Annotated in this window: 46 protein-coding genes (2 of these 46 cut by a window edge); 16 read left to right on the plus strand and 30 right to left on the minus strand. The window is 73.3% G+C overall.

Going from position 1 to position 57,671, the window contains the following annotated elements; translation table 11 throughout:
• From GBN72_RS10760 to GBN72_RS10775, 4 genes are all read left to right on the plus strand, one after another.
• Nucleotides 1–640, plus strand: the 3' portion of a protein-coding gene (locus GBN72_RS10760; RefSeq protein WP_151771481.1) for a phenylalanine--tRNA ligase beta subunit-related protein. The gene continues 41 nt to the left of window position 1, outside the view; the window shows 640 of its 681 coding nt (coding positions 42–681); its start codon lies beyond the left edge, outside the window; the stop codon is at nt 638–640.
• Nucleotides 641–808: 168 nt separating this feature from the next.
• Complete coding sequence (locus GBN72_RS10765; protein ID WP_246212411.1) at nt 809–2,293, plus strand: anthranilate synthase component I family protein; 1,485 nt, start codon at nt 809–811, stop codon at nt 2,291–2,293.
• Nucleotides 2,290–2,889: an anthranilate synthase component II gene (locus tag GBN72_RS10770; protein ID WP_151771482.1), complete on the plus strand. Its 600-nt coding sequence runs from the start codon at nt 2,290–2,292 to the stop codon at nt 2,887–2,889. Before GBN72_RS10765 ends, GBN72_RS10770 begins: the two co-directional genes overlap by 4 nt.
• Nucleotides 2,859–3,524 carry a flavodoxin family protein gene (locus GBN72_RS10775; protein ID WP_151771483.1) on the plus strand — a complete coding sequence of 222 codons (666 nt, stop codon included), beginning with the start codon at nt 2,859–2,861 and terminating at the stop codon, nt 3,522–3,524. The genes GBN72_RS10770 and GBN72_RS10775 overlap by 31 nt, the downstream gene beginning before the upstream one ends.
• A gap of 137 nt (nt 3,525–3,661) precedes the next feature.
• Here GBN72_RS10775 and GBN72_RS10780 read toward each other — a convergent pair whose 3' ends face one another.
• From GBN72_RS10780 to GBN72_RS10820, 8 genes are all read right to left on the minus strand, one after another.
• Nucleotides 3,662–4,933 carry an amidohydrolase family protein gene (locus GBN72_RS10780; protein WP_151771484.1) on the minus strand — a complete coding sequence of 424 codons (1,272 nt, stop codon included), beginning with the start codon at nt 4,931–4,933 and terminating at the stop codon, nt 3,662–3,664.
• A complete protein-coding gene (locus tag GBN72_RS10785; RefSeq protein ID WP_151771485.1) occupies nt 4,923–5,648 on the minus strand; it encodes a type 2 periplasmic-binding domain-containing protein in 726 nt (241 codons plus the stop codon). The genes GBN72_RS10780 and GBN72_RS10785 overlap by 11 nt, the downstream gene beginning before the upstream one ends.
• Entirely contained in the window at nt 5,645–7,057 is a 1,413-nt protein-coding gene (locus tag GBN72_RS10790; protein ID WP_151771486.1) for a phenylacetate--CoA ligase family protein, read from the minus strand. Before GBN72_RS10790 ends, GBN72_RS10785 begins: the two co-directional genes overlap by 4 nt.
• Nucleotides 7,058–7,236: 179 nt before the next feature.
• A complete protein-coding gene (locus GBN72_RS10795; protein WP_151771487.1) occupies nt 7,237–7,890 on the minus strand; it encodes a phosphoribosylanthranilate isomerase in 654 nt (217 codons plus the stop codon).
• Nucleotides 7,891–7,954: 64 nt separating this feature from the next.
• Nucleotides 7,955–9,232: an MFS transporter gene (locus tag GBN72_RS10800; RefSeq protein WP_151771488.1), complete on the minus strand. Its 1,278-nt coding sequence runs from the start codon at nt 9,230–9,232 to the stop codon at nt 7,955–7,957.
• A complete protein-coding gene (locus GBN72_RS10805) occupies nt 9,219–10,535 on the minus strand; it encodes an ATP-grasp domain-containing protein (protein WP_151771489.1) in 1,317 nt (438 codons plus the stop codon). The genes GBN72_RS10800 and GBN72_RS10805 overlap by 14 nt, the downstream gene beginning before the upstream one ends.
• Nucleotides 10,536–11,028: 493 nt before the next feature.
• Nucleotides 11,029–12,237, minus strand: coding sequence for an ATP-grasp domain-containing protein (locus GBN72_RS10815; RefSeq protein ID WP_151771491.1), 1,209 nt, complete (start codon nt 12,235–12,237; stop codon nt 11,029–11,031).
• Entirely contained in the window at nt 12,234–13,250 is a 1,017-nt protein-coding gene (locus GBN72_RS10820; protein WP_151771492.1) for a Gfo/Idh/MocA family protein, read from the minus strand. Before GBN72_RS10820 ends, GBN72_RS10815 begins: the two co-directional genes overlap by 4 nt.
• Before the next feature lie 287 nt (nt 13,251–13,537).
• Here GBN72_RS10820 and GBN72_RS10825 point away from each other — a divergent pair, with 287 nt between their 5' ends.
• Nucleotides 13,538–14,308, plus strand: coding sequence for an SDR family NAD(P)-dependent oxidoreductase (locus tag GBN72_RS10825; RefSeq protein ID WP_151771493.1), 771 nt, complete (start codon nt 13,538–13,540; stop codon nt 14,306–14,308).
• 115 nt (nt 14,309–14,423) lie between these two features.
• Here GBN72_RS10825 and GBN72_RS10830 read toward each other — a convergent pair whose 3' ends face one another.
• The 11 genes from GBN72_RS10830 to GBN72_RS35180 form a co-directional block, all read right to left on the minus strand.
• On the minus strand, nt 14,424–16,100 hold the full coding sequence (locus GBN72_RS10830) for a phytoene desaturase family protein (RefSeq protein ID WP_151771494.1): 1,677 nt from the start codon (nt 16,098–16,100) through the stop codon (nt 14,424–14,426).
• A 55-nt stretch (nt 16,101–16,155) separates the two neighbouring features.
• Nucleotides 16,156–17,301 (minus strand): beta-ketoacyl synthase N-terminal-like domain-containing protein, encoded by a 1,146-nt coding sequence (locus GBN72_RS34060; RefSeq protein WP_164540542.1) that lies wholly within the window; start codon nt 17,299–17,301, stop codon nt 16,156–16,158.
• Nucleotides 17,298–18,521, minus strand: coding sequence for a beta-ketoacyl-[acyl-carrier-protein] synthase family protein (locus tag GBN72_RS10845; RefSeq protein WP_174887106.1), 1,224 nt, complete (start codon nt 18,519–18,521; stop codon nt 17,298–17,300). Before GBN72_RS10845 ends, GBN72_RS34060 begins: the two co-directional genes overlap by 4 nt.
• The gene (locus GBN72_RS10850; RefSeq protein ID WP_151771496.1) at nt 18,514–18,783 is read right to left on the minus strand and encodes an acyl carrier protein; all 270 of its coding nucleotides are present in this window, start codon (nt 18,781–18,783) and stop codon (nt 18,514–18,516) included. The genes GBN72_RS10845 and GBN72_RS10850 overlap by 8 nt, the downstream gene beginning before the upstream one ends.
• A 203-nt stretch (nt 18,784–18,986) precedes the next feature.
• Complete coding sequence (locus GBN72_RS10855) at nt 18,987–19,421, minus strand: ester cyclase (RefSeq protein WP_151771497.1); 435 nt, start codon at nt 19,419–19,421, stop codon at nt 18,987–18,989.
• A gap of 152 nt (nt 19,422–19,573) precedes the next feature.
• Complete coding sequence (fabG, locus tag GBN72_RS10860; RefSeq protein WP_151771498.1) at nt 19,574–20,278, minus strand: 3-oxoacyl-ACP reductase FabG; 705 nt, start codon at nt 20,276–20,278, stop codon at nt 19,574–19,576.
• A gap of 43 nt (nt 20,279–20,321) precedes the next feature.
• Nucleotides 20,322–20,993 carry an HAD-IA family hydrolase gene (locus GBN72_RS10865; protein ID WP_151771499.1) on the minus strand — a complete coding sequence of 224 codons (672 nt, stop codon included), beginning with the start codon at nt 20,991–20,993 and terminating at the stop codon, nt 20,322–20,324.
• A 9-nt stretch (nt 20,994–21,002) separates the two neighbouring features.
• The gene (locus GBN72_RS10870; RefSeq protein ID WP_151771500.1) at nt 21,003–22,013 is read right to left on the minus strand and encodes an AfsA-related hotdog domain-containing protein; all 1,011 of its coding nucleotides are present in this window, start codon (nt 22,011–22,013) and stop codon (nt 21,003–21,005) included.
• Between the two features lie 46 nt (nt 22,014–22,059).
• The gene (locus tag GBN72_RS10875; RefSeq protein ID WP_151771501.1) at nt 22,060–23,511 is read right to left on the minus strand and encodes an MFS transporter; all 1,452 of its coding nucleotides are present in this window, start codon (nt 23,509–23,511) and stop codon (nt 22,060–22,062) included.
• Nucleotides 23,508–24,575, minus strand: a complete 1,068-nt coding sequence (locus GBN72_RS10880) for an SMP-30/gluconolactonase/LRE family protein (protein WP_246212412.1) — start codon at nt 24,573–24,575, stop codon at nt 23,508–23,510. Before GBN72_RS10880 ends, GBN72_RS10875 begins: the two co-directional genes overlap by 4 nt.
• A 543-nt stretch (nt 24,576–25,118) precedes the next feature.
• The gene (locus tag GBN72_RS35180; protein WP_246212413.1) at nt 25,119–27,536 is read right to left on the minus strand and encodes an AfsR/SARP family transcriptional regulator; all 2,418 of its coding nucleotides are present in this window, start codon (nt 27,534–27,536) and stop codon (nt 25,119–25,121) included.
• 139 nt (nt 27,537–27,675) lie between these two features.
• Between GBN72_RS35180 and GBN72_RS10895 the strand changes: the two genes are divergently transcribed.
• Nucleotides 27,676–28,689 (plus strand): helix-turn-helix domain-containing protein, encoded by a 1,014-nt coding sequence (locus GBN72_RS10895; RefSeq protein ID WP_151771502.1) that lies wholly within the window; start codon nt 27,676–27,678, stop codon nt 28,687–28,689.
• Nucleotides 28,690–28,730: 41 nt separating this feature from the next.
• On the opposite strand, the gene GBN72_RS10900 is transcribed toward GBN72_RS10895, so the two are convergent.
• Genes GBN72_RS10900 through GBN72_RS10915 form a run of 4 tightly spaced genes read right to left on the minus strand, consistent with a single transcriptional unit; the run spans nt 28,731 to nt 33,059 of the window.
• Nucleotides 28,731–29,390, minus strand: a complete 660-nt coding sequence (locus tag GBN72_RS10900; RefSeq protein WP_151771503.1) for a hypothetical protein — start codon at nt 29,388–29,390, stop codon at nt 28,731–28,733.
• Nucleotides 29,387–31,840: a glycoside hydrolase domain-containing protein gene (locus tag GBN72_RS10905; protein WP_218042041.1), complete on the minus strand. Its 2,454-nt coding sequence runs from the start codon at nt 31,838–31,840 to the stop codon at nt 29,387–29,389. The genes GBN72_RS10900 and GBN72_RS10905 overlap by 4 nt, the downstream gene beginning before the upstream one ends.
• Nucleotides 31,841–31,849: 9 nt before the next feature.
• Nucleotides 31,850–32,440 carry a peptidoglycan-binding domain-containing protein gene (locus GBN72_RS10910; protein WP_151771504.1) on the minus strand — a complete coding sequence of 197 codons (591 nt, stop codon included), beginning with the start codon at nt 32,438–32,440 and terminating at the stop codon, nt 31,850–31,852.
• Nucleotides 32,441–32,471: 31 nt separating this feature from the next.
• Entirely contained in the window at nt 32,472–33,059 is a 588-nt protein-coding gene (locus GBN72_RS10915; RefSeq protein WP_164540545.1) for a peptidoglycan-binding domain-containing protein, read from the minus strand.
• 338 nt (nt 33,060–33,397) lie between these two features.
• On the opposite strand from GBN72_RS10915, the gene GBN72_RS34830 reads away from it, so the two are divergent.
• From GBN72_RS34830 to GBN72_RS10925, 3 genes are all read left to right on the plus strand, one after another.
• Complete coding sequence (locus tag GBN72_RS34830; RefSeq protein ID WP_218042042.1) at nt 33,398–33,508, plus strand: class III lanthipeptide; 111 nt, start codon at nt 33,398–33,400, stop codon at nt 33,506–33,508.
• Between the two features lie 226 nt (nt 33,509–33,734).
• The gene (locus tag GBN72_RS10920; protein ID WP_151771506.1) at nt 33,735–36,479 is read left to right on the plus strand and encodes a class III lanthionine synthetase LanKC N-terminal domain-containing protein; all 2,745 of its coding nucleotides are present in this window, start codon (nt 33,735–33,737) and stop codon (nt 36,477–36,479) included.
• Entirely contained in the window at nt 36,476–38,026 is a 1,551-nt protein-coding gene (locus tag GBN72_RS10925; protein ID WP_151771507.1) for an ATP-binding cassette domain-containing protein, read from the plus strand. The genes GBN72_RS10920 and GBN72_RS10925 overlap by 4 nt, the downstream gene beginning before the upstream one ends.
• 9 nt (nt 38,027–38,035) lie before the next feature.
• Here GBN72_RS10925 and GBN72_RS10930 read toward each other — a convergent pair whose 3' ends face one another.
• The 3 genes from GBN72_RS10930 to GBN72_RS10940 form a co-directional block, all read right to left on the minus strand.
• Nucleotides 38,036–41,068, minus strand: a complete 3,033-nt coding sequence (locus GBN72_RS10930) for a helix-turn-helix transcriptional regulator (protein ID WP_164540547.1) — start codon at nt 41,066–41,068, stop codon at nt 38,036–38,038.
• A 231-nt stretch (nt 41,069–41,299) separates the two neighbouring features.
• Nucleotides 41,300–41,947 (minus strand): response regulator transcription factor, encoded by a 648-nt coding sequence (locus tag GBN72_RS10935; protein WP_151771509.1) that lies wholly within the window; start codon nt 41,945–41,947, stop codon nt 41,300–41,302.
• Nucleotides 41,935–43,110 carry a sensor histidine kinase gene (locus GBN72_RS10940; RefSeq protein ID WP_151771510.1) on the minus strand — a complete coding sequence of 392 codons (1,176 nt, stop codon included), beginning with the start codon at nt 43,108–43,110 and terminating at the stop codon, nt 41,935–41,937. The genes GBN72_RS10935 and GBN72_RS10940 overlap by 13 nt, the downstream gene beginning before the upstream one ends.
• 357 nt (nt 43,111–43,467) lie before the next feature.
• Between GBN72_RS10940 and GBN72_RS10945 the strand changes: the two genes are divergently transcribed.
• The 3 genes from GBN72_RS10945 to GBN72_RS10955 all read left to right on the plus strand — a co-directional run bounded on the left by GBN72_RS10945 (nt 43,468) and on the right by GBN72_RS10955 (nt 48,163).
• A complete protein-coding gene (locus tag GBN72_RS10945; protein ID WP_151771511.1) occupies nt 43,468–47,034 on the plus strand; it encodes a DUF7927 domain-containing protein in 3,567 nt (1,188 codons plus the stop codon).
• A 314-nt stretch (nt 47,035–47,348) separates the two neighbouring features.
• On the plus strand, nt 47,349–47,828 hold the full coding sequence (locus tag GBN72_RS10950; protein ID WP_246212414.1) for a DUF6232 family protein: 480 nt from the start codon (nt 47,349–47,351) through the stop codon (nt 47,826–47,828).
• Nucleotides 47,825–48,163 (plus strand): hypothetical protein, encoded by a 339-nt coding sequence (locus GBN72_RS10955; protein ID WP_246212415.1) that lies wholly within the window; start codon nt 47,825–47,827, stop codon nt 48,161–48,163. Before GBN72_RS10950 ends, GBN72_RS10955 begins: the two co-directional genes overlap by 4 nt.
• A 91-nt stretch (nt 48,164–48,254) precedes the next feature.
• On the opposite strand, the gene GBN72_RS10960 is transcribed toward GBN72_RS10955, so the two are convergent.
• Nucleotides 48,255–48,608: a type II toxin-antitoxin system PemK/MazF family toxin gene (locus GBN72_RS10960; protein WP_151771512.1), complete on the minus strand. Its 354-nt coding sequence runs from the start codon at nt 48,606–48,608 to the stop codon at nt 48,255–48,257.
• 566 nt (nt 48,609–49,174) lie between these two features.
• On the opposite strand from GBN72_RS10960, the gene xynA reads away from it, so the two are divergent.
• Complete coding sequence (gene xynA, locus GBN72_RS10965) at nt 49,175–49,891, plus strand: endo-1,4-beta-xylanase XynA (protein WP_151771513.1); 717 nt, start codon at nt 49,175–49,177, stop codon at nt 49,889–49,891.
• Between the two features lie 235 nt (nt 49,892–50,126).
• Nucleotides 50,127–52,547 carry a glycosyl hydrolase family 8 gene (locus GBN72_RS10970; protein WP_151771514.1) on the plus strand — a complete coding sequence of 807 codons (2,421 nt, stop codon included), beginning with the start codon at nt 50,127–50,129 and terminating at the stop codon, nt 52,545–52,547.
• A 162-nt stretch (nt 52,548–52,709) separates the two neighbouring features.
• Here the strand turns inward: GBN72_RS10970 and GBN72_RS10975 are convergent, their stop codons facing one another.
• A complete protein-coding gene (locus tag GBN72_RS10975; RefSeq protein WP_151771515.1) occupies nt 52,710–53,744 on the minus strand; it encodes a hypothetical protein in 1,035 nt (344 codons plus the stop codon).
• Between the two features lie 250 nt (nt 53,745–53,994).
• Here GBN72_RS10975 and GBN72_RS10980 point away from each other — a divergent pair, with 250 nt between their 5' ends.
• Nucleotides 53,995–55,668 (plus strand): serine/threonine-protein kinase, encoded by a 1,674-nt coding sequence (locus GBN72_RS10980; protein ID WP_151771516.1) that lies wholly within the window; start codon nt 53,995–53,997, stop codon nt 55,666–55,668.
• A 71-nt stretch (nt 55,669–55,739) separates the two neighbouring features.
• On the opposite strand, the gene GBN72_RS10985 is transcribed toward GBN72_RS10980, so the two are convergent.
• Nucleotides 55,740–56,291: a P-loop NTPase family protein gene (locus GBN72_RS10985; RefSeq protein WP_218042043.1), complete on the minus strand. Its 552-nt coding sequence runs from the start codon at nt 56,289–56,291 to the stop codon at nt 55,740–55,742.
• 329 nt (nt 56,292–56,620) lie between these two features.
• Between GBN72_RS10985 and GBN72_RS10990 the strand changes: the two genes are divergently transcribed.
• Nucleotides 56,621–57,073 (plus strand): VOC family protein, encoded by a 453-nt coding sequence (locus GBN72_RS10990; protein ID WP_151771518.1) that lies wholly within the window; start codon nt 56,621–56,623, stop codon nt 57,071–57,073.
• Between the two features lie 40 nt (nt 57,074–57,113).
• On the opposite strand, the gene GBN72_RS10995 is transcribed toward GBN72_RS10990, so the two are convergent.
• A protein-coding gene (locus GBN72_RS10995; RefSeq protein ID WP_151771519.1) for an ArsR/SmtB family transcription factor crosses the window boundary here: on the minus strand, nt 57,114–57,671 show its 3' portion. Its footprint extends 432 nt past the window's final position; the window shows 558 of its 990 coding nt (coding positions 433–990); its start codon lies off the right edge, out of view; its stop codon occupies nt 57,114–57,116.

A 57,671-nucleotide genomic window follows, 5' to 3' on the forward strand; every position in this document is an offset into this window, starting at 1 on the left:
CCCCGTCCAGCCCGAGGCCCGGGAGCTGATGCCCGGGGTCCGGGTGCTCACCCTGGAGGCGGAGGTCGCCGCGGGCAAAGCCGCCCCGGCGGAGGACGTCTGGGCCCAGGCGCACGCCCGCTGGACCGGGGCGAGCCGCTCCGAGATCCGGTCGGCGCCGCAGGTGGCCGCCTACCGGGAGCTGAGCCGGCGGCTGGGCAGCCACCCGGACAAGCAGCCGCCGTCCGTGCAGGCGCTCATCGACCGGGGGCTGCGGGCCAAGCCGCTCGGCGCCTGGCCTCGGATCAACCCGGCCGTCGACGCCGTCAACGCGGTCGCGGCGGACAGCCTGGTCGCGCTCGGCCTGTTCGACCGGGACCGGCTGGCGGGCGAGGTGCGGCTGCGGCTGAGCGACGGCACGGAGGAGTTCACCGCGCTCGGGTCGGACGGTCCGGTGGTGCTGGAGGCCGGACGGCCGGTGCTCGCCGACGACGAGCGGGTGCTGTCGCTGTTCGCGCACCGGGACGGGGTGCACCAGGCGGTGACCGACGGCACCCGCCGGGTGCTGCTGCTGGCCTGCTCGGTGCCCGGCGTCGACGAGGACACCTGCCGGACGGCCCTCCTGCGGGCCGCCGCGCTGCTGGGCGGGGGCCGCGGCTGAGGTCACGGCCGGGCCCCGGCCCCCGCACCGCGGTCAGGCCCCGGCCCGCACCGCGGTCAAGTGGTACGCCACCGCCCCGGCCCGGTGGACTGCTCCGTGGGTACGCGCGATTGGTTGGCTGGCGTTACTTCGCCGGCCGACCCACGTACCGAAGGGGACCCACCCACGATGACCATGACTGCCGTCGCGCCCGCGCCGCCCCGCGCGGACGCCGCACCCCTGCGGGTGGGCGTGGCACGGACCCCGCTCGCCCCGCACGCCCCGCTGGCGCTGTGCGCCGCGCTGCGCCGACTGCTCGGCGAGGACGAGGTGTTCCTCTTCGAGAGCCTGGCCGGCCCCGAGGACGACTGCCGCTTCGCCGCGGTCGGCGCCGGCGTCCTGGCCCGCGTCACCGTCCGGGACGGGCAGGTCGGCGTGGACGGCCCGCCCGAGCTGGCGGACCGGCTGCTCGCCTGCGCGGACCGCGCGGACGGTGACGTGCCCCGGCTGCTGCGGGAGCTGCACACGGTGTTCGACGTGCGCACCGACGTGCCCCTCGACTCGTACGCGTTCGGGTTCCTCGGGGTGTTCGGCTACGAGGCCGCCCGGTACCTGGAGCAGCTGCCCCCGCAGGCCCTGGGCGAGGACCCGGAGATCGTCCTCACCCTCTTCCGGCACGTCGTCCGCTACGAGCTGGACACCGGCGAGAGCCACGAGCTGCACGCCCGCAGCGCCGGGTTCGGCGGACCGGGCGTCCTCGGCGCCGGACTGCCGGAGCTGGTGCGGACGCTGCCCGCCGAGGAGGCCCCCGTGCCGCCGGCCCCCCGCCCGACCGCGGTGCGCGACAGCGTCCGCCGGGAGGAGTACGCCGAGCGTGTCCACCGCTGCCTGGAGCACATCCGGGCGGGCGACGTGTACCAGATCCAGATGGGCCACCGCATCGACGTCACGTCGCCGCTGCCGCCCCTGGACGCCTACCGCAGGCTGCGGCAGGGCAACCCGTCGCCGTACATGTACCTGGTGCCGTGGGCGGGCCGCACCCTCGTCGGGGCCAGCCCCGAGCTCCTCTTCCGGATCGAGGACCGCGGCCTCGCCATGCGGCCCATCGCGGGCACCACCGCGCGCGCCGCCGACCCCGCCGAGGACGCCCGCCGGGTCGCCGCGCTGCGCGCCGACGCCAAGGAACGCGCCGAGCACATCATGCTGGTCGACCTGTGCCGCAACGACGTGGCCCGGGTGTCCGAGCCCGGCACGCTCGCGGTGGAGCGGATGATGGCCGTCGAGGGGTTCTCCAAGGTCCACCACCTGGTCTCCACGGTCCGCGGCGAGCTGGCCGGCGACGCCGACGTGTGGTCCGTGCTGCGCGCCACCTTCCCCGCCGGCACCATGACCGGAGCGCCCAAGGTGCGCGCCATGGAGCTGATCGCCGAGATCGAGGGCCGCCCGCGCGGCGCCTACGCGGGCGCGGTCGGCCTGATCGACGTCCGCGGGCGGGCCGCCACGCTCGCCCTGTGCATCCGCACCGCCGTGCACGACCCGCGCACCGGGACGTACGCGCTCCAGGCGTCGGCCGGTGTCGTCGCGGACTCCTCCGCGGACGGCGAGTGGCGCGAGACGATGGCCAAGATGGGCGCCGTCTACGCCGCCGTGACCGGTGAGGAGCTGGCGGCATGAGGGTCCTGCTGGTCGACGCCCGCGACAGCTTCGTGCACATCATCGACCACTACCTGCGGGAGCGCGGCGCCCTCACCGAGGTCGTCACCGCCCACGCGCACACCCCCGTCGAGCTGGCCGCGCGCCGTCCGGACGCGGTGGTCCTCGGCCCCGGCCCCGGGCACCCGGCCGACTCCGGCCACGTGGAGCTGGTGCGGCACTTCGCCGGCCGGGTCCCGCTGCTCGGCATCTGCCTCGGGCACCAGGCGATCGGCCTCGCCTACGGCGGGCGGATCGAGCGAGCGGCCCGCACCGTGCACGGCAAGACCAGCCGTCTCGCCCACGACGGCTCCGGGCTCTTCACCGGGCTCCCGGACGGCACCGAGGTCACCCGCTACCACTCGCTGGCCGTCGCGGACCCGCCGCCGGCCGAGCTGGTGGTGAGCGCCCGGGCCCGGGAGGACGGCTGCGTGATGGGACTGCGCCACCGCGCCCTGCCCGTCGAGGGCCTGCAGTTCCACCCGGAGAGCGTCACCACCAGCAACGGACACGCGTTCGTCGACAACTTCCTCGAAGGGATTCAGCCATGGCTTCCGACGGCCCCTGGGCGACGATAGCCGCCCTCAACGGTTCCGAACGGCCCGACGGACTGACCGCGCGAGTACTGCGCGTGCTGGCCGCGGCCGCCGCCGAGCACGGCGTCCACATGGACGTGATCCCGCTCGCGGAGTACGACGTCACGCCGTGCGGGCGCTGCGGCGACTGCAACGTCCGGCCCCTGCCCTGCGCCGTGGACGACGACGTCCCCGCCCTGGTCGACCGGCTGGTCCGCGCCGACGGAGTGCTCTACGCGGCGCCGGTCCACGGCTTCGGCCTGGCGGGCACGATGCAGAACTTCGTCGAGCGGGCCGGGGTCGGGCACCTGCGCTTCGAGCGCCCGCTCGCCAACAAGGTGGCCGGCGTGGTCGTCACCGGCCGCCGCTACAGCCACGACCGCGTGTACGGGCAGCTCGTCGACAACGTCCTGCTCAACCGGATGATCCTCGCGGGCAGCGGCTTCCCCGCCTTCGTGCACGACCAGTTCGCCCCGGACGAGGACCACGAGGGCATGGCGGCCGCGCGCGGTCTCATCGACCGCATGATCGACATGATGCGGGTCCTGCTGCTGCCGCACGGCGGCCGGGAGGACACCGCCCGGATCCTCTCCCTCCCCCGCAACGAACGCGCCGGGCTGCTCCCCCTCGCGGGGTGAACAGCCCGGCGGCGGGACACGGCCCCGGGGCCGAGCGCGTGCCCCGGGGCCGGCGTTCGGCCCCGGGGCACGCGTTCGGGCGGTGCGCGGGTGTCGGGCGGTGCGCGGGCCGGACGGTGCGCGGGTCGGACGGTGGGTCAGGCAGTGGGCGGGGTCAGGGGCCCGGCGGCGTGGCGGCCGCCGATCAGCACCGAACGCAGCGCCCCGCGGTCCTGGAGCACCCGCAGGTCCGCCGCCGGGTCGCCGTCCCACACCACGAGGTCGGCGAGGCGGCCCGCGGCGACGACACCGGCGTCGTCGCCCCGCCCGGCCAGCTCCGCGCCGTTGGCGCAGGCCCACTTGAGGACCGTCTCCGGCGCGATGCCGGCCCGCTCGGCGTACATCACCAGCTCGTCCGCGTAGGTGCCGTGCGGCGTCCAGGCGAAGCCGAAGTCGTCACCGGGCACGATCTTCAGCCCGAGGTCCTCGGCCAACGGCAGGAAGCGCAGGGTGTTCTCGATCTCCTTCTCGAAGTCGAGGGCCTCCAGGTAGTCCGGCGCCTTGCCGAACCGCTCGCCCAGGGCGAGCAGCCGGTCGGGCTGGAACAGGCTCGGCACCACGAAGACGCCGCGCTCGGCGATCCGCTCCAGCGCCTCGTCGTCGGCGTAGGTGGCGTGGTCGATGACGTCGACGCCCGCGGCCAGCGCGTTGCGGATGCCGTCCAGGCCCCGCGAGTGGGCCCGCACCCTCGCCCCGCGCGCGTGCGCGGTCTTCACGACCAGGGCCAGCTCCTCGCGGCTGAACAGCAGTTCGTCGGAGCGGGCGTTGGGGAAGGTGTCGTCGCCGGAGGAGAAGACCTTGATGATCTCCGCGCCCTGGTCGATCTCCTCCTCGGTGTACTTCACCAGGTCGCCGAGGACGTCGACCACCGGCATCAGCTCGCGCGGCATCCGCTCCTTGAGCTCGGGGCTGCGCCGCCCGGGCGGGCCCGACACCATCAGGTCGCGGCTGCACGGGGTGATGCGCGGGCCGGGGATGACGCCGGCCTCGATGGCGTTCTTCAGCGCCATGTCGATCCCGGCGACCGAACCGGCCCCGACGAACGCGGTGTACCCGCAGGTCAGCAGGTCCGCCGCGTGCCGCGCCGCGTGCAGGGCGACCTCCGGCACGCGGTACTTGAACAGGGTCTCGCGGCCCGTGGTGACGTTGACGTAGGCGATGTGGGTGTGCCCCAGCGTCATGCCGGGCACGACGGTCAGCCCGGCCAGGTCCCAGCGGACGAAGTCGCCGTCGGCGGGCGCCTCGGAGGCCGGCAGCACGGCCTCGATCCGTTCGCCGTCGAGGAGGACGGAGCGGTGCGGCAGCGAGGCGCGGCCCAGCCCCTCCTGGACGGTGACGTCGTGCAGCAGCAGTCGTCGGTCAGTGGTCACGGTATGCGGCTCCTGACAGGGTGAGGGGGGTGGCGGGGCGCTCGAGCACCGCGGGCCCGAAGACCGTCCACACCATGGGGACGCCGGGCCGGGACACCTGGAACACCAGGCCGTGCCGGCGGCGGCCGGGCTCGTTGGTCACGGCGGCGTCCGCGCGGCCCTCGGCCACCAGCTGGGCGGCGTGCAGGGTGGACTCGGCGGGCACCCAGACGATCTCGAAGCCGCCGCGCCCGCCCTCCAGGCCGTCCAGCAGCTCCACCAGGCTCCGCGTCTCGTGCAGGGTGGCCAGCCGCAGCGGGCCCTCGCGCAGCCGCGGACCGCGGGTGGCGACGCCGTACTCGGGGGTGGGGCTGGAGAAGGTGGCGTCCAGCCGCAGCGACGGCGACCAGAAGAACCGGGTGGCGCACTCCGCGGCCGCCGGCACCAGCGCGTAGCGGGGCCCGCCGCGGGTGCCGACGGCGGCGAGCAGTTCCTCGAAGGTGTCGTACGGCACGGGGTGCACGGCGGGGCCGCCGAGGTGGGCGAGGCGGTGCGCGAGCCGGTCCAGGGCGACCATGGACGTGGTGCCGTCCGGGCCGAGCGTGCCGATGGGCAGGCTGCCGGGCCGCAGCAGCGGCGAGTTCGGTATGCGGGCGGGCTCCCACAGGATGGGGAACGGCGTGGGGTCGGCGTCGGCCGGGTCGATGCCCGGCGGGCGCAGCAGCGGCTCGGTCATGCGCGGTGCCCCCTGGCTCCGGCGAGCCGGCGGGCGGCGGCCGTCTCGTGGTCCGACGCGAAGCGCCGGTCGTGGATGCGGGCGGCCTTCCAGCTGACGAAGGCGCCGGTGGTGGTGACGGGGTCGAGTTCGTCCAGGAACTCCACGGTGCAGCGCACCCCGAGCGCGGCGGCGATCCGCCCCGCGTGCGCGGCCTGCTGCCCCGGGGCGGGGCCGCCGGGCAGGTCGAGGCGGACGGTGACCAGGTCCTCGCCGGTGTCGTCCCGCTCGATGACGACCTGGTAGCCGTAGGCGTGGTCGACGCCGTCCAGGACGGCCTGCTCGATCTGCCAGGCCTGGAAGCTGTGTCCGCCGAGGACGATCCGGTCGCGGGTGCGGCCGACGACCCGGACGACGGGCCCGCGGACGCCGCAGCCGCAGTCGTTGGCGCGGAGTTCGACCAGGTCGCCGGTGCGGTAGCGGATCAGCGGCTTGATGCCGTCGATCAGCATGGTGACGACGAGTTCCCCGGTGCCGGTGTCGCCGAGCGGGGCGCCGGTGTCCGGGTCGACCAGCTCGGCGATGTAGTTGGGCCGGGCCAGGTGGAGCCGGCCGTGCGCGCACGCGGAGGCGATGACGAGGGTCTCCTGGGCGCCGTAGAGGGCGTTGTAGGTGCGGGCGCCCCAGGCCTGGTCGATCTGCCGGGCGAGGTCCGGGGTGCACATCTCGCCGGTGACGAGGAAGACCTTGACGTGGAAGTCCCGGCGCGGGTCGAGGCCCTCCTCGATCGCGGCCTTGGCCAGCGACAGGGCCACGTTCGGGGTGCAGAACACCACGTCCAGGCGGAGGTCGCGGAGCAGCTGCAGCGCCTTGGGGAAGCCGATGACGGGCGAGTACGGCCAGATCTTGGCGACGGCGGAGCCGACGTTGCGGGCCACGTCGCCGAGGGTGTCGCCCAGCGAGTGCACCTCGGTGGGGCCCATCACGCCGACCCGCGGGGCGCGGTCGCCGAAGACGTCGGTGAAGATGTTCCGCCAGCTCTCCGTCACGTGCGCGTTGGAGGCGATCACCTCGCGCGGGTCGCGCGGGCAGGGGGTGGCGGGGCCGGTGGTGCCGGTGGTCTCGTAGTAGAAGCACGCCTCGTCGAGGTCGCGGCTGAGGACGTCGTGCATGGCGGTGCGCAGGTCGTCCTTGGTGGTGAAGGGCAGCCGCCGCAGACTCTCGAGCGTGAGCCCGTCGGCCCGGACACCGGCGAGGTGGCGGGCGTAGAAGGGCGAGCCCTGCTGGGCGAGCGCGACGACCGTGCGCAGCTGTTCCTCGGCCCACCGCCGCCACTCCTCCTCACGGAGCTCGCCGGCGGTGTAGCGGTCGTGCAGGGTCAGGTAGCGCTCGATGAAGTCCCGGTGTCGCCCGGACGTGGGCAGCCACATGGTTCCCCCAGTGGTTCGGCGGATGCGGAAGTGCCGTGCACCAGGTGTGCGCCTGGTGCGCCCGTACGCGTCCGGGAGACGGCCCTCCCGATACTGCGGGCCGCCCCGCCGTGCCCTCAATCCGCCTTAGGTGACAGTTGGTCGGCTCTTGGAGGCAGCCCCGTGTGTCACCCGGCGCCTCACCCGGCGGTCCCCGCCGCCCCGCCCGTCCCGCCCGCCGTGGCCGCACCGGCCGCCTTGGCCGCCGTGACGAACTTCTCGATCAGCGCGGGGTCCTTGACCCCGCGGGCGCGCTCCACGCCGCTGGAGACGTCGACGCCCCAGGGCCGCAGGCCGGCCACCGCCTCGGTGACGTTGTCCGGGTCCAGTCCGCCGGCGAGCAGCCAGGAGCCGGAGGGCGCGCTGCCGAGCGCGGCCGGGTCCCAGCGTTCGCCTGAACCCGGGCTGGGCGAGTCGACGATCAGCAGGTCCTCGCCCCAGGCGCCGGTCTCCAGCGGGGCCCCGGTGGCCGGGGAGGTGGCGCGGACGAGCCGGAAGCCGTCGGCGCGCAGCGCGGCGAACGCCTCGGGCGGCTCCTCGCCGTGCAGCTGCACGGTGTCGACGCCGGCCTCGGCGGCGGCCCGGCGCACCTCCTCCAGCGGTTCCCCGCGGAAGACGGCGACGGTGGCGACGGAGCCGGGGACCAGGGCGGCCAGGGCGGCCAGGGCCCGGACGGCGGCGGGCTCGACCTGGCGGGGGCTCGGGGTGAGGACGAAGCCGACCGCGTCGGCCCCGGCGGCGACGGCGGCCTCCACGTCCTCCGGCCGGCTCAGGCCGCAGACCTTGACGTACACGTTGCCTCATCTCCTGGATCGGGAAGGGGTCCGATGGTCGCACAGGCCGCCCGGGGGCGGTCCCTCACGACCGGGTGGCGGTGCGGGAGCAGAGGAAGACCAGCGCTCCCGCGGTCAGGCCGACCGCGGTGACCGTCAGGGCCGTGCGCGGTCCGACGGCGGCGGCGAGCAGCCCGCCGAGCAGCCCGCCCAGCGGGATCACCGCCCAGGTGACGAACCGGAAGGTGGCGCTGACCCGGCCGATGAGCTCGATGGGCACGGTGGCCTGGCGCAGCGTGATCGAGTGGATGCTGAAGACGGCGATGCCGAAGCCGTTGAGGACGTAGCCGCCGGTCAGCAGCGCGTGTGCGAGGACGCTGCCGTCGCCGGGCGCGAGCGGCAGCAGCAGCGTCGCGGCCGAGGCCACCGTCATGCCGACGACCATGGCGCGGCCCACGCCGAGCCGGGTCCCGAGCGGTCCGGCGGACAGGGCTCCGCCGAGCGCGCCGACGCTGCCCGCCGCGATGACCAGGCCGAGTCCGGCCGGGCCGAGGTGCAGCACCTTGAGGCCGTAGAGCGGGAAGACGACCAGGACGACGTCCCAGAGCAGGTTGTACCAGGACGCGTGGAACATGATCACGCGCAGGAGCCGGCTGTTCATGGTCATGCGCAGGCCCGCCACGATGTCCTTGCGGACCGAGGAGCGCCCGCCCGGGGGCCGCTCGGGCCGGGCCTCGGGGGTGCGGATGCGCAGCAGCATGCCGGTGGCGAAGAGGTAGCCGATGCAGTCGACGATGATGGCCACGGGCGCGGTGAGCACCTGGATCAGCGTCCCGCCGAGTCCCTGCCCGGCGGTCTCCGCGACGGAGCGGCTGGCCTGCAGCTTGCTGTTGCCCTCGACCAGGCGTTCCTTGGACACCAGGGACGGCAGGTACGCCTGGTAGGCCACGTCGAAGACGGCGGTGAGCACGCCGGTGGCGAACGCGACGGCGCACAGCGCCCAGATGCCGAGCCCGCCCAGCCAGGCGAGCAGCGGCACCGCCGTGAGGATGACGGCCCGCCCGAGGTTGGCGGTGATCAGCAGCGGCCGGCGGCGGACCCGGTCGGCGAGGACGCCGGCGAACAGGGTCACGCACAGCACGGGGAGGTACTGGGCGCTGTTGAGCAGTCCCAGCTCGGCGGCGCCGGCGTCGAGCAGCACGATCGCGGTGATCGGCAGGGCCAGTTCGGTGACCCGGGAGCCGAGCAGCGCGGCCGTCTGGCCGGCCCACAGCCTGCGGAAGTCGCGGTGGTGCCACAGCCCGCGGGGGCGCTTCGGCTCCGGTGCGCCCGGTGGCGCGTCGAGCAGCTCAGAGGCGGACACGTGCCACCTCCTCCACGGCCGGGACGGGCGGGGCGGGCATGACCGGCGGGGCGGGCTGGGCGGGCGGGGCGGGCGGGGCGTCGGCGGCGAGCGGGTGCCAGTCGAGCCGGTAGGCGGCCAGCGTCCGCCGGATCGCCGCCCGGACCTCTTCGGAGCTGTCGCCCCGGTAGCGGAAGGTGCCGGCGGTGTGCACCGCGCCGCCGTTGCCGCTGAGCACCGCGCCGGGCGGCGGCAGCGTCTCGGCGTACATCCCGGGCACCCGGTCCACCAGCGAGGTCACCGAGCGGACGACGGCGGGCCGCACCGGCGGCTCGGGCATCATCAGGTAGCCGGCGACCGGGCCGTCCAGGTCCATCGCCTCGACGGCCGGGGGCTCGCCGAGCTGCACCAGCGCGGAGGCGGCGACCAGGTCGACGCCGTACACCTCGTCCCACACGTACCGGACCTGACCGCCGCCGGCGCGTGCCCCGATCTCCAGGAAGACGATGTCGTCGCCGGCGTCCTCGGGGGTGCGGAACACCTCGAGGTGGAAGACGTCGTCGGTGATGCCGAGGGCCTCGCACACCCGCTCGGCGAAGACGGTGACCCGCCGCTCGAAGTCCCGGTCGTCGTTGGCGACCGAGCTGAAGGCGGTGCCGGTGGCGAAGTCGAGGCAGCTGCCGCCGCAGCGCCAGGAGCGCGAGGTGAGCAGCACGCCCCCCGACACCAGGCCGTCGACCTGGTGGAGGACCCCGTCGACGAACTCCTCGCACTGGGCGTCGCTCAGGTCGGTGTCCTCCAGCAGGCGCTCGAGCTGTTCGGGGGTGCGCACCACGTGCACGCCCTGGCTGTCGGCGCCGGCGCAGGGCTTGAGGACGAAGGGGTGGCCGTGGCGGTCGGCGAACTCCCGCACGGCGGCGGCGGTCGGCGTCCGGGCGAAGGCGGGCACCGGCAGTCCGGCCGCGGCGACCAGGCCCTTCATCACGACCTTGTCCCGCACGGCGGCGACCTCGCCGGGGGTGCGTCCGGGGATCCGGAAGCGCCCGCGGATCTCGCCCGCCAGCTCGAGGTCGAACTCGGAGAGGGCGAGGACGTGGGTGAACGGGCCGTACCGGGCGATCAGCCGCTCGGTCTCCCGCAGGGCGGCCGCGGTGTCGCCGAGGTCGGACAGCACGCGGATGTCCTCGGCCAGGTCGGGATCGAGCGGGGCCCTGCCCTCCGCGGTGGTGAGGTAGGCGACGCGGTCGGCGGTGTGGTCGATGTGGCGGTGGTACTCGGCGTAGGAGTTGGTCCAGCGGTTGATGATCAGTACGTGACGGTTCATCGGGTCTCCGGGTGGGTCAGGGCTGTTCGGGTCCGGTGGGCGCCGGGGCGGAACACCGGGGCGCGGGGCGGGGCCGGGGCGGGGGCGGCGGCCGGACGGCAGCCGGGGCCGCGGCCTCGGCCGGGGCTGCGGTCGGAACCGCGGCCGGGGCGCAGGCCTGACGGCGGCCGGGACCGTTGGGCCGCGGCCGGGGCCTTGGCCGAGGCTTTGGCCGTGGCCGCGGCTTTGGCCGTGGCCGCGGCTTTGGCCGTGGCCGCGGCTTTGGCCGTGGCCGGAGCCGGGGCTTTGGCCTTGGCCGGAGCCGGGGCTTTGGCCTTGGCCGGAGCCGGGGCTTTGGCCTTGGCCGGAGCCGGGGCTTTGGCCTTGGCCGGAGCCGAGGCTTTGGCCTTGGCCGGAGCCGAGGCTTTGGCCTTGGCCGGAGCCGGGGCTTTGGCCGGGGCCGTGGCCTCGGCCGGGGCGAGGGCGGGGGCGGGGGCGGGGGCCGGGGTGGGCATCAGCTGAAGGACACGGCGCTCTCGGCGCGTTGCAGCAGCCCCGCCGTCTCCCGGTAGGACGCGCCCGCGGCCAGCACGTAGCCGAGGCGGCCCGCCGAGCTGCCGGGGTCGGCCAGCGCGCTGCCCGGCGGCTGCAGGACGCCGATCTCGCGCACCCGCGGGTCCGACCGGAGGGCGGGGTCGACCCGGAACTCCTGGTAGGTGTCGAGTCCGGGCCGCAGGAAGTAGCGGATGCCGGCCCGGGCGGCGGTGCGGGGTGCGGCCGGTTCCGGGTTGGGCAGGCCGAGGTGGCAGCGGAGCATGATCTCGTACAGGTCGTGTCCGCGGGCCAGCCGCAGCAGGTCGGGGATCCGGTCGCCGGGCAGCCGGGCCGCGACCTCCATCAGCAGCGGACCGCGCGGGTTCATCCGCACCTCGGCGTGGAAGGGGCCGATGCGCAGGGCGACGGCGTCCAGGACGCCGGCCACGTACGTCTCGATCTCCCGGGCCGCGGAGGGGGCCAGCTGGGCGGGGACGATGTGCCCCACCTCGACGAAGTGCGGTTCGGCGCCCAGGATCTTCTCGGTGATCCCGAGCACGTGCACCCGCCCGTCCTCCACATAGCCCTCGACGCTGTACTCCGGCCCCTCGGCGTACTCCTCGACCAGCACCAGCCGCGGCCCTCGGGCCCCGGCACGGGCGCCGGAGCGCAGCGCGCTGCGGAACGCGTCGCGGGCCTCCTGCTCCGATTCGACCTTGCGCACGTCGAGGCTGCCCGACTGGTCGACCGGCTTGACCACGCACACCGGGCCCAGCTCGGTGAAGGCGGCGGCCGCGGACCGCGCGGTGGAGACCGTCCGGTAGGCGGGCTGGTCGAGGCCGGCCGCGTCGACCGCCCGGCGCATCCGGTGCTTGTGGCGCAGCCGTTCCACGCCCGCCGGGTCGATGCCGGGCAGCCCGAGCTCGGCGGCGGCACGGGCCGCCAGCGGCACGAAGTGCTCGAAGCCGGGCAGGACGGCGTCCAGCGGGGTCCCGGCGTGCAGGGCGCGGATCCGCTCGAGCGCGGCGGCCCGGTCGGCGGTGTCGGCGGTGACCACCCGGTGGGCCCCGGCGGGGGCGGCGCCGGAGGCGCCGGAGGCCAGGACGACGACGGTGTGGCCGAGGTCCCGGGCCCTGGCCACCAGTTCGAGGCCGGAGGACTGGGGCTCGATGATCAGGACGGTGGTCATGCTGCTTCCCGCGAGGCTGGGGCGCCGGCGTCCCGGAAGGCGGTGGCGCGGGCGGTGTCGATGAGCTCCATGGACCGCAGGTGCAGGGCGAGGTCGCCGTGCGGTGCGGGGCCCTCGCCGCGGAAGTGGGCGTAGGCCTGTTCGACGAACCGGGTCAGCGGGGCGTCCTGGACGACCCGGTGGACGGTGCTGCCGATGATGCGGACCTGTCCGAAGTCGTCGTCGCCGGAGACCGGGTAGTCCGCCACGAGGGTGCCCTCGGTGCCGTGGACGTGCAGCCGTCGGCGGCGCACCGGGGAGGAGAGGTCGGTGTACAGGGTGGTAATGGCGCCGTCGTGGTGGCGCAGCTCGACCTCGGCCCCGCCCAGCCCGGCGAGCCGGCCTGCCGGCAGCGGCAGGTCCCAGCCCCGGGAGGCGGTGACCTCGGCGACGGGCCCGGCCAGGTGGAGGGCGAGCAGCATCTGGTGCGGCATCTCCACCTCGAAGGCGCTGGCGTGGCCACGGTCCTGCAGCGAGCGGCGGAACCGCGGCTTGCTCTGCTCCATGTGGTACGCGACCGGTTCCCCGATCCGTCCCGCGGCGACCAGCGCCTCGGCCGCCTCGGTGACCCTGCTGTTCGGCCAGACGCTCATCGGCAGCACCACGGCACGGGTGACCTCGGCCAGGTCCACGAGGTGGGCGGCCTCCTGCACGGTGGGGGCGACCGGCTTCTCCAGAATGAAGTGCCGCGCCCCGACCGACAGCAACTGCTCCAGGCAGTCCCGGTGGGCGTCCGGCGGCACCGTCACGTGGAAGACGGCGTCGGACACCCGGTGCCCCAGGGCACGCAGGGCCCTCACGGCGCCGCGGACGTCCGGCACCCACTGCCCGCCCGGCACCTCGGCCGGACGCGGGTCGACGGCGGTCACCGGCGGGTTCCCGCCGGCGATGTCCCGCAGCGCGCGATGGTGCAGATCGCGGCCCGCACGGCCGTACCCGATGATGACGGACGGTGCATTCCTTTTCCCGCTCATCGTCGCTGTGCCTCCCCTTCAATGTCGTCCTGGAACGACTTTCGCAGCGAACCGCGAAAAGCAGCCAGACCATTTCCTCCACCCACCGGCAGTCCACCTGGAAATCGACCGGACCGGGAAATGCCTCGAAGGAGACACGGGAATTCGCGGAAGTGACACGGGCCGGGACGTCCCGCCGCGGGGAATTCCCGTTACGGTGGTGCGGCGTATTCCAGGAGCATCGCGGGGAATTCGGAGAAAGCAATTCCTCTTCGCCTTCCCCTCTCATTCTCATAAGGAGACGATTGATGACCCTCGAAGGCCGGGTCGCCCTGGTCACCGGCGGCTCCCGCGGCATCGGACGGGCCATCGCGCTCCGTCTCGCCGCCGACGGCGCCGCGGTCGCCGTCAACTACCGCTCCCGCAAGGACGAGGCCGAGCGCACCGTCGAGGAGATCACCGCCCTGGGCGGGCGGGCCGTCGCCCTGCGGGCCGACGTGGCCGACGCCGACGAGGCGCGGCAGCTGGTCGACGAGACCATAGGCGGCCTCGGCGGGCTGCACGTCCTGGTGAACAACGCCGGCGTGGCACGCGACGGCTTCCTCTGGGACCAGTCCCCCGAGGACTGGTGGGAGGTGCTCAAGGTCAACGTCGGCGGCGTCTACCACTGCACCCGTGCCGCCGCCCCGCACTTCATGTCGCAGCGCGACGGCACGGTCGTCAACATCTCGTCGGTCATGGGCGAGGGCGGCTGGATCGGCCAGTCCAACTACTCGGCCTCCAAGGGGGCCGTCAACTCCTTCACCCGGGCCGCGGCCGTCGAACTGGCCCGCTTCGAGGTCCGCGTCAACGCGGTCCTCGCCGGCTTCACGGCCACCGAGCTGATCGGCGGCCTGCTCGAGAAGGACGGCGGCCGGAGCATCAAGCGCCAGCTCCCGCTGCGCGAGTTCGCGACGCCCGAGCAGGTCGCCGGGGCGGTGTCCTTCCTGGCCGGCCCGGACTCCTCGTACATCACCGGCGAACTGCTGCGCGTGGACGGCGGCTGGGCGGGCCAGCTCGGCCTGGGCCGCCCCAAGTAGCCGGCTCCCGACGGGCCCTGCCACCGCGGTCCTCCTCACCGGTGGCGGGGCCGCACACGGGAAGGGCCCCGTACCTCCGGGTACGGGGCCCTTCCTGTCGTCCGGCGCGGCCGGGTCAGCCGATGCGGGCCAGACCGCGGGCACTGCGGCGGCCGGCGCCGCGGGAGACCGCCAGCGGGTCCCAGTCCGCGTCGCGGGCGGGCAGCAGGTCAGGGTCGCCGAACCGGGCGCCCCGGTGCACCTCGGCCAGCAGGCCGCGGTCCAGGATCTGCGAGGCGCAGGCCATGCCGCCGACCGCCGATCCGGTGATGCCGGTGCCGTAGCGGGTGTTGGTGCCCACCACGTGCAGGCCCTCGATGGTGGTGCGGGTGTCGGGACGGCTTCCCGTGCCTCCCCACCGGGCCAGCCCGTACGGCGTGCCGCCGGTCGCCAGCGTGTAGCGCTCGTGGGTGATCGGGGTGGCGGTCTCCAGGTGCACGATGTGTCGGCGGAACGGGCCGAGGGCCTCCTCCGCCGCGGCGAGCATCGACTCGGTCAGCGCGGCCTTGCGTTCCTGGTAGCCCTGGTTGCGCCGGTACCGCTCGCCGGCCGCCGGTCCCTCGCGCACCCCCCAGTAGTCGTAGGAGGGCGGGCACAGTGTCATCACCTGGAAGTTGCTGTGACCCGGCGGGCAGACCGCGCGGGCCTCCGGGTCCTTCAGCGAGGCGAACGACACGAACAGGAACGGCACCGGGTCGATGCTCTCCTTCGCCAGCTGTTCGTAGTAGCCCTCGATGTCGGCGTCCCGGTACCACCACAGGTTGGCGTTGGGGCGTTCGGGCAGCTCGGTGTCGAGCGCGATGTAGAGCGTGGCCAGCGGGTACGCCATCTCCGCCTGCCGGGTCCGGGAGACCACCCGGCGGCCGAAGTGCTCCTCGCCCACCAGGTCGAGCACGGTCCGTGAGTAGTCCGCGTTCGACACCACCAGGGGGGCGCGGTGGACGTCGCCGTCCCGCATCGCGACGCCGGTGGCCCTGCCGTCCTCCACGAGGACGCGCTCCACCCTGCTCTTCGTGCGCAGCTGGCCGCCGTGCGCCTCCAGCGCCTCGACGAGTGCCGCGGCGAGGACCTGGCCGCCGCCCTCGGGGTAGTAGGCGCCCCGCAGGTAGTGGTCGGTGACGGCCGCGTGGGTGGCGACGGTGGCCTGGCGCGGCCCCATCCCGTAGTTGGGCGACTGCGCGGCCAGCACGGTCCGCGCCCGCGGCGACAGGCCGCAGTGGTCGAAGAGCTCGCCGAGGGTGCGCCGCCCCCACTGCGCGCTGACCGGTGTGCGGGCCATCAGGTCGGACACCGACAGCTCGCTCCCGGACAGCAGCAGCGACCGGGTCTCCCCGGCGACGGCGGCGCAGATCCCGGTGAACCGGGCCAGCGCCTCCGCCTCCCCGGGCAGGGCCGCGGTCAGCCGGCCGGTGTACGCCTCCCACCCCACCGGCACGTCGACCGTGAGGCCGGGCAGCGCGATCCGGTCGAAGCCGCCGCGGTCCATCTCCCGGTAGGTCACCCGGCCGTCGAGGCCCAGGCCCGAGAAGATCGCCGGCAACACCCCGTCCGGGCCGCAGTCGCCCAGGTAGTGGACGCCCACGTCGAACTCGTAGGCGCGCCGGCGGCGGAAGACGTGGCTGTTGCCGCCCGCCACGTCGTGCTGTTCCAGTACCAGGACGCGGCGGCCACTGACGGCCAGGTACGCCGCGCACACCAGGCCGCCCATGCCGCTGCCGACGACGACGGCGTCCCACTCTTCCTGCTTCACCATGCGGTCCGTCCTGTTCTCGTAGTACGTCGGGCGCACGCCGTCCGCGGCGGCGTCGTCAGGCCCGGCCGCGCACGACCAGCGCGCCGGCGTTGCCGTCGTGGCCGACCGAGGTGACCAGGCCGATCCGGGGCGTCCCGGACGGCCGGCTCCGCCAGTGGGCGAGGAGCGCGGCCAGCTGGAGGGCGCCGGCGGCGCTGTAGGTCTCGCCGAGCACGTCGGCCACCCGCACCCGCTCCGGCACCCGGCCGAGGGCGAGGTGGACGGCGCGTTCCTCGATCCGGTCCAGACCGATGTGGTGTCCGGCGCTCAGCGACACGGTCTCCACGTCCTCGGCGCGCACCCCGCTGCGCTCCAGGGCCCGGGTGACGGCGTCGGCCAGCACCTGCGACGGCGCCCGGCGCTCCGCGGCCCCGCCGGTGGTGCCGGTCCAGCCGTGGTAGCCGACCTCGCAGGCCAGCAGGTCGACCAGGGCGTGCTCCTCGGGGGCGCGTGAGACGACGAAGACGGCGCTGCCCTCGCCGACCGGGGCGCCCTCCCGCAGCGTGCCCGCGTGGTGCCAGGCCCAGGCCGCCGGGGCGCTGAGCTCCTCCGCCCCGCCGACCAGCAGCCGGTCGGCGCGCCCGGTGGCCATGGCCAGGCGGGCGTGCCGGAAGGCGTAGAGGCCGGCGCTGCGGCCGCCGGCCACCGTGGCGTTCAGGCCCTTGAAGCCGTAGCGGATGGCCATCTGCCCGGCGCTGCAGTTCATCACGCTGTTGGAGAACTTGCCGGGGTTGATGAGGTAGGGCTTCTCCAGGGTGAGCGTCTCGTACAGCAGGTCGGAGTAGCCGGCGATGCTGCCGGTGTTGGTGGCCAGCACCACACCGGTGCGCTCCGGGTCGAGGCCGGCCGGGGCCGGGCCCGCCGCCTCGAGCGCCTCCATGCAGGCGACCAGGCCGAGCCCGGCCAGCCGGTCGAGGTTCTTGGTGCCCTTGCGCCCCAGGTGGTCGGCGGCCCGGAACCCGGGCACGGGCCGGACGGGCCGGGGCGGGTACGCCGGGTCGCCCTCGACGGCGGGGTCCGGCGCGGTGTCCCCGTCCAGCAGCGCGGCCAGGGGTGCCAGCCCGTGACCGGCGCTGGAGACCACTCCGACGCCGACCACCGCCAGCGGCTGCACCGGCGCCGACTGCGCGGGCAGGGACTGCACGGGCGCGGCCGTGGTCACGAATACCTCCCGAGGATGGTGATGACGTTGTTGCCGCCGAAGGCGAACCCGTGGTTCTGCACGATGTCGACCCGGGCGTCGCGGCCGCGGCCCGGCACGCAGTCCACACCGGGACCCAGCTCGGGGTCGGTCTCGACGAGGTTCGCGGTGGGCGGCAGGAAGTCCTGCTCGAGGGCGGTGCAGCAGGCGATGGCGCCGAAGCCGCTGGCCGCGCCCATGGTGTGGCCGAGCATCGACTTGATGGAGCTGATGGGCGGCAGCCGGTCCCCGAAAACCTGGCGCACGGCCCGGATCTCGGTGGAGTCGTTGGTCGGCGTGCCGGTGCCGTGGGCGCAGATGTAGTCGATCTGCTCCGGGGTGACCCCGGCGTCGCGGTGGGCCGCCCGGATGCAGGCGGCGATGCTGGTCGCGTCCGGGTGCACCATGTGGGCGGCGTCGCAGTTGGCGGCGTACCCGAGCACCTCGGCGTAGATCCGGGCGCCGCGCGCCAGGGCGTGGTCGAGCGGCTCCAGCAGCAGCGCCGCTCCGCCCTCGCCGGTGACGATGCCCGAGCGGCCCGCGTCGAACGGCTGCGGCAGGTCCTTCGCCATCGCGCCCAGGGCGTAGAACCCGGCGTGGGTGAGGCGGTTCACCGAGTCGGCGCCGCCGGCCAGCATGAGGTCGGCCTCGCCGGAGCGGACCATGTCGAAGGCGTACCCCAGCGCGTAGTTGCTGGCCGAGCAGGCGGTGGGGATGGTCTGGGCGTCGCCGCTCAGCCCGAGTTCGGCGTTGACGGCGCCGGCGATCTGTCCTGCGGGCATCTGCCCGACCAGGCGCGGCTCCAGGCCCTTGAGCCCCTGGGTGACCCACTGGCCGCCCAGGCTCTGGGCCACCGCGGACTCGCCGCTGGTGGTGCCCATGATGGAACCGGACCGGCCGGCGCGGAGCTCCCGCGCGTCGATCCCGGAGTCCTCGACGGCCAGGCGGGAGGCCGCGGCGGCGAGGAGCGCGCTGCGTCCCCACCGGTCGGGGTCGAGGTTGCGCAGCACGGCGGCCGGCTCGAAGCCGGCCACCTCGGCGGCCTTGCGGCTGGGGAACGGAGTGGCGTCGAAGCTGCGAACCGGCCCGATGCCGACCCGGCCCGCCCGGACGGCATCGGCGAAGTCCTTCACGCCGATACCGACCGGGCTGACCGCTCCGAGCCCCGTGATGACGACTCGGCGCACGGGCGTCTCAGGCATTCTGCGCTGCGCATCCCGCGACGGCCGCCAGCAGCACCCGCAGCGTGGTCAGGGACTCGAGCTCCTCCTTGGGCAGGACGTAGCCGAGTTCCTTCTCTATTCGGGAGACGACGGTGATCAGGGTGAGGGAGTCGCTGTCGTAGTCCTCGATGAAGTGACCGTCCTCGGTCAGCTCACCCTCCTCCAGCTCCAGCTCCTCGTTGACGATGTCGACGACCCTCAGGCGCAGGTCGGAGTCGAGTTCCAGGCTCTGCACGGTCATGATGCGTCCTTTTCGGTGAGTGGTGTGGTTCCGGAGTGGCGTGGTTCCAGTGGTTGTGGTGCGGAGGGGGCCCGGGGCGTGGGGACCCCGGGCCGGGGGACCTTGATGTGGGGGGGCTTGGGTGTGGGGGTCTTGGTGCGGAGGGACCTCGGGGTGAGGGACCTCGAGGTGAGGGCGCCTCGAGGTGGGGGGGATCCGGAGGGTCAGGCGGCGGCCGGGGTCGGCGGCGTGAGGGCTATGGCGCCGAGCTGGGTGAGCATCAGCAAGTCCTGGCGGAAGCCCCAGTGCTCGACGACCTTGCCGTCCTCGATGCGGTAGATGTGGGTCTGCTCGACGTCCACCTGGCGCTGGGTGGGGGCGATGCCCAGGAAGTCGCCGGTGTGCTTGCCGGTGAAGCGCAGCCGCAGCACGGCGCGGTCGCCCTCGGAGAAGCTGTCCAGGTGCTCCCACGTGGCGCCCTCGAAGGCGCTGTGCACCCAGCGGGCGGTGCCGAGGTAGCCGAGCGGGCCGTTCGGCACGCCGGGCTGCGCCTCGTGGTCGACGAACTCGGGGGCGACGTACGTGAGGGCGGCCTCCTCGTTCAGGTCGTTGAAGATCAGGCCCATGTTCATGCTGAGGTCGAGTGCTTCGGTGCTCATGGCGTCTCTCCTGGAGAGTGGGTTGACAGGGTTGATCTCTCGGGCGGTGGTGCGGACGGGCCGCCGGATGGCGCGGTGACGGACCGTCGGGTGGTACGGGACCGGCCGGGCGCCGCGGCGCTCCCGTTGCGCGCCGCCCGGCCGTCCCGGGCTCAGTGGCCGGCGCCCAGGCCGCCGGTGACCGGGATGACTCCGGCGGTCACGTAGGAGGCGTCGTCGCCGGCCAGGAAACGCACGGCCGCGGCGACCTCCTCGGGGGTTCCGGTGCGGGCCAGCGCGGTCCGGGCCAGGGCGGCCTGGCGGCGGGCGTCGGTGACGTCCTGGACCATGTCGGTCTCGATCATTCCGGGCGCCACCACGTTGACGGTGATGTTGCGCCGGCCCACCTCGATGGCGAGCGACCGGGCGAAGCCGATCATCGCGGCCTTGGCCGAGGCGTAGTTGGTCTGGCCGGGGGCGCCCGACATGCTGTTGATGGACGACATGTAGATCAGCCGGCCCCAGCGCGCCTTGATCATCGCCGGGACGACCTCCCGGGTGACGGTGACGGCGGCCTGGAAGTTGGTCTCCATCACGTCCCGGAAGTCCTCCTCCGGCATGCCGATCAGCACCTGGTCGCGGGTGATGCCCGCGTTGGACACCAGGATCTCCACCGGCCCCTGCTGGATGGTCACCTCCTCGACGGCGGCCTTGACCTGGGCGGGGTCGGTCACGTCGCACCGGACTCCGAAGAGGCCGGACGGCGGCTCCCCGGTGCGGTACGTCACGGCGACCTTGTTGCCCTCGGCCGCCAGGGCCCGTGCGGTGGCGAGCCCGATGCCCCGGTTTCCGCCGGTGACGAGGACGGAGCGACTCATGTGCGCCTCCTTCTGCGGTTGCGATGGGGGCCTTGCGGCGATGTCACGGACGGACGCCTGCCTCGGCGCGGTCCAGGAGGGAGGCGAGCTGTGCGCCCGCGCTGTCGGCGTCGGTGAACAGCACCGCCCGCCAGCCGGCCGCCTCGGCGCCGGCGCAGTTGTGCTCGAGGTCGTCCACCAGCACGCAGCGTTCCGCGGGGACGCCCGCCCGCCGGGCGGCGAGCTCGAACATGCCGGGGGACGGCTTGCGGTGGCCCACCTCGAAGGAGAGCAGGACGTCGTCGAAGAGTTCGGCCGAGTCGATCATGCGCCGCCAGTGCTGGTCCCAGGCGGGCACCATGTTGGACAGCAGCCCGACGAACGCCCCGCCGTCCCGGGCCTTGCGCAGCTGCGCCGCCCAGGCGTGGTTGGTCTCCCGCCCGTCGAACCAGGCGTCCGCCATCGTGGTGAGGCGGAGCCGGACGCCGTGCTCGGCCTCCAGCACGTCACCGATCTCGCGGAGCCATTCCTCCTCGCCGACCAGCGGGGTGTCGATCGGCTCCATGATGTCGTCGGTCCCGTACCGGGCCGTGACCGTGGCCACGGCCCGCAGCAGGATCCGCTGGTCCACGCCGGTCGACGCGCAGAACGTCGCCATGGTGTGGCTCAGCGGAGGGGTGAGGACGCCGCCGAAGTCGGACCAGACGGCCCACCGGGTCGCTGTGTTCTCGCTCATGTCAGATCCTCACGATCCGTTGGGACGGGCGGCGTCGACGACGGTGACGGTGAGCTCCGCGATCTCCTGGTCGTCCTGCCGGAAGCGGACCCGCACGGCGTGCCGGCCGTCGTCCTCGCGGGTGCGGTGCGCCGTCGCCGTCAACGGCACGTCCAGTTCGGCGAAGCGGTGGAAGCTGCCCTCGTACCCGCCGGCGTAGCCGGGCGAGGCGGAACCGGTCGCGGCGCCCACGGCGAGCAGCGCCAGCTGGCGCGCCCCCTCGACCAGCGTCATGGCCGGCAGGTGGTCGTAGGCGTGGTCGAACAGCGCCGGGTTGTCCAGGCGGGGCGCGACCACCGCCGTGACGGTCTCCCCGTCGAACTCCGGTGCGGCGAGGACGACGTTCAGCGGGTTGGCGCGCCCCACCCGGGCCGGGTCGACCCGGGTGGGAGCGCCGGGCACCTCGGTGAGGTCCGAGCTCAGCGGTGCGGGCGTGCCCCGCTGGGAGTGGCGCAGGATCTCGTTCTCGTCGCCCTTCAGGAAAAGGACGTCCATGGTGTGGTCGCCGACGTGCACGTCCCCCATGTAGATCCGCTGCTCCAGCCGGCCCTTGCGGTACCGCCCGTTGTGCCGGGCGGTCTTCCCGTAGAAGTCGGTGTCGATGCGGGGCTCGCCCGCCTCGCCGCCGATCCGCAGCGCGTCCAGGTTCCGCAGCGAGAACCGGAAGCCGTGGACGATGGCCATGGTCCCGACCGGGACTCCGGCGTTGGTGTGGGATCCGGCGATCGCGGCCTGCCGGCCCGCCTCCAGCAGCAGCAGCGAGTCGTGCAGCCGGGGCTGCTCCTGGTGGTCGCTGTAGTAGAGGTGGGTCAGCGGCAGGTGGATCCCGGCGGTCACCGCCATCGGCCGCACGGTCCGCACGTCGGTCACGAAGACCTCGGAGATCGCGGACCGGTGCGCGAGGGACCGTTCGATGGTGCGCCCGTACTCGACCGCGGGGACCACGGACGCGGAGGCGTCCTCCAGTACCTGTGTGGACATCAGTTTCCCTCCGGACCAGTTGTCGAGGTGCTGTGCCGTGAGCCGGTCACACGGCCGGGACGGCCACCGGCTTCGGCTCGACGACGCCTTCGTCGCCCTCGCCGGCCTGGGTCGAGCGGTGCCGGATGAACAGTCCGCTCACCGCGCCGAGCATCACCACGGCCACGCCGATCCACAGCGCGCCCTCGAGGCCGTCGGTGAACGCCGCCTCCGGGCCGCCGTCGTTGCCGGCGAAGCGGTGGCTGAAGACGGTGGTGAGGGCGGCGACACCGAGCGCGCCGCCGAACTCGCGGCTGGTGTTGTTGGCGCCGGAGGCCTTGTTGTGCTCGTTCTCCCGCACCGAGGCGATCACCGTGGCGGGGTTGCCGGCGAAGACCAGGCCCATGCCGATGCCCGCCAGGGCGAGCGCCGGGACCATGGCGCCGTAGCCGACGTCGGGGGTCAGGATGAAGGCGATCCAGCCCAGGCCGATGCCCTGGAGGGCACAGCCCGCGGCCTGCAGGATCCCGCCGCCGATGCGGTCGACGAACTGGGTGGCGACGGGCACCACGATCATCGGGGCGATGGTCCACGGGAGGGTCCGCAGTCCGGCCTCGAAGGGCGAGTAGCCCATCGGGCCCTGCAGGAACTGCGTCAGGAAGAAGATCGACCCGAAGACGCCGAAGTACATCGTGATCGACACCACGTTGCTCAGCACGAACGCCGGCACGCGGTACATGTGCGTCGGGATCAGCGGGGCCTGGCTGGCGCGCTCGGAGACGACGAACGCCACCGCCAGCACCAGCGCCGCCCCGAGACCGACCAGGGTGCCGGTGCGGGTCCAGCCGTGGTCGGCGGCCGAGACGATGCCCCAGACGGCGGCGACGACCGAGCCGGTGACCAGCAGCATGCTGACGACGTTCAGTTCGCGCTCGTTGCCCCGGCTCTCCTTGACCGCCCACAGGGCGAGCGGCAGGGCGATCACGCCGACCGGCACGTTGATCCAGAAGATCCAGCTCCAGTCGATCTGCTCGGTCACCAGGCCGCCCGCGAGCGGCCCGAAGGCGATGCCGAGGCCGTTGACCCCGCCCCACACCCCGACGGCCATGTTGCGCTGGGCCCGGGAGACGGCGGCGACGGCCAGGGTGAGCGAGACCGGCAGGATCGCCGCGGCGCCCGCGCCCTGCAGGATCCGCGCGGCGACCAGCGTGCCGACGGAGTCGGCCAGGGCGCAGGCCACGGAGGACGCGGTGAACAGGACGACACCGCCGAGGAACACCCGGCGCCGGCCGAAGCGGTCACCGAGGGCGGCGCCGGCCAGCAGCAGGCCGGCGAAGGCCAGCACGTAGCCGTTCATCACCCACTGGAGCGCGGACTGCTTGACCTCGAACTGCTCGCTGATCGCCGGCAGCGCGTTGGTGACGACGAGGTTGTCCAGCGAGACCATGAACATCGGCAGGGACGTCGCGATCAACGCCCACACCGAGGTGGATCCCTTGGTGGTGGTCGCGGTGGTCATCGGTTGCTCTCCTTGCTGGAGGTGGCGCCGGGGAGGCGGCGGAGGACGATCAGGTCGGAGGTGCGTCCGGCCAGGACCTCACCGACCTGACCGCTGAGCACGTAGTCGCCGTACGGCGTGAGCGCCACGGTCGTGGGGCCGCCGACCGGCCACGGCTGGACCTGGCTGCGGAGAGTGGCGCTGCGCCAGCCGTCCCGGGAGGAGAGGACCGAGACGCCGTCCACCCCGCCCGGCACGCCGACCGCCTCGCCGATGGAGTTGGTGACGACGACCACGGAGCCGTCCGGACGCAGCTGGAGGCCGTCCGTGCCGACCATCGGCCGCGGCAGCCGGACCTCGGTCACCCGACGGCCGTAGGGGGCGTCGGGCTTGATGCGGTACATGGTCCCGGTGTCGTAGCGCAGGGCGAGCAGGTAGCCGTCGGGGTGCCAGACGATGCCGTTCAGGCCGACGATGTCGGCGGCGAAGCGGGGGTCGCTCACCACGGTGCTGACCCGCCCGCGGCGGTCGATCCGCTGCAGCGTGTCCGACACGGAGTCCGTGACGTAGATGTTGCCCTTGTCGTCGAAGGTCAGGTCGTTGGCGAAGGTCCGCTCCCGCCCTCCGGAGAGGTCGACGCGGCGCTGGAGCTCGCCCGTGTCGAGGGCGAAGATGGCCACCCCGGACGTGGGCGGCTGGTCGCCGACCTCCAGGCGCTGGCGGATCCAGAAGTCGCTGTAGGCGACGATGATGCGGTTGCGGGCGGTGTCCACCCGCACCCCGAGTGTCGACACCATGCCGATGCTGGGGGCGAGTTCGGTGACGGTGCCGTCCAGCTCGATGACCGACAGGTCGCCCGAGAGGGCGGAGGTGGCGATGAAGGCACGGCGGGTGGGGTCCCAGGCGAAGCCTTCCGGGTACACGTCGGCCGCGTGGGTCTCGATCACGTCCGGGCCCAGGTAATGGCCTGCGGCGGCGCGGGACGGCTGCGCCGGGGCGGCGGCGGCCGGCAGCGCGACGGGTACGACGGCCGCGAGTACGGCCGCTGAGGCGACGGCGGTTCGTATCGACAGGGTGCGGGACACTGCTTTCCTTTCGTCGGGGAATGTGGTCGGGAATGCGGGGGGTGATCCGGGGTGATACCGAATTCACATAAGCCCGACCGACGGGTTCCACGGTCGTTGCATCGGCGGAACTCGAACGGCAACTCAGCGGCAGTGATGCCCAGTTGAGGGGCACATCCGAATCTAGGCGGGCTGCCGGCGTTTCCCCAGGCCACCTAGGGCGTACCGGAATGCCTCCTTGGAGGCATCACCGGAGCGCCGCGGCCCCCCACGACGGCGGGAACCCCTGGTCAGCGGCGGCGGACGGACGGCGGCGGCCCGGGCGGGCGGAACGCCCCGGGGAACGGTCGGGCACCTGCCCGGGCCGCGGCCGCCCCCGCCCGCACGAGCGCGCTCAGGCCCGTGCCCGCGCCCACGGCAGGACCGGTCGCCGCACCCGTCGTCCGTCCGGCCCGCGTCGGCGTGGCGGCGACGGCGACGGCCGTGGCGAAACCGCGACGGCGACGGCCGGGGGCGGATCTCAGGCGAAGCGGCGAGCGGGTCCGGAACCCGCAGCGGGCTCGGTCACGGGGCCAGAGCCCCGCGGCGCGCGGCCGCGGTCTCTCGCGCCGTCCCGTGGCCCGTCGCGCCGCGCAGCCGCCGCCGGGCGGCGTCCCGGTCCGGGACCGCGGCGCAGTGCTCGGCCGCGTAGAGCCGCAGCAGGTCGTGAATGCGGAACCGGTCCCCGGCGGTCCGCCGCACGAGCGCCGCGGTCACCAGCGCGTCGAGCAGCGGCGACGCGACACCCACGGGCGCGTCGAGCAGCAGGGCCGCCGCCTCGACGCCGAAGTCGGGCCCGGGGTGCAACGCGAGCAGGGCGAACAGCCGGGCCGCGTCCGGCGCCAGCGCGGCGTGGGAGTGGTCGAAGGCGGTCCGGACGGCAACGCGCGGATCACCCGGTACGCACAGCTTGGCGAGCCGCCCCTCACCGGCGAGGTCGCGGGCGTGGTCGCGCAGCGACCGTACGGGCCGCGCGGCGATGTTGACGCCGGCGATGCGCAGCGCCAGCGGCAGGTGGCCGCAGAGCGCCGCCACGCGATCGGCCGCCTCCGGCTCGTCGGCCACCTCACGGGCGCCGACGGCGTCGGCCAGCACCGCGCGGGCCTCGGCCGGGGCGAGCACGTCCAGGAGCACCGTGCGGGCGGCATGGCTCGCCACCAGGCCCCGCAGGTCCGACCGGCCGGTGACCAGCACGGTGACCCCCGGCGTCCCGGGCAGCAGCGGCCTCACCTGCTCGGCGTGGGCCGCGTCGTCCAGGACGAGGAGCACCCGGCGGCCGGCCAGACGGCTGCGGAAGGCCGCCGCCCGGTCGTCCGGCGACTCGGGGACGTCCCCGGGCCGCTGCCCGGAGGCCCGCAGCAGCGCGCCCAGCACCTCTCCCGGATCACGCGGCCGCGCGCCGTCGCCCGACAGCCGCACGTACCACTGGCCGTCCGGGAAGGCCTCCCGCAGCCGATGCCCCAGCAGGGTGGCGAGCGCGGACTTCCCCACACCCGGCGGCCCCCACAGCACGACCGGCGTGACCGCCCCGGCGGTCAGCTCCCGCTCCAGGCGCCGCACCAGGTCGGCACGGCCGACGAACCCGGGCACGCCCATCGGCAGCTGGCACTGGACCGCCCAGTCGGAGGCCCCGGCCGCCGGCACCGGAACCGGCACGTGCGGGACCCCCGGGGCCGGGGCCACCGGCACCAGGGCCGGAGCCGGGGCGGAGGCGGGGGCGGAGACCGGGGCCGGGGCCGGGGCCGAGACCGAGGCGGAGACCGGAGCCGGGACGGAGGCCGGAGCCGAGGCCGGGACGGAGGCCGGGGGCGAGGCCGGGACGGAGGCCGGGGGCGAGGCGGAGACCGGGGCCGGGGCGGAGGCCAAGGCGGAGACCGGAACCGGGACGGAGGCCGGAGCCAAAGCCGGAGCCGGAGCCGAGGCGGAAACCGAGGCCGGGACGGAGGCCGGGGGCGAGGCCGGGACGGAGGCCGGGGGCGAGGCGGAGACCGGGGCCGGGGCGGAGGCCAAGGCGGAGACCGGAACCGGGACGGAGGCCGGAGCCAAAGCCGGAGCCGGAGCCGAGGCGGAAACCGGGGCCGGGACCGAGGCGGAGACCGGGGCCGAGGCCGGAGCCGGAGCCGAGGCCGGGACGGAGGCCGGGGCCGGGGCCGGGGTCGGGGTCGGGGTCGGGGTCGGTGTCGGTGTCGGTGTCGGTGTCGGTGTCGGTGTCGGTGACAAGGGTTCCCCCGCCAGCAGCGCCGCGTGCAGCGCCCGCAGCTCGTGCCCAGGATCGATGCCCAGGTCCTCGGCGAACGTGGCCCGGACCAGGCGGTAGTGGGCGAGCGCGCCGGCGGTCCGGCCGGCGCGGTGGAGCGCCAGCATGTACTGGCCGGCGACCCGCTCGTCCAGCGGCCGCTCGACGCACCGCCCGGACAGCAGGGGCAGCAGCGCGGCGTGGTCGCCGAGCCGCAGCCGCCGCTCCACGTAGTCCGACTCCGCGGCCTCCCGCTCGAGGACCAGTCCCTCCCGCGCCGCGTTGAACCACGGCGTGTCCACCCCCGCGAACGGCTCACCCCGCCACAGCGCGAACGCCTCCCGGTACAACGCCACCGCCGTCCCGTCGTCCACGGCCGACGCCCGGCGCAGCAGATCACGGAACAGGTGCACGTCCACGGCGAGTTCACGGACGGCGACCGTGTAACCGCCGCCCGCGCGCTCCGGGCCCGCGCCGCCGCCGAGCACCCGCCGCAGCCGCGACACGTAGCTGTACAGCGTCTCCCGCGCCCGCTGCGGTGCCCGGTCACCCCACACCCGGTCCGCCAGCGCGTCGATCGGGACCACCCGGCCCGCGTCCACCAGCAGCGCCGCCAGCACGGTCCGCTGCCGCGACGGCCCCAGGGACGCCGGCTCCGCGCCGCCGACGTCCGCCTCCATGCTGCCGAGCAGCCGGAACTCCCTCACGATCCCTCGCCCCCGTGGTCCGGCAGCCCGCCGGCGCTCGAAAAACCATGCCTGCCCACCCACGATTGCCGAGACCGCGGAGCGTGGGCCATGCTGTTGCGGCTGAGTGCAAAGGCTGAGCTCGACGGGGGAGAACGCGATGCTCCGCATTCATTTCAGTGACGCCGACCTGGGCCGCACCAGGCTCGCCGCGGCGCACGATCCGCTCTGGGAGACGGCCGCGAGCCTGCACCGGCTGCAGTCGCGGAAGGGCTCATGGGCGTACGCGGGCTGGACCCGCATGGCGCGGCAGCGGTTACGGGAGAACGGGCTGGAGCGCGTCGTACGGGACGTCCTGCTGCGCCTGTATCCGCGCGCCGAGTACTTTCCGGACTTCCTGACGCCGGCCGCCGCCCTGGAGGGCCTCGACGCGGGCGCCGAGGCGATCCTGGCCACCCCGCCCCGGCGCGTCCTGCGGGAGGTGGCCATCCTCGACCGGACCGTCGGGGCGCCGTCCTGGGTCCGGCGGCTGGGTGAGCCGGCGCCGCGCGCCGAACTCGTCGGGATGCTGCGCGCCTACCACGAGGCCGTCGTCGCCCCGTACCGGGAGGAGACGCAGACGAAGCTGGAGGCCGAGCGGGCGGCGCGCCTGCGCGGGCTCCTGCACGGGGGGACGGACGGTCTGCTGACGGGCCTGGGGCCCATGATGCGCTGGCGGCCGCCCGTGCTGGAGGTCACCTACCCCACCCAGGCGCCGGACCGGGACCTGTATCTGAACGGGCGGGGGCTCACCCTCGTCCCCTCGTACTTCAACTGGGCGGAGCCGGTCGCCTTCGCCGATCCGGACCTGCCGCCCGTGCTCTGGTACTCGATGCTCCACGAGCCGTCCCACGTCCCCGGGGACGACCCCGACAAGCCGCTGACCGCGCTGCTCGGCCGGGCCCGGGCGGTCGCCCTGCGCGCCGCCTCCACCGGCGCCACGACCGGCGAGATCGCCCGCGCCGCGGGGGTGTCGGCGTCGTCCGCCAGCAGGCACGCCACCGCCCTGCGGGACGCCGGGCTCATCACCAGCGTCCGGCAGGGCCCGATCGTCCTGCACACCCTCACGCCGGTGGGGGCGGCCATGCTGCGGGCCGCGACGCGACGAGCCGCGCCCGGCCGGAGACCGGCGTGAGCGAGGGTGCCGCCGGTGAGCGGTCACCGGCGGCACCCTCGTCAGGCATGTTCCCGCTCGAGGCGCCGCGCCTTCTCCCGGCGGCCGGGAGCCGTCACGTCCACCCCGGTGCCGGGCCCCTGGCCGGGATGCCGCTCCCAGCCGCCCACCTTGGCCGCGACCCGTGCGAAGAGGCCGCTGTCCGGCGCCACGTCGATCTGGAAGTGGGAGAGCGTGGCCGGGGACATGTCAGCGCCCCACCGGACGGCCCCTTCGCAGTCGGCCAGGATGTCCCGGACGATCACCTTCTCCCGGCGGCCCATGCTCTCCGCCCCGCCGGCCGGCCAGGCATGGGGGTGCAAGCAGATCGCCGTACCGGACAGGTGGTCCGACTCCTGGTCCGCCGCCGCCCGGCGGTCGGTCGTGTGGCCGGTCACCGTGTGGGTGCCTTCGGTCAGCGGCCGCACCTCGTAGTGCCAGCGCCGGGCCACGTGCAGCAGCACGGCCGCCGCGTCACGGTGCAGGGCCACGGTACGGCCGGCACCGGAGACGGTGAACTCGGTGATCGCCCCGGGGTCGATGGGCCATCCGTTCGCGGAGGCGGCGCCGCGCCGGCCGGGGCGGGGCGCGGCGTGGGCGGTGCCCCCGCCGCCCACGGTGGTCAGGGCGGCGGCGCCCGCCAGCCCGGTGGCCGTGGTCAGCACGTCTCTGCGGGTGATCACGACGCCTCCGGTTCCGCGTTCGCGAGCTCGATCAGTCTTCCGGTGATCCCGTCGACGAAGCCGTCGAGTTCGTCACCCAGGTTCCACGGCAGTTCCCAGGGCGCCAGATCGCGCAGCAGGACGAGCCGGCCGATGGTCATCACCATGCTGGAGTGGTTGTCGTCGCCGTTCTCGAGTGCTCCCCTGATCGCCGCTTCGACGCCGTCCTCGCCGCCGAACCGGTCCCCGGTGAAGGACCGGAACCTGCGGTGGACCTTGCGCAGATCGCTGCCGCCCAGGGTCTCGGACAGGTAGTAGGACTCGAGGGCGTCCGACAGCCGCACGTCGGAGGACACGTGCAGCAGCTTCGCGAGGTTGAACGCGTCGGCGTCGGCCCGCAGGTCCTGTTCCCCGAACGCGCTCGGCCTGCCGGGGTTGGCGAAGTACAGGTCGCAGAACTCGGACCCGCTCAGATGGTCGTGGTCGTTGCGCCACTCCGCGTAGAAGGCGATGAGGTCACCGAGCCATCCGGTGCCGTCGCCCAGGGTGGTGTTGACGGAGGTCGAGTAGTACTTCAGCATGCCCTGACACGAGGCGATCAGGTGCTGGAAGTCCACCGCGGTGTGCGCCACCGGATCGTTCGGCCAGCGGAAGTCGAGGTCGAGCGTGATGTTCTGGGAGCCGAGGTGGTCGATCCAGCTGACGGGGATCGGCTGCAGTACGTACGGCCACTGGCCGTCGTAGTACTTCAGATGCCGGAAGAACGACAGGACGTGGTCGCGCCGGGCGCTCTCCGGGACACCCGGATGGGTCTCCATGTAGCCGTCGTACGCCGCCTCGATCCTCCGGACGAACTGCACCTGGCGGATCATGTCCTGGTACCGCTCGTCCAGGTGGAGCCGGGAGACGCCCGGGTCGGCCCCGTCGCGCCACACGTTCTTGTCCAGCCCCATCGGCGCGATGGTCCCGTCCGTGAAACCGGTGGGCGGGACGGCCTTCGGGTTGAACTCGTAGATCTGGTTGAGCGACCAGTTGACCGGCAGCGGGAACCCCATGTTCCCCGAGTACTCGAAGGACATCCCCGCGACGAACGACCAGCGCGCGCCCGTGGCGTCGGAGACGCGCGAACAGACGTTCCGGGTGCCGTACACCCCGAACTGGTAGTGCGCGCCGCGCTCGCCCAGACCTCTGCGGACCCCCTTGAAGTACGAGATGATCTGCCCGATCTCGTGGTCCTGGGCGTCGTAGTCCACGGCGAAGTAGATGCAGGCGCCCGGCGGGATGCCGTGCTCCTTCGCCTTGGAATGGGCGATGAGTCCCTGGTCGTAGCCCTTCGGCTCGGTGAAGTTGCCCAGTTGGGTCCCGTTGTACTGGAAGAGCGGGATCAACTTCAGGCCGGAGTCGACGATGACCTGCGCCTCACCCTCCCGGAGCGCCTTCCCTATGTAGTGCTGGTCCCCCGGCGGCAGGTGCTCGTCGAGATAGCGGCCCACGGCGGAGTAGCCCTTGGAGCGCATGGCGGCGGCCTTCGCCGCCGTGATCGTCTCGGCGGTGTCGCTCCCGGTGCCGGGCCGGCTCTCGTCGCCCTTGGAGATGAGCAGCTCCGCCCAGGTCTGGAAGGTGCCCATGCCGTGGACCGCGTTCTGGGTGAAGCCCTGGAACGCCCGCAGCCACTCCTCGGTAGCGGCGGTCAGCTCCGCCCGCCCGTCCTCCCAGGGAAAGGTGACCGGACTCAGGCCGTCGTACGTCGGCGAGTTGAACCAGCAGGCAGCCTTGAAGAGGTAGGCGAGCCGGCCCGTGTCCCCCTTCTCCACGGTGTGCTGCTTCAGCGCGGTGGTGGTGCCCGGCCCGAAGTAGCCGGTGATCGTGGAGGTGGGCAGCCCGATCTCGTACTGGATGGCCATCAGCAGACCCTTCTGGGTCTCCCGGGCGTAGTAGCCGTCGCACGGGACGAGCCCCATCGCGGGTACGACGTATCCGGCCACATACGTGCTGTTCAGGTACTGCTGGATCTCCCGGGTCGTGCCGCTGCCCCGGGACAGCAGCCGGAACTGGTCCATGCGCAGCAGCGCACGGGTGACGCGGGCCCACAGCCACCAGTTGTGGTGGCCGGCGACGCCCATGTCCTCGTACAGGTCGTCCAGCGAACTCTGGGAGGTGGTGTCCCACATGTCGGCGCGGGGCGCGGCGGTGTAGCCCTTGCACCACAGGGCGTAGTTGTAGATGCGGATGATGTTCTTGTTGGTCTCGGCGGTGGGCAGCAGCCGGTGGGCGTAGACGGCGTTGAGGGTGTTCTCCCCGAAGTTCTGCACGACGGGTGAGAGCCCGAGCTCGTGCTGGAGGGCCTGGGTGAGGCTGAGGACCGTGGCCCATCCGGTGGAGCCGTCCGTGTCACAGGCGACGTAGCCGTCGACCTCCCCGTACGTGTCGTTCACCCAGTGCTGGGCCTCCAGCACCATGGGGTCGCTCATGGCGGACTCCTATCGGATGGTCAGCAGGCCGAAGAAGATCTTGTAGCCCTCGTCGAAGACCTGGACCGCGTCACCGCGGATGACCTTGTGGAGGTGGTAGGCGCCGCCGTCGCGGTACTTCGAGTTGTCCCCGCGGTACAGCGTCACGCTCCCCGCCTCGGGGCTGTCGTAGGTCACCGTGGTGCCGCTGGTGTTCCAGCGCAGCAGGTCGTCGGCCTTGCTCCAGGTGGCGTCGCCGACCATGCCGTCCGCGGCGAGCTTGTTCTTCGTCTGCCACGCCTTGGTGGCGCCCCTGGTCGCCGGGCCGAAGTAGCCGTCGATGGCGTCGATACTCAGCAGGTGCTCCGAGGCCAGGATGCTCTGCCAGAGCTTCACGATGTCGGTGCCCGAGGACTCGCCGCAGCCGTAGCACAGCGAATTGCCCAGCTCACCGGCCTGCTCGCCGAAGTCGTCGGTGAGGACGCCGTCGCCGTCCACGTAGTTGGTGCCGTACGCGTCCGAGTTGCTGGGGTAGGCGGCGTGGGCCGGCGTGATCGTCAGCAGCGCCGACAGTCCCGCGGCGCCGATGACGAGGCCGAGCTTCCGGCTGATCCTGCTCATGGTCGTTTCCTCCTGGTCGGTGCGCGAGCGGTCAGAGCGTGGTCATCGAGTTGAACTCGATGCGCGAGCCGCCCACGGACTTCACACCGCTGTACCGGTAGACCTCGACGAGCATGTACGCGCCGTCGTCCTGCGAGAGGTTGGGGTCACCGCGGTGCAGCACCACCGCGCCCGACTCGTAGCTGCCGGCATAGCTCACGCGCGAACTGGACAGCCAGCGCAGCCGGTCGTCGGCCTTGCTCCAGGTGGCGTCGCCGACCATGCCGTCCGCGGCGAGCTTGTACCGCGTCTGCCACGCCTTGGTGGCGTCCCTGGTCGCCGGGCCGAAGTCGCCGTCGATCTGGCCGAGGGTGAGGAGGTCCTCGGCGGCGAGGATGCTCTGCCAGAGGACGACGATGTCGGTGCCGGAGGAGTTGCCGCAGCCGTAGCAGAGCGAGTTGCCGAGCTCACCGGCCTGCTCGCCGAAGTCGTCGGTGAGGGCGCCGGCGCCGTCCACGAACGAGGCGGAATAGGCGCCCGAGTTCTTGTGTACCGCTGCGTGCGCGGGGTTGACTGCGAGGGCGGTCGCCAGCCCCGTCAGCATGGCGGTCACGGTGGTCACAGCGAGGATCTTGCGCATCGTGGATCGCTCCTTGGAATCGTGTCGACGCCGTGGCGCACTTCCCCGGCCCGGCGTCGTCGCCATCGTGGGCGGGCGATCCTGCAGCACCCTTGCAGGCAGCTGGAAACCGCAGGTCAGCACGGGTTCCGCGGGCTCACGGCGGCGCCCCGGCGGACCGCACCACCATTCGCACCGGCTCCGGACCGCGGTCATCTGCGTGGCGCGCGTCGCATATACGGGGGCTCCGCCCCCATGTACCGCCTGGGCCACCCGCGTTGAATGGCGTCCGCCGAACCTCGGCAAGCGATCACCATCCGGTGCGTGACCCACGCACCCGAGCACCGTGGAGGCAATCCATGAGCATCCTGCAGCTCCAGAAGCTCGAGCCCGTCAACACGCCCAGCAACGCGGCCATCCTCAGCATCACCTCCAGCGGCAGCCGCTGCTGCACGAAGAACCCGTGGTGACGACGCTCCCCACGGGCGTCCTGCGGCTCCGGCGCCCGGCGCCGGTCACCGCACCCGCTGCCGTCGGGGTCACAGGCCTGACCTCCGGCGCCGCCGACTGCCGCGCCCGCGTGCCGCGGTAGGAGGCACCACCGCGTGATCCGGGTGGGAGCGCACGCCGGCTCCTGCCCGGATCACGTCGTCACCAGCCGCCGTCGGCGGCCCTCGGACGAACACGGAGGCTGGCATGCGCAACGAACGCTGGGTCGACCGATTCCTCTTCGCGTGGGACGACACGTTGTTCTTCGACCCGCTCGACGTGTACTACGAGCCGCGCGACGGCCATTTCCTCTCCGGGCTCGACGAGGAGGTGCGCGCGCGGTTCACGCGCAGCGGCATCTGGTGGAGCCACCGGCACAACCCCGAGCTCCCGGCCCAGGGATGGAAGATCCATGTGTCGGCCGGGCTGCCCTCCGTGCACGAGGTCGCGGCCACCGTCATCGGGTATCTCACGCGGCGCGGCGCCGATTTCAAGATCGCCCTGGATCTCAACGTGTACGAGATGCTCAACTCCAAGGGCATGTCCCGCGGCAGCAGCGGCAAGCTGGCCACCGTATACCCGCGCGACGAGGCCGAGTTCAGGGACTGCCTCACCGATCTGGCGCGGCTCCTGGAAGGCGCCGAGGGCGCGTACGTGCTGTCCGACCTGAGGTACCGGGACAGCAAGGCGCTGTACTTCCGGTACGGCCAGTTCCTCGACACCCACACCGTCGACGTCCTCGGCCGGCCCAGACCGCACATCGTCGGTCCGGACGGCCCGGTGCCCGACAACCGGGCACTCGGCTACGCCCAGCCCTGGTGGGCCCCCTGGCCGTTCACCGACTGGAAGCCCGCCGACGAGCCCACGGCCGACGACGGACTGCTCGGCGGGCGGTTCCGGGTCACCGGGGCGCTCCAGTTCTCCAACAGCGGCGGGGTGTACACGGCCGAGGACACGGCGGACGACGACCGCAAGGTGGTGCTCAAGGAGGCCCGTCCGCACACCAACGTCAACCCGCGGCAGCGGCACGACGCGGTGGACATCCTGGGACGGGAATGGCGGTTCCTGCACCGGCTGGCGGGCACCGGCTCCTTCCCTGAGCCGGTGGCCCGGTTCCAGCACTGGGAACACCACTATCTCGCCGAGGCATTCGTCGACGGCTCCGACATCCGCGGCGTGCTCCTCGAGCGCAACCCGCTGGCCCGCCCCGGCTTCGACGTCGAACGGTCACGGGAGTTCCTGAGGATCTACCTCGCCGTCTTCCGCAGCCTGGCCCGCGCCGTGCGCACCGCCCACGAGCGCCGGGTGATCCTCGGCGACCTGACCGCCGCCAACCTGCTCGTCGACCCCGACACCTACGACGTGACCGTCATCGACCTGGAGGCGTGCCGGCTGATCGGCGCCGAGGGTGACGACGGCGGTGCCGACGGGGGTGCCGGCAGGAGTGCCGGCGGGGATGAGGACGGGGGTGACGACGCCTCGCTGGAGCGGCCCGTCGAACTGTTCACGCCGGGCTTCAGCCTCTCCCGGAGCGGTTACGAGGCGCACGGCACGGAGGGTGACCTGTACGGCCTGGCCACCACCATGGCCTACTTCGTCTTCCCGGTAGCGGCGATGTCCCACCTCCGCGAGGACATCTTCGACACCTTCCGGATCTTCTTCGACGGCCTCGGCTGGCCGGAGCGTGTCCACCGCCTCGTCACCGATCTGGCGCACGCGAGGATCGGGCCGGGCGAGGTGCTGGAGGCCCTGGAGGACGAGGAGAGTCTGCTCGCCCAGGTCACCGACCCACCGGTGCCGCCGGTACGGGAGGAGCGGCTCGGCCTGGCCGCCGCCGAGGCCGGCGTGGCCGCGTTCGTCCGTGCCTCCGCCGACCCCGGGCGCGACACGCTCTTCCCCACCGACCCGTTCGCCCACGTCACCAACCCCCTCAGCCTCGGCTACGGCGCGAGCGGCGTCCTGTGGGCGCTCCATGCCTCCGGTGTTCCCCTGCGGGCCGCCTGGCTCGACTGGCTGAGGGAACGCCTCGACCGCGTCGACGTGGACGAGTACCCGGACGGCCTCATGTGCGGGCTGGCCGGGATCGCCTGGGCGGCCGACTCGCTCGGCCTGGCCGCACCCGCCCGCGACCTGCTGTCCCGGGCCAACCAACGGGGCCTCGAGCAGGGCGACCACACCTTCTACTACGGTCTCGCCGGGCTCGGCACGACCGACCTGCGTTTCCATCTGCGCGGCGGCGACCCGCGCGACCTGGCCGCCGCCGAGGCGTGCGCGCGTGCGCTGGGCGACTCCGCCGTACGCGACGGCCGGCACGTGTACTGGCTGAACGACTTCTCGAAGGACGGACCGCTGACCGGACTGGGATTCGGGCAGGCGGGGGTGGCGCTGTTCCTGCTGCGCATGTACCAGGTCACCGGGGAGAAGTCGTATCTGCGGCTCGGACAGGGCGCGCTCGCCTGGGAGATGGACCACGCGAAGCCCATCGACGAGGGCGGACCGCTGATGTTCGAACACGAGGGCACCATGGAGCCCTACGTCGAGGTGGGCTCCGCGGGCGTGGCGCAGGTGCTGCTGCGCTACGGCGATCTGGACGACGCACGCACGGTCCTGCGCGGACTGGACGTCCGGCACTCGGTCCTTCCGGGCTACGGCTTCGGCATGAGCGGCATCGCCGACGCGCTGCTGGACGCGGCCGAGTTCACCGGGGACGTTTCCTACCGGGACACGGCGCTGCGCCAACTCGATTTCGTCCGACGGGCGTTCCTGTTCGAGCCCGCCGAGCGCTTCGGCGTCACCGGCCAGGACGGGGTGCCTGCGCTCGGCCTTCCCGGCGAGGGCCTGCTGCGCTGCTCCACCGACTACATGACCGGGTCGGCCGGCCTGCTCAGGGTGCTGCACCGGGCGAACCACGGCGGGGCGGCCGACTTCCTGCTCGACGAGGCCGCGCGATGAACCAGCTGTGGCGTACCCTGCGTGGCCACCGGACCGGGTTCGTCGTGATCGCTCTCGCCGAGGCGGTCACGGGCGGAGCCGAGGCGCTGCTGCATCCGCTGCTGCTCAAGGCCCTGTTCGACCAGGCCATCCTCACCGCCGACTTCGGCAGGTTCCTGATCCTGGGCGCCGGCTACCTGGTGCTCGGGCTGACCCTCACCATCGGGGGCTACTGGATCTCCTGGTGGCGCAAGCGGCAGGAGAACGCGTTCGTGCTGGCGCTGGAGGCGGAACTCCTCGACAGGACACTCGGGCTGGACGGCCGGCAGGTGTCGAAGGCGGGGAACGCCTCCTACGTCGGCCGGATCCACAGCGACGTCGCCGAGGGCGTCCTGCCGGCCGTCGACGTCTGCGTCCGCATCGCGCGGCAGGCCGTGGCCTCGGCCGTGTTCCTCGGGGTGCTGCTGTGGCTCTCCTGGCAGGCGAGCCTGGTCCTGCTGGTGATCGTGCCGCCGCTGGTGCTGGTGAGCAACCGGCTGGGCCGGCGCATCGAGGACAACACGGAGGCCGAGCGCGAGGCCGAGGCGCGGTACCTGGGCCGGCTGACCCGGACACTGGAATCGTTCCACGCGCTGCGGGGCCTGCCCACGCTGCTGCCCGGCGCACTCAAGCGGAACCGGGAGACGCTCGGCGGGTTCCTCGGCATCAGGTTCGACAACTACCGGCTGGAGCAGAAGCAGCGCACGCTGAGCGATCTGGTGATGAATCTGTCGGACACCGCGTCGATGGTGATCGGAGCGTTCTTCGTGTTCACCGGCAGGATGTCGTTCGGAAGCTTCCTGGCCTTCGTGAACTCGCTGTGGCGGGCCGTCACGGGGATCTTCGACCTGGTCAACACGATCCCGCAGGTCCGCCGGAGTTCGGCCGTCCTGCGGCGCGTCGAGTCCCTGCGGTGCTCCGGCCGGGCCCCGTACCACGAGGAAGGCGCCCTGGTCGCGGTGCGGGGTGCCCGGGTCCGGTACGGGGACGGGAGCGGGGACCGGGCCGCGAGCGCGGGCGGCTCCGAGGTGGTGCTCGACGACTTCGAGCTGCGTCCCGGCGAGCACGTGCTGGTGCGGGGCCCCAACGGCTGCGGCAAGACCACGCTCCTGCACGTCGTCTCCGGGACGCTCGCGCCCGACGCCGGTACGGTCGTCCTGCCGCCCCGGGTGGCGTGCCTGACCGCCCCCGTGCAGCTGCCGCCGCTGCCGGTGCGGGAGCTGGTCGCCGACGCCGGGCTGCGCACGGCTCTCGCGCTGGACGGTCTGGCCGACCAGCTTCCCTCGGAGCTGTCGTCCGGACAGCGGCAGCGTGTCGGCGTGGCCGCGCTGCTGTCCGAGGACGCCGACGTCTACCTCGCCGACGAGCCGTTCGCGAACCTCGACGAGCAGGGCAGGGACCTGGTCCTGCGGACCCTGTGGGCACGCACCGAGGGCCGTGCCCTGCTCGTGGTGCACCACGGGGACGAGGACCTGGACCACGGCTTCGACCGCGTGGTGGGCCTGACGGGTGCGGCGGTCCTCTCCTGAACCGGCGTACTACGGAACGGCGTTCAGGCGGCGCGCGGCCTGGGGCGGGGCGGCCGGGAGCGGGGCGGCCGGAAGCGGGGCGGCCGGAAGCGGGGCGGCCGGGAGCGGGGCGGCCGGGGACATGGCGAGGTGTCCGGCGCCGGCCTGCGACCGGCCGCCCAGGACCAGGTCGCGCGTGGCCGCCACGAAGGCCGAGCGGTTGGGGTGGCCGGTCTTCTGCAGGAGGCTCGCCACGTGCTTCTCGACGGTGCGCGGCGAGATGTGCATCAGGCCGGCGATGTCCTTGGTGCCGATCCGCTCGGCGAGCAACCGGGCCACCTCGAACTCGCGCACGGTGATGCCGTACCGGCGCAGGCCGCGCGGGACCCGCTCGACGCCCCGGCGCCGCTGTCCGACCGGCGCGCCCATGCCGCGCAGCAGGGCGCGGCACGCTCCGGCGACCGCCGGGACGTCCGCGTCGTGGAAGTACGCCTCCGCCTCGCGCAGCCAGTCGACGGGCGTGCCCCAGCCGTTCTCGTACGCCTCCCGCGCTACCAGACGCACGATCAGGTGCCGGGCCGTGGGATAGGGCCGGGCGGCGTCGAGTGCGGTGCGCGCGGCGGCCGTCGCTTCGGCCGGACGGCCCTCGCGGCCGAGCAGCACGGCGTCCGTCATGGCGGCGAACGAGCGGTTCCAGCGGGTGTCCGCCACGCTGACGGCCACCGCCTCCGTGTGGTGTCCCCGTCCGGCGCGGCCCGTCAGCACGCCGAGCAGCAGGCACAGACCGTACCGGCCGAAGTCGCCGGCCGCCGGGTTCTCCGCGTCGCACGCGAGGGCGCGGGCGAGGTCCTGCTCGGCGTCCTCCCGCCGTTCCTCCAGCAAGGCGCAGAACGCGCGGGCCAGGCCGTACTCCAGGGCCGGGGTGCCCGGCGCCCCGTCGGCGCCGGGGGTGAGGCGCTCGAGGGCCTCCAGCATCCGCGGGCGGCTGCCGAGATGGGCGTGACCGACCGCCTCCGCGAGCCGGAACCGGGCCACGGCCTGGCCGAGACCACGCCGGGCCGCGTCGGCCAGGCCCGCGCGGATGCGGTTCCCGGCCGCCGTGAACTCGCACCGCCGGATCTCCTCCAGGGCGAGCAGGAGGGAGGCTTCGTGGGCGAGGGGCACCACGCCGAGGCGCAGCGACTCCTGGTGGGCGCGCTCCAGGGGCTCGGTCCGGCCGTCGCGGCGCATGGCGAGCGCGGCCAGCGCGACGTCGGCGGCGACGCGGAGCGCGGGCAGCCGGTGCGCGCGGGCCATCGCGGCGGCGTCCTCGAGGTGGCGGGTCGCGGCCGGCTCGTCGCTGTCCGCGGTGAGCCGGCCGAGGGCCAGCAGGGCACGGCAGGCCAGGGCGGGCCGGTCGGTGCGCCGGGCGGCCTCGAGCGCGCGGTGGGCGGCCTCGACGGCCGTGCGCAGCCGTCGGGGCGTGAGCCGTAACGGTTCGACATGCGCCGTCGCCAGGTCCACGAGGGCGGCGTCGGGGTGGTCGGGACAGGTGTCGTGCAGGGGGCGGGCGAGGTCGAGGCTCCGCAGGGCCGGCGTGGAACGGCCGGTGAGGGCGGCGGCGATGGCGAGCCGGGCGTGCAGCCCGGCCCGGCGCCCGGCGGGGAGATCCCACTCACCGAGGTCGTCCACGGCGGCGGTCAGTCCGGGGAGCAGGTCGAGGCGGGCCGCGCGGGTCACGGCGTCCAGCAGGTGTTCCAGCACGGTGGCGTGCGTCTGCGGTGCGGTGTCCGGACCGAGGTGGTGTCGCGCCCGCTCCAGCAGGGTCACCGCCCGGTCCGCCGCGTCCGCGCCCGTGGCCCGCTCGGCCGCCAGGCAGTACAGGCGTACGGCTTCCTCGAGGTCACCCGCCTGCGCGTACAGGTGGGCGGCGCGGTCGCACCATCTCCCGGGCAGCCCGGGGTGCAGTTCCTCGACCGCGAGCGCGGCCCTGCGCGCGTACCCGGCGCGCGCGCCCGGCCCGAGGTCGGCGAGCAGCGCCCGGCCCACCAGCCGGTGCCGGAAGACGCACGCGGTCCCGTCCTGCACGATCAGGTACGACGCGGCCGCCGCCCGCAGGATCCTGGCGGTCTCCCGGTCGTCACACCCGACGGCGCGCTGCGCCACGGCCGTCACGAGGGGCTCCCCGAGCAGTGCCGCGGTACTGAGGAAGGCCACTCCGGCCGGCCCGAGGGCGGTGGCCCGGCATCGCACGTTCTGGATCACGGCGGGGGGCACGGGGGCGGGCGCGCCCGGCGCCGTGGCCGCCACCGGGAGTTCCGGTTCGCGTCGTGCCGCCAGGCACTCCGTGACGACGAACGGGATGCCGGCGCTGTCGGCCAGAACCTGGTCGACGAGTCCGGCGGCGGCACCCGCCGGTCCGGCGGCCGGGCCGGCGGCAAGGAGCGCCCGGATGCCGGCACGGTCGAGGGGGCGCAGGTGGAGGGTGACCGCCGAGCCGTGCTGGCGGGCGCGCGCGGCCAGCTCCGTCGCCGGGCAGGGGATGTGGGCGGTGGTGAGCAGGAGCGTGGCGGGCTGCCGGCCGATGTTGTCCAGCAGGTACTCGACGACCGCCGTCGTTCCCGGGTCGGTGTCGTGCAGGTCGTCGAGGACGAGCAGGCAGCCGCGGTCCCGGCCGGCCTCGGCGACGAGTCGCAGGACCGCGTCGGCGACGGCGAGGTGCGGCAGGCCGCCTGCCCCTGCGTCCGCCGTGCCGGACAGGAGCCGGGTGAGCAGCGGTTCGTGACGGTCGGGGTCCGGTACGAGTCCCTGGCGGGCCAGTGCGAGGACCGCCTCGACGAGCGGGCGGTACGGCACCCGCGCGGCCACCGTGCCGGCCCGGCCCTGCGCGCAGGCCATGCCGTCCGCCCGCGCCGCGGCGACGGCCTCGGCGGCGAGCCGGGTCCGGCCGGCACCGGGCTCGCCGGTGACGAACACGGCCGCGCCACGCCCGGCGCGCGCGGCGGCCAGCGCGGCCCCGATCTGCTCCAGTTCGGCGTCCCGGCCGACGAGGGGGTTCGTGGTGTCGACGTACCGCTGTGTCATTCGTCTCTCCTGATGCGTCCGAACAGGAAATGCGGCCTGGATGGATCGGTGAGAGCTCTCGTGCACGTCGGCGGGCCCGCCGGGCATGAAGGATACGAAAGGGGGCGGTGGGCCCCACAGCCGTCCGTTTGGGGGGCTTGCGGCGAGATCCACGACGGCCCGCCGCGTCCGCACGCGACCTCCGCACGCGGCGTCCGCGCACCGCGCCGGCACGCCGGACCGTGCCGTTGATCAGCTGCCGCCCAGACCGTCCTCGTGCACCCGGCGGGCCAGGTCGATCTTCGTGTAGGCCGCCCTGCCGGCCTCCCGGTACTTGGTCTTGACCCGGTCCAGGTAGTCCTTGGCGGTGTGGACGGTGATACCCGCGCGGCGTGCGGCCGACTTGAGCGTCATCCCGGACGCGTAGTCGAGCAGGATCTGCCGTTCCCTGGGCGAGAGCCGTGGGCGGGCCGGATCGGTGTCGTGGGCACAGGCGAAGGCGAGTTCCGGGGAGTGGGCGCCGCGGCCCGCGGCGATGTCCGCGACGGCGGCGGCCAGCGTCGGCAGGTCGTTGTCCTTGGTCAGGTACCCGTCGGCGCCGGCCCTGAGCGACTCGACGATCCGGGAGCGGTCGGGGACCGTGCTGATCACCAGGACCCGGCTGCCGGTCTCCCGCAGCCGGTGGATGTTGCCGGTGGGCGTCGAGCCGTCGCGCAGCACGAGGTCGAGGAGGACCACCTCGGCCGGGGCGCCGTCCGGCGGGCACAGGCCGAGGAACTCCCCCACCGTGGCCGCGCTCGCCGTCAGCCGCAGGCCCGGCTCGTCGCGCAGCCAGGCCCGCATGCCGTCGACGAGCATCCGGTCGTCGTCGATCACCCCGATCGTGGTCACGCCGGCCATCGCAGCTCCACCCGCACGCCGTCACCGGGAGCGGACTCCACCGTGGCCCGGCCGCCGGCCTCCGTCATCCGGGCGTGCACCGACCCTCTCAGCCCGAGCCCGGGTACGTGGGTCCCCGGGTCGAACCCGGCCCCCTGGTCGACCACGGTGACGACGATGTCCTCCCCGCCGCTGCCGGTCGCGGTGAGGTGGGCCCGCCCGGTACCGGCGTGCCGTCGTACGTTGTTGAGGGCCTCCCGGGTGGCGTCCGCGAGGGCGGCGGCGACGGCGGGCGGCACCTCGGGCAGCGCGTGGTACTGGGCGACGACCCTGAGGCCCAGGCTCTCCACGGAGCCGACGGCCTCCTCGAGGGCGGCGCCGACCGAGTCGTGGGGCACCTCGTCGGCGGTGCGCTGGATCAGCCTGCGCAGATAGGCCGCCTCGCGGGCGCACCGCTCGCGCACCCGGGGGGTGTTGGCGTCGATCCCGCCGGCCGCGAGCGCGGTCAGGGTGGCGAGCACGGTGTCGTGCAGCGCCCGGTGGTGCGCCAGCCGCTCGGCATAGCGCGCGCGGTGCCTCTCCGCCTCCAGGGCACGGGCGTTGGCCTCGTCCAGGAGCCGCCCCTGGCGGCGCAGGTACCACCAGAAGACCCAGGCGATTCCGGCGGACGACACGAGCGAGCTGACGTGGCCGACGAGGACCCCGGGCTGCGCGCCGACCAGGTGGTAGGCGAAGAGGTGTGTCGCCGCGAGGAGGACGAAGGCCGCCAGGACGTGGAGCCTTTCCAGGGTGACCGCCGCCGCGGCCATGCCCGAGGTGCCGAGCAGCATGGCCCAGCCGAGCGAGTCGGGGCGCTGCACACCGCCCCACGCCCACAGGACGAACGGCAGCGCGCCCCCGGCGACCAGGATGTCGGCCGTGACGAACCACCGGTCGAACCAGCCGCGCCGCAGGGCCGTGCCGAACACCAGGGCACTCAGGCCCAGGGCCGTGGCGACGCCCGCGTACTGCACGGGGCCGTGCTGGCGCTGGGCGACGGCCAGGACACCGACGAGCAGATGGCTCGCCCGGTAGAGCAGGGTGGCCAGGATCATGAAGGACCGGGCCCGTTCCAGCCCCGAGCCCACGTCGGCCGTCCCACGCCATGCCGTCAGCCGCCGTAAGGGCATCGCGATCTCCGCCAAGGCCACGCCTCCTCACACCTGGTGGGACACCGCGGATCCACGGGTCCGGCACGGAGGGGGCGGTCGGATTCCCGGTGTCCGCCGGTGCGTTGTTGTCATGCATTGTGCATCAGGGGGTGGTCCGGTGCGGCAGCCGTCGACCGGCCCGGGACCGGCTCTCCAGGCCCACACGGGTGGCCGGCGCCGGCCGGGGCCAGGTCCTCGGCCGGCGACGCCCCGGATCTCGCCCGGGACCGGCGGGACGGGGGTCACCCGAACCCCGCATATATCGGATAATATGCCCCATTTGCGTGTTCTAATCATCGTCACGCCGCCCTTGCCGCAGGCGGCTACCCACGGCCATCGGAGAGACGGACGATGTATCACGCCAGATGCCCCGCGATAGTCATCAGACCACTGAGAGCCGCGCTGACCTGCCTGGTGGTGTGGGGGGTGAGCGCGGCCGCGCTGCCCGCCCCCGGCCCTCCGGCCCCCGCTTCGGCGCCGGCACCGGCTCCCGCCACGGCGGCACGCGGTGAGCCGGGTGGTGACGCCAAGGGCGGAACCACCGCCACGGCGCGGTACCAGGGCCGCCCGCCCGCGCAGCACCTCCGCACCGGCGCACCCGCCCGCGGCGAGGCCGCCCGAGGTGAGGCCGGGCGGGCCACCGACCGGGCCAGGCCCGCCGAGGCGCAGGAGGCCCGCAGGAAGCGCGTCGCTGAAATCTCCGCCGACCGCGCCGCCCGTGCCGTGCCCGGCGACAACGCGCCGATCGCCTGGGTGGGGTCCCCTCAGCCGCCCGTTCTGCTCACCCTTCAGCAGGCGCTGAACCAGGCCGCCGACGGGGACACCGTCAACATCCTCCCCGGCGCCTACGAGTTCACCAGCATCCTCACGGTGCCCCGCGCGGTCACCCTCGCCTCCGCCTCGGAGTCGACGCTCACCGCGCGGTTCTCGGTCACCGGCGGCGGGCTGACCACCACGGGCATCGCCCTCCGGCCGACCGCGGCCAACACGGCCGTGGTGACGGTCCCGGCGACCTCCGCGAACACCGTGCTCCGCGGGATCACCATCACCAACCCGGCGAACCTGGCCTCCATCACCGGCATCTCCTTCGCCGGCGCCCCGACCACGGGCAGGACCGTGGAGGACTACGTCTTCGACAACGGGGACAACGCCGCCAACGGCACCTCGTACGGCATCAACGCCCTCAACTCCACCTCCGTCGTCGTCCGCTCCGCCAGGATCACGGGCGTCACCCGCGGCTTCTCCATGGCGGCCGCCGTCACCGGCGTCGGCCCCCGGATCTCCGACACGGACATCGGGGCGACCCTGCAGGGCATCGTCACCGGCAGCACGACCGGCGCGCAGTTCACCGACGTGCGCGTCACGGGAACGCTGCTGGCCGGGTCGACCGGGATCATCCTGGGCGGCTCCAGCGGCGTCGTCATGACCGACGTCACCGTCACCTCCTACGTCAACGGCATCACCACCACCGCCACCACCACGGGCGCCGGTCCCCAGCTGACCCGGGTGACCGTCTCCCAGGTGACGGCGATCGGCATCAGCCTGGGCGCCACGACCGGCGCCGTCCTCAAGGACGTGAAGGTCTCCGGGACGGGGACCGGCAACAGCACCGGCATCCAGCTGGCCCGCTCCACCGGCGTGACCATCGACAACCCAGTGCTCGAGGGCCTCCGCACCGGCATCGCCCAGACGTGGGTCCGGAACTCGGGCTCGCCGCTGACCGGTCCCGAGGTCACCGGCGGCACCATCACCGACTGCGTGACCGGCATCGCCGCCGCCAACAGCACGGGGTTCCGCGTCGTCGGCACGTCCCTGACCCTCGTCGGCACGCCCGAAGCTGCCGGAGGCAACGGAATCTCGGGGCACGAGGCCACGGACGTGCTGATCCGCGACGTGACCATCGCGGGCTACTCGAACCCCACCACCCCGGCCCGCGGATCGAACACGATCCGCTTCTACTACTCCGACCACATCACGGTCGAGGACGTCACCCTCACCGACGGCGCGACCGGCTTCTACTGGGACATGACGACGGACGTCACCGTCACCGACGCCACGGTCAGCGAGATGGACCTGTGGGGCACCTACGCCGAGTCGGTCGTCCGGCTGCGCGTCCAGGACAGCACCTTCACCGGCAACGCCGGCGTCGCCAACCTGACGATCAACGGCAACGCGAGCGCCGACGGGCTGGACGCCAAGCAGACCAGCCGCGACGTCACCTTCGTCGAGAACGTGCTCACCGACAACCCCGCGGGCGTCCTCTACCCCTTCGGCGCGACCACGCTCAACTACCTGCGCAACCGGGTGAGCGGCGGGCCCGCCAACTACGTCGTCCACGCGGCCCCCGCGCACGACGTGGTCGTCGCCGACAACGAGATCGCGTTCACTCCGCTGCAGGACAACTCGGCGGCGCTCCGGGCGGGCACCCCGTTCGAGAACCTCGACCCGGAGACGTACCCGAACACCCCGGAGGACCAGCAGTCCCGCTCGTCCTCGGACATCCGGATCCTCGGCAACGTCTTCACCGGGCCCGGCCCCATGATCCAGCTCGGTGAGCAGGACGGCACCTGGCGCGTCATGCGGGACTCGGTCCTGGTGCGCGGCAACACCTTCCCGCGGGACTCGGTCGCCATCCGCACCTTCACCAACGCGGAGACCGGGCAGGACGCCAACCAGGAGAACGACATGATCGGCGGGAACACCGCCGTCGACGCCCGCGACACTCCCCCCGCGTCGGACCCCGAGCCGGCGCAGCGCGCCATCGGCGAGCGCGGCGCCAACGACTGGGGCAGTCCCTGCGGCCCCCGCGTCACGGTCGGCGACACCTACAGCCCGTCCGACACGCTGATCTACGACGGCGGAGGCGCGTGGATCCACGAGACCCGTGAGCCGCAGGTCCTGTACCCGACGCGGTGCGCGGACATCGGCCTGAGCGTCACCAAGACGGCCGATCCCACGTCCTACACTCCGGGCCGGCCCATCACCTACACCGTCGTCGTGAACAACGCCGGTCCCCAGGACGCGCGCGGGGTCCACGTCGTCGACCCGCAGCCCGAGCAGATCACCGCGTTCACCTGGTCGTGCGCGGCACAGGGTGAGGCGAGCGCCTGCTCCGAGGAGAGCGGCACGGGCGGCATCGACACGACGGTCGCGGTGGCGGCCGGAGGCAAGGTGACCTTCACCATCACCGCCACGCCGGCGGACGACGCGTCGGGCGACATCACCAACAGGGCGACCGTCACCCCCGCGGTCGGCACCGACGACCCGGGCTGCTCCCCCAACTGCAGCACGCAGATGGTCACCCCACAGGCGGCGCAGCCCTTCCTGCGGATCGAGAAGACGGTTTCCGTGGAGCCCGGCAAGCCTGGCAAGCCTGGCAAGCCCGGTAAGCCCGGCAAACCGGGTAGGCCGGGTGACCCCGGTGCGTACGGCGAGCCCGGCGATCCGGCCGGGCCCGCCGAGCCCGGCAAGCTGCGGCACAGGGCGGCCGACCCGGCCGGTTCGGCGAAGCCCGGCAGCAAGCTCACCTACAGGATCACCGTGACGAACGAGAGCACCGAGGACTACACGGACGCGTCCGTCACCGACGACCTGACCGACGTCCTCGACGACGCCACCTTCAACCACGACGCCACAGCGAGCAGGGGCACCGTGACGTACGAAGCCCCGGACCTGGTCTGGCGGGGTGACGTGCCCGCAGGCAGGAAGGTGACCATCACCTACTCGGTGACGGTCGCACCGCAGGGCGGACCCGGTGACGGACGGATCACCAACGCCGTGACCGGACCCGCGGACTCCAACTGCGCCGTCGGCTCGACCGGCCCGGAATGCGGCACCACCGTGCGGGTGGAACAGGGCCACCGCCCGCGGCCCCCCGCACCCTCCAGGGCCCCGGCCACCGGCCTACGGCACGCATAACGCCAGACCCGACACCCCGGGAGCGTTCCCCGCGGAATCCACGCGGGGAACGCTCTCCCCGTTCCGCCTCGCCAACCGCGCAGGACGCGCCCCGCGCCGATTGACCGGTTCCTGTATGGCCACTGCACCCATCGGGGTGCTTAATGGTGCTCCTGCGGTGCAAGCACGGTGGTGACGACTACGCGGGGGAGCACGTGGACGACACGGGAAACGCCGACGCACCATCCCCCGACGTCCCGCCTCGACCGGCCCAGCCTCCGCCGGCCCAGCCTCCGCCGGCCCCCGTGACGGCGTCCCGTGGAGACCGTTCCCTGGTGCTCAGGGTCAACCGCCGGATGCTGTGGGTGGGGTCGGCGGCCATCCCGCTGCACAACATCACCTGGGTCGACGCCTTCAAATGGAGACCCGACTGGCGCGTCGTCGTCGCCCGTTTCCTCGCCGCGCTGTTCTGCGTCGCCCTTCTCTACATCGGCATCAACGCCACGAACGGGGGCGACGCCCGCGTCGGGGACAGCAGCCCCCCGCTCCTCTTCATCGTCCTGGTCCTGGTGGTCACCCTGTGGGGCGTGTTCCGGTCGAAGCCGATGCTGGTCATCGAGATGGCCAGTGGCTCCCGGGTCACCGTGACGCTGCCGAGCATGGATGAGCTGCGCCAGATCGCCGGGTGGATCGCGTACGCCATCGAGAACCCGACCGTGGAGTTCACGACGGTCGTGCGGCAGCACAACACCAACAACTACGGTCCCGTCGTCAACATGAACAACGGCCGGGGGAACACGGGGTTCAAGCTGTGAGCGATGCGTCGAACTACTACGGGCCCGTCGTGAACATGGACGGCGGCCAGGGGCACATCGGCTTCAACTACGGCACCGTCGGCGGTACCGAGGACCGCGAGCTCCAGGCCGCGGTCCGGGAACTCGTGCGCGTCCTGGAGGAGTTACGCCCCCACCTCTCGCCCGACCAGGAGCGGACCGTCGAGGAGGCCCTGCCCGAGCTCGTCCCCGACCGCGCCGTCATGCGCGGGCGGGCGATGACCCTGGCGTCCCTGGCGCAGATCGCGGCCGCCGTCGGCACGGTGGGCCAGCCCGCCGCGGAGGTCCTCGGCCAGCTGCTCTCCCTGCTGGGCTAGCGCTGTGACCGGGCACGTTCGCCGGGCTGCTCGTCGCGCTGGTCGTCGTGCTGGTCGGATGTGGGGAGGCCGGCACCCGCTCGTCGCCTGATCAAGCAGCCCCGTGCGCCGCCTGCTCGAGTCCACCGGCACGGAGGGCGTCCTCGATCTCGCCGAGCTTCGCCGACGACAGGACTCCCACCCGCTCGATCAGATCTTCCTGGGCCGGCGTGACCAGCCAAGTGCACGGGACGAGACCGGGACGTGGCAGCGCCACCCGGAGGACGCCCTCGAGAGGCAGCCCCTCGGGCGCCCCCACTGCCACCTCGACGGCCACACCGCTGATCTCGGTCCCCGCAGGAGCGACGACCTGCATCGCCCGGAACCCGGACGCTTCGTCTCCTGACAGCAGTACTACCGGCCGCCGCTCGTCGAAGTCCATCAACCAGACCTCGCCGCGCTGCATGTGCCCTCCCGTCGCAGGATCGCGGGGGAACCTCGCACGCCCCGGACCAACACCTCGTTGTCGGGCGTAATCCAACCAGTCCGGCGGTCGCAGCCGTCGGCGAATCCGGTGAACCGTCGCGGTCGCAGCGAGGCGGCGCAGATCCACCGCATGCCGATGGGCGCGCCGCAGGCGCCCCGCTGCCCGCCCTCTCCGCCGGGTGACAGGTCCTCGAAATTTTCGAATTGGACATGCCCACTTGCGTTGCGCCCCAATCATCGCCCCCCTGACCCCCTCGTTCCGCATCGCGCGATCAGCAATCTGAGCTGGGCAAACATCACCCTCAAGTACCCCTGCGGGTAAGGGAGTTATTTCGAAAGAATGTCGAAACCGTTGACACGCCCGCGGAGTTCTCAGAAAACTGTGGCCGCCGAACGACGGAAGCCCGCGTTCCCCTCGCGTCCCGCGAGGGGGGCCTGGTCGTACCGGTACCGCACCACGGCGGGGCATTCCCGCCGCGTTCCATGCAAGGCCGCCGGGCCGCAGCAGCGACCCGGTCCCCCACCTGCCTTCATCGTGGAGGAAGCATGCGCCAGGACGGCTCGCAGCAGGACCAGAACCAGCAGATCATTCCCCCCGGCCTGAGCCGACGGGGCTTCCTCGGCGGTGGCGCCGCCGCGCTCGCCACCGCGTCCGGGCTGCTGCTGCCCGGCACCGCCCACGCCGCCACCACCATCACCAGCAACCAGACCGGTACCGACGGGATGTACTACACGTTCTGGACCGACGGTGGCGGCTCCGTCTCCATGACCCTCAACGGCGGCGGCAGCTACAGCACCAAGTGGACCAACTGCGGCAACTTCGTCGCCGGCAAGGGCTGGAGCACCGGCGGGCGCAGGACGGTCCGCTACAACGGCTACTTCAACCCGTCGGGCAACGGCTACGGCTGCCTCTACGGCTGGACCTCGAACCCGCTGGTCGAGTACTACATCGTCGACAACTGGGGCAGCTACCGGCCCACCGGCACGAAGAAGGGCACCGTCACCACCGACGGCGGCACCTACGACATCTACGTGACGACGCGCAACAACGCCCCGTCCGTGGAGGGCACCAAGACCTTCCAGCAGTACTGGAGCGTCCGCCAGTCCAAGGTGACCAGCGGCTCCGGCACCATCACCACCGGCAACCACTTCGACGCCTGGTCCCGCGCGGGCATGAACCTGGGCCAGTTCAAGTACTACATGGTCATGGCGACCGAGGGCTACCAGAGCAGCGGCAGCTCGAACATCACCGTCAGCGGCTGACACCGCTCCGTCCGACACCGGCTGCGGGCCCCGTCCTCCCGGCGGGGCCCGCAGCCGGTGTCGCGCCGTATCGCGCCGTATCGCGCCGTGTCGCGCCGCATCCCGCCGCCCCGCGAGGCGCCGCGCCGCGCCCGCGGTGCCCGGCACTCGTCGTCGTCCGACGGTCCCACCGCGGACCCCGGCCGTCGTCCCCCGCCTTCACCCCCACCGCCCACCCCACCGTGAGGAGCAGCAGGTGCGCCTGCGTCGTGGCCGTTCCGGGCCCCCCTCGTCCCTCTCCCGCCTGGCCGTGTCCGCCGCTCCGGCGGCACTGCTCGTCGGGCTTCTCTCCCCCACCGTGCTGCCCGCGTCGGAGGCCGAGGCCGCGACCCCGTTGTCGACGACCCAGGCCGAGAGCACCACCAAAACGGGATGCACCAGCTTCGCGGCCACGCACGCCGTCTACTACTGCAACGGCGACGCCACCTCGGCCACCCACACCTTCGACAAGGCCGGCCGCTACCGGATCGACGTCACGGGGTCCTCCAGCGCTTCGAACCCGGCCGGGATCACCGTCTCCGTCGGCGGGCAGAAGACCTCCGCGCTCAGCTTCACCGGCACCTCCTGGAGCGTGAAGCAGGCCGTGTTCGACGTCGCCCAGCCGGGTCCGGCGGAGATCCGGTTCACCCTGGAGACCGACAACGGCAGCAACGACACCCGGATCGACCAGTACCAGCTCTCCTACGAGGGCGCGACCCCGCCGCCGCCCCCGGCACCCGTTCCGCCGACCACCGGCGCCTTCACCAGCGGCAAGTACCGCGACCTCTTCCAGGAGTGGGACCCGAGCCTCACCGACGCCGCGGTGAAGGCGAAGCTCGACGCCTTCTGGGCGTCGCTCTTCACGAGCACCGACGACACCAGGCGGCTGTACTACCCGGCCGGTTCGGACGCCGAGGGCGCGCTCGCCTACATCAAGGACACCGGCAACGACGACGTCCGGTCCGAAGGCATCAGCTACGGCATGATGATCGCGGTCCAGATGAACAAGAAGGCCGAGTTCGACGCGCTGTGGAACTGGGCCACCACCTACATGCGGCACAAGAGCGGCGCACGCGCCGGGTACTTCTGCTGGGAGGCCACCACCGCGGGCTCCTGCCAGGACAACAACCCCGCCACCGACGGCGAGGAGTACATGGCCACCGCGCTGTTCTTCGCCGGCCACCGCTGGGGTGACGGCACCGGCATCTACGACTACACGGCCGAGGCGAACAGCGTCCTGGACACGATGCTGCACAAGGAGGACATGAACGGCGGCGTCGTCGACAGCGTCACCAACATGTTCGACCACACGCAGAAGATGCCGGTCTTCGTGCCGTACGCCAACAGCGCCAAGTTCTCCGACCCGTCCTACCACCTGCCCGCCTTCTACGAGCTGTGGGCCCGCTGGGCCGACGGCTACCAGGGCCGGCAGACCGCGGACCGGCAGTTCTGGCGTGAGGCCGCCCAGACCAGCCGCGCCTACTTCACCAAGGCGACCAACGCCACCACCGGCCTCAACCCGGACTACGCCGAGTTCAGCGGCAGCCCCAACAACACCGGCAACCACGGCGACTTCCGGTTCGACGCCTGGCGCACCTCCGTCAACTGGTCGGTGGACCACGCCTGGTGGGCCGCCGACTCCTCCGCCACCGCCCGGACCGACCGCCTGCAGAGCTTCTTCGAGTCCCAGGGCATGAACGCCTACGTCAACCAGTACTCGCTGTCCGGCAGTTCGCTGTCCTCGGACCGTTCCCCGGGTCTGATCGCCTCCAACGGCGCCGCGTCCCTCGCGGCCACCGACGCCAGGGCCTGGAAGTTCGTCGAGGCCCTCTGGAACCTGGAGCCGCCGACCGGCCAGTACCGGTACTACGACGGCCTGCTCACCTACATGGCGTTGCTGCACGCGAGCGGCAACTTCCGGATCCACCAGCCGAGCGGCACGACGCCCACCGACCCGCCGCCGTCCACCAGCACCCCGGCCGCGCCCTCCGCGCCGGCCGCGAGCCCGAACGGCGCCGGGAAGATCACCCTGACCTGGTCGGACAACTCCACCAACGAGACGGGCTTCCGCGTCGAACGCCGCACCGGCGGCGGCTCCTGGGCCGCGCTCGCCTCACCGGCGGCCAACGCCACCACCCACACCGACAGCGGCCTGACCGCGGGCACCGCCTACACCTACCGCGTCCGCGCCACCAACGCGGCCGGGGACTCCGCCTGGTCCGGCGAGGCCACCGCCACCGCCACCGGTGGTGACACCCCCCGCAACCGTGACGCCTACGCCGTCATCGAGGCCGAGAGCTACGACTCGGCCACCGGCGTCACCACCCGGACCGCGGACGGCGGCACCGTCGTCGACCTCACCGGCAGCGGCAGCCGCCTGGTCCTCAACGACGTCGTCTTCGGCGCCGCGGGGGCCGGCGGCGTGAAGTTCAGGGCCGCCGGCTCCGCCTCCGGGGTGAACCTCCAGGTCCGGCTCGACAGCGCCACCTCGGGCCCCGCCTGCACCGTCTACCCCGACGGCAACGGCGCCTGGCACCTGAAGTCCAACACCTGCTGGCCCAAGCCGACCGGCACCCACACGGTGTACCTCACCACCACCGGCCCGGTCAGCATCAACCACCTGACCTTCACCAGCTGACCCGCACCGCCCGACCGTCCGGCCGCACCGCCGTCCGGCACCCGACCACCCCCCACACGCGCCCGGAGCGCAGGGCCCCACACCTGCCGCTCCGGGCGCACCCCTCTGCCCGCACGTCAGCGCCCTCCGCCCTCGCCCGGCCGCCTGCCCGGCCGCACACGTTCAGCCGTTGCCGCGCAGGCGGCTCTCCACCAGGTCCATCGCCGCGCACGCGTGTGCCCGTTCCGCCTCGGTGAGATCACCGGGCCGGTGTGCCATCGCGTTGTCGACGACCACGTCCGCCTTCCCGCCCTCCTCCACGACGCCCCCACGGATCGCCTCGATCACCGTGAGCAGCGCGCCGATCGACCGCGTCGCGCTGTCCCGCTGCTGGTGCTCGGCGAAGTCGGCAGCGAGCCGCCGCAGGCCCGACAGGTGATCGAGCGCGGGCAGTACCAGTTCGGCGGCCGGTTCGCTCTCGGCCAGGCACGCCGCGTGCCGCCCCGCGTCGTCGCCCCAGAACTGCCACTTCCATCCCGGCCACGACGGCAGGTCGGGGAACGTGTCCTCGGTGATCCCGCACATGCTCGACGAGGTCCACACACCCCCCGTGCGCCGGACGAGATCGAGATGCAGACCGTGCGTGGGACGGCCCTTCCACACCTCGACCGGGCGCAGGAGAGCGGGATCCCGGACCAGCAAGGAGCCTCCCCGGCACAGAACACGCTCGGGGGATTCCACGAGCCCGCCGATCCACACGGACGCCCCGTCGGCCATGCTCAGCACCGTGGACGGACCGTCCTGCCGGTCCCGGCCACCGGCCTCATGCACGGGGACCGGTTCCGGACGCGCGTCACCCGGATCCATACCGGCCCGCCCCGCCAGCGCCACCAGTCCCGCCAGTCGGAAGTACGCCCACTCGACGTGCCACCCGGCCCAGGTCTCGGCAAGGACGGCGAGCAGCGCGGCACGGTAGGAGGGGTCTCCACAGGGAGCGTCGAAGGACAGCACCCGCCGGTCGACGTCGATGAGTGCACACCCCTCCAGCCAGGCCGGATCGTGCCACCAGTCGTTCGACTGCTCCTGCCCCCGAACGAAACGCAGGGCCGGCCGCGGTCCGGGCAGAAGATCGAGGGCCAGGCCCTCGGCGCCCCAGTGTGCGTAGTACCGCTCCCACCGGCCTGCCTCGTGGACGAGAAAATGCGCACGCGATCCCATGCGCGCGAAGCTATCCACCCGCCCTCACCTCGTGCCCGGAGACAGGGTGGTCCCACCCGATCGAGTGCACCACGGCCGCCCCGACCCCGGCCTGCGACAGCCTCGAACGCCTCGCGGTGCTCCCTGCCCGCCGCAGTACCGGCCGGTTTCCCGAACTGGCTTACCAGGAACCGGTGTTGCGCCACCGACGTGATTGGTCAGACTGACAACCGTCAAGGATGGTTCCGACGGCACCTCACCGGGGGCAGGGATGGAGCGCGGCACGCGCATCGCGGGCAGGTACGACATGCGGGAGCGGCTGGGCCGGGGTGGCATGGGCGAGGTGTGGTCCGCCCGCGACCGCGACCTGCACCGCGACGTGGCCGTGAAGCTCCTGGTCCGCGACGACGACGCACCCGACCTGCTGCACCGGTTCGAGCGGGAGGCCGTCGCAGCCGCCCAGATCAACCACCCCAACGTGGTCTCGCTCTACGACCGGGGCATCCACGACGGACGCCCGTTCCTGGTGATGGAACACGTGGCCGGCACCACCCTCGCCCGGCACCTCCACGAGCACGCCCCGCTCCCGCCGGCACGGGCGCTGGAGATCGCCCAGGAGATCTGTGCGGCCCTGGTCGCCGCCCACCGGGCCGAGGTGGTCCACTACGACATCAAACCGTCCAACGTCATGCTGACCTCCGACGGCCGGGTGAAGGTCGTGGACTTCGGCATCGCCGGGTTCACCCACACCCACACCTTCACCGTCGTCCCCACCGCGGAGCTGCCCCCGGTCGGCACCGCACTGTACGGGGCGCCGGAACAGTTCCTGGACGAACGCGGTGACCACCGCTCCGACCTCTACGCACTGGGTGGCATCCTCTTCGCCCTGCTCACCGGCGAGCCGCCGTTCGGGGAAGGCAGCCCTCTCTCGGTCATCCGCCGCAAACTCGACGGGGAGCCCCGTCGGCTGCGCGACCTGCGCCCGGACGTCCCGGAGCCGGTCGCCGCGCTCATCGCCGACCTGCTGCGACGCGACCCGGAGCAACGGCCCCGGACAGCGGCGGCCGTCCATGAACGAGTAGAACGCCTCCGCTCCGGCGGAGGCCTCGCCGACGCCTCCCCGGAAGAAGCCGACACCGAACGCCTGGTCCCGCCCACGGCAACCCGGCCCCTCACCGACCGGCTCCCCCACCGGGACGAAACGGCCGACGCAGGCACCGGCACCGACGCAGGCACCGGCACCGGCACCGGCGCGAGCACCCGCACGAACCCGCACGACGCGTTCGAGGTCACCTGGACCGGCCGAGAACCCGTCTCCCAGTACGTGGCCTACCGCCGCCGACAGCCACGGCTGTGGCACTGGATGACCCTCGCGGCCCTCACCCTGGCGGCGCTCGGCCAGCTGATCCCGATGACCTTCATGTGGGTCGACCAGGGCCAACTCAACGCGGACGGCGAAGTGCTGGCATGGCTCGCCCTGCCGACCGTCCCGCTGGCCGTCCTGTACGGCCAATGGCTCATCAGGCGAAGCCGGGCCTGGCAGCGGCATTACCGCACGGCCCGGCACACCGGCCCCTGGTCGCTCCGGATCGACGAGGACGGCATCACCACCACCGACCCGCGCCGATCCACACCCACCACCGGGCCGACGGGACGCCGGACGTACGCCTGGGGCCACGTGCGAAGCTGCACGCTGGGGTACGTGACGGAGTTCCCCGGAGGCCCCCGGTACGGCGTGCTCCAGATCCGGTACGAGGCCGACGGCGCACCGGCCGGCACCTCGCCCCCCGCGGGGCCGGCCCGCCCCCGTCCACCCCGGCCGCGGACCGGGCACTGGCAGCCGCTGTGCGTCCTCGGCCCGCTGCCCGAACCGCAACACCATGCCCTGATCACCGCACTCACCCGGCACGCCGGCGGTCGGTGGGCCCCGGACCTCGGTGCGTAGCGGCCGTCAGGACCTGGCCCGCACCGGACCGGGCGGGCCCCGCGGCCTTCAGCCCCGAGAGCGAGCGCCCGCTACCGCTCCGGCCGGTCTCGCGCGAGGGCCGCCAGGAAGTGCTCGACCTCCTTCGGCGTCCTCAGCCGATGGAAGACGAGGTGACGGTTGCGCGGATCGCGCATGGCCGACTCGTAGCGTTCCTGCACGCCGGGGTACGAGGTCCACGCCCACCACAGGATCGAATCCTCGCCGCGCCAGAACAGCAGGCCGCGCCAGCTCTCACGATTGCCGCTCCACAGCTCCTGGCCGGTCGCCGCCCTCCGCGCGGTTCGGCTCACGGAGCGCCACATCACCCGCCAACGGGACGGGTTCACCCACACGACGGTGTCCGCCCGTTCCCACACCAGGGTGCCGATCTTGCTCTGGTAGTTGCCGTCCACGATCCAGGCGTCGGCCGCGGTCGCCCGCCGGACCCGTTCGCTCAGCTCTTCAGCCGAAGCGGCGGACCAGTCGGGCCCCCAGTGCAAGGCGTCCAGTTCGATGTGAGGTGCGCCGAGGATGCCGGAGACCCGCCGCGCCAGCGTCGACTTGCCCGATCCGGAACATCCCACCACCGAGACCCGCTGCACTGCCTCACGCCCCCTCCGGCCGGACCGTCGCTCCGACCTGTCATTGAAGCGCAACATCGCGCACAGGGCCCAGCCACCGCCCAGCCACCGCCCGGTCCCGCCCGGTCACCGCCCGGACGCGCGCTCGACGGACACCGAACCGGCGGCCGACCAGTACTCGGGGCGGACAGCGGGGCCCGCGGCACCGGCACGGCACCAGTCCCTCCGATCCCCGTCCCGTCGGCCGGCCGACCTTTCGACCTACGTCGAATCGATGGGATGCCGACGACTCCGGTGCCAGCCTGATCCCGGCAACCACAAGACCCGTCCGTCCGATCTCAGGGGACCTCATGATCTTCGTCAACCTCACCACGACCGACCTCGAGCGCAGCAAGGCCTTCTACACGGCACTCGGCTGCGACATCAACCCGATGTTCACCGACGAGAACGCCGCGTGCGTCGTCTGGGACGAGAACACGAGCTTCATGGTGCTCACCCACGGACACTTCTCGCAGTTCACCGACAAGCAGATCGCCGACCCGCACACGGTCGCCCAGGTGCTGGTGTCGTTCTCGCGCGACTCGCGGGAGCACGTCGACAAGACCGTCGACGCCGGCGTCGCCGCGGGTGGCCGCGAGCCGCGCCCCGCGCAGGACCACGGGTTCATGTACGGCCGCTCCCTCGAGGACCCGGACGGCAACATCCTCGAGTTCCTCCACATGGACCCCCAGGCCGCCGAGCAGGGGCCGGAGGCGTACGTCGCCGAGCACGGCGCGGGACCGGACCCCGTTCCCGGGCGGTGACCACCGCGGCGCCGGCCCCCAGATGCGCCCGTCCACCGCGTCAGACGCGGTGGACGAGCGCATCGCCGAGCGGCGTGCGCGCGTGCAGCACACGCCGCCCGGCGCGCCGGGACGCGATGAGCCCCGCGGCACGGAGCGCGTCGAGGTGGTGGGACGCGGTGGAGGCCGCGATCCCGACCTCTTCCGCGGTCTCCGTCGTCGACAGCGGCGCGCCGAGCGCGACGAGCACCGCGGCGCGGCTCTCCCCGAGCAGGCCCGTCAGCGCGTCCGTCGCATCGGCACGGTGCCACGCCTCGGACACACCGAGCGCGGGATAGAACAGCGTCGGCTGCGCGGGCGGCTCCGTGAGCACCGCGCAATGGCGGCCGAAGAACGACGGCACGAGCACGAGGCCCCGCCCCTGGCAGTCGACGATCTCCGCGTGTCGTTCCATCCGCACGCGCACGGTGTCGAAGCCGGTGTCGGCGCTCCACTCGACAGCTTCGCCGAGATCGGCCGCCATCCCGGCCAGACCGTCCGCGGTCATCCGCCGCACCCGGGAGCCGATGTCCGCGTGCAGAATGCGTTCGATCTGCGCCCAGTACGGCGCGAGTGCGGC

The sequence above is a fragment of the Streptomyces abyssomicinicus genome (genome assembly GCF_008974245.1).
Taxonomy (GTDB): Bacteria; Actinomycetota; Actinomycetes; order Streptomycetales; family Streptomycetaceae; genus Streptomyces; species Streptomyces abyssomicinicus.

Excerpts from the sequence above, each read along its gene's own strand:
- GBN72_RS10925 (WP_151771507.1), top strand. The coding sequence starts at position 36,476 with ATGAACCAGCTGTGGCGTACCCTGCGTGGCCACCGGACCGGGTTCGTC.
- GBN72_RS10920 (WP_151771506.1), top strand. The coding sequence starts at position 33,735 with ATGCGCAACGAACGCTGGGTCGACCGATTCCTCTTCGCGTGGGACGAC.
- GBN72_RS10770 (WP_151771482.1), top strand. The coding sequence starts at position 2,290 with ATGAGGGTCCTGCTGGTCGACGCCCGCGACAGCTTCGTGCACATCATC.
- GBN72_RS10875 (WP_151771501.1), bottom strand. The coding sequence starts at position 23,511 with ATGACCACCGCGACCACCACCAAGGGATCCACCTCGGTGTGGGCGTTG.
- GBN72_RS10775 (WP_151771483.1), top strand. The coding sequence starts at position 2,859 with ATGGCTTCCGACGGCCCCTGGGCGACGATAGCCGCCCTCAACGGTTCC.
- GBN72_RS34830 (WP_218042042.1), top strand. The coding sequence starts at position 33,398 with ATGAGCATCCTGCAGCTCCAGAAGCTCGAGCCCGTCAACACGCCCAGC.
- GBN72_RS10895 (WP_151771502.1), top strand. The coding sequence starts at position 27,676 with ATGCTCCGCATTCATTTCAGTGACGCCGACCTGGGCCGCACCAGGCTC.
- xynA (WP_151771513.1), top strand. The coding sequence starts at position 49,175 with ATGCGCCAGGACGGCTCGCAGCAGGACCAGAACCAGCAGATCATTCCC.
- GBN72_RS10990 (WP_151771518.1), top strand. The coding sequence starts at position 56,621 with ATGATCTTCGTCAACCTCACCACGACCGACCTCGAGCGCAGCAAGGCC.
- GBN72_RS10930 (WP_164540547.1), bottom strand. The coding sequence starts at position 41,068 with ATGACACAGCGGTACGTCGACACCACGAACCCCCTCGTCGGCCGGGAC.
- GBN72_RS10910 (WP_151771504.1), bottom strand. The coding sequence starts at position 32,440 with ATGAGCAGGATCAGCCGGAAGCTCGGCCTCGTCATCGGCGCCGCGGGA.
- GBN72_RS10845 (WP_174887106.1), bottom strand. The coding sequence starts at position 18,521 with ATGCCTGAGACGCCCGTGCGCCGAGTCGTCATCACGGGGCTCGGAGCG.
- GBN72_RS10830 (WP_151771494.1), bottom strand. The coding sequence starts at position 16,100 with ATGGTGAAGCAGGAAGAGTGGGACGCCGTCGTCGTCGGCAGCGGCATG.
- GBN72_RS10765 (WP_246212411.1), top strand. The coding sequence starts at position 809 with ATGACCATGACTGCCGTCGCGCCCGCGCCGCCCCGCGCGGACGCCGCA.
- GBN72_RS10905 (WP_218042041.1), bottom strand. The coding sequence starts at position 31,840 with ATGAGCGACCCCATGGTGCTGGAGGCCCAGCACTGGGTGAACGACACG.
- GBN72_RS10820 (WP_151771492.1), bottom strand. The coding sequence starts at position 13,250 with ATGAGCGGGAAAAGGAATGCACCGTCCGTCATCATCGGGTACGGCCGT.
- GBN72_RS10975 (WP_151771515.1), bottom strand. The coding sequence starts at position 53,744 with ATGGGATCGCGTGCGCATTTTCTCGTCCACGAGGCAGGCCGGTGGGAG.
- fabG (WP_151771498.1), bottom strand. The coding sequence starts at position 20,278 with ATGAGTCGCTCCGTCCTCGTCACCGGCGGAAACCGGGGCATCGGGCTC.
- GBN72_RS10935 (WP_151771509.1), bottom strand. The coding sequence starts at position 41,947 with ATGGCCGGCGTGACCACGATCGGGGTGATCGACGACGACCGGATGCTC.
- GBN72_RS10850 (WP_151771496.1), bottom strand. The coding sequence starts at position 18,783 with ATGACCGTGCAGAGCCTGGAACTCGACTCCGACCTGCGCCTGAGGGTC.
- GBN72_RS10870 (WP_151771500.1), bottom strand. The coding sequence starts at position 22,013 with ATGTCCACACAGGTACTGGAGGACGCCTCCGCGTCCGTGGTCCCCGCG.
- GBN72_RS10945 (WP_151771511.1), top strand. The coding sequence starts at position 43,468 with ATGTATCACGCCAGATGCCCCGCGATAGTCATCAGACCACTGAGAGCC.
- GBN72_RS10855 (WP_151771497.1), bottom strand. The coding sequence starts at position 19,421 with ATGAGCACCGAAGCACTCGACCTCAGCATGAACATGGGCCTGATCTTC.
- GBN72_RS10790 (WP_151771486.1), bottom strand. The coding sequence starts at position 7,057 with ATGTGGCTGCCCACGTCCGGGCGACACCGGGACTTCATCGAGCGCTAC.
- GBN72_RS10960 (WP_151771512.1), bottom strand. The coding sequence starts at position 48,608 with ATGCAGCGCGGCGAGGTCTGGTTGATGGACTTCGACGAGCGGCGGCCG.
- GBN72_RS10980 (WP_151771516.1), top strand. The coding sequence starts at position 53,995 with ATGGAGCGCGGCACGCGCATCGCGGGCAGGTACGACATGCGGGAGCGG.
- GBN72_RS10825 (WP_151771493.1), top strand. The coding sequence starts at position 13,538 with ATGACCCTCGAAGGCCGGGTCGCCCTGGTCACCGGCGGCTCCCGCGGC.
- GBN72_RS10815 (WP_151771491.1), bottom strand. The coding sequence starts at position 12,237 with ATGACCACCGTCCTGATCATCGAGCCCCAGTCCTCCGGCCTCGAACTG.
- GBN72_RS10805 (WP_151771489.1), bottom strand. The coding sequence starts at position 10,535 with ATGAACCGTCACGTACTGATCATCAACCGCTGGACCAACTCCTACGCC.
- GBN72_RS10865 (WP_151771499.1), bottom strand. The coding sequence starts at position 20,993 with ATGAGCGAGAACACAGCGACCCGGTGGGCCGTCTGGTCCGACTTCGGC.
- GBN72_RS10915 (WP_164540545.1), bottom strand. The coding sequence starts at position 33,059 with ATGCGCAAGATCCTCGCTGTGACCACCGTGACCGCCATGCTGACGGGG.
- GBN72_RS10785 (WP_151771485.1), bottom strand. The coding sequence starts at position 5,648 with ATGACCGAGCCGCTGCTGCGCCCGCCGGGCATCGACCCGGCCGACGCC.